Raw genomic sequence first — 56,160 nt, forward strand, 5'->3', positions numbered from 1 at the left:
CAACGTCGTCCCCGTCCGCGAGGCCGCCGGCACGAGCGTCGATCAGGTCATGATCGGCTCCTGCACCAACGGCGGCTACGAGGACATCCTCCCGGGCGCGAAGATGCTCGAAGGCCGCGAGGTCGACAAGAAGACGGAGATGATCATCGCGCCCGGCTCGAAGCAGGCGTCCGAGATCCTCGCCCGGCAGGGCTGGACCGCAGAGCTGATGGCCGCCGGGGTCAACTTCTCCGAGGCGACCTGCGGCGCCTGCATCGGTATCGGCCACGTGCCCGCTTCGGACTCCGTCTCGCTGCGGACGTTCAACCGCAACTTCGAGGGTCGCTCCGGCATCGAGGACGACAACGTCTACCTCTGCTCGCCGGAGGTCGCCACGGCGGCGGCGATCAAAGGCGAGATCGTCGACCCGCGCGACCTCGCCGAGGAGCTCGGCGACCTCGACGCGCCCGGCGTCGAACTCCCCGACCGCTACGACGGCAGCAAGGCCGACCTCATCTCGCCGGACGAGGCCGTCGACGACTCGCTCATCAAGGGGCCGAACATCGGCGACGTGCCGCTGAAGGAGCCGCTCGAATCGCACCTCCAGGGCGAGGCGCTCCTGAAGATGACCGACAACATCACGACGGACCACATCATCCCGGCGACGTCGGACATCCTCAAGTTCCGCTCGAACGTGCCGAAGCTCTCGGAGTTTACGCTCTCGCGCGTCGACGAGACGTTCGCCCAGCGCGCGCTCGACGCCGACGGCGGCTTCCTCGTCGCGGGCGAGAACTACGGGCAGGGCTCCTCGCGCGAGCACGCGGCCCTCTGTCCGATGTACCTCGGCATCGAGGGCGTCCTCGCGCAGTCGTTCGCCCGCATCCACAAGGCGAACCTGTTCAACTTCGGCCTCGTGCCGCTCACGATCGACGAGGACACCTACGAGAAGATCGAGCAGGGCGACGACATCGAGATCGTCGACGACGTCGGCGAGGCCGTCCGCTCCGGCCAGGAGGAGTTCACCATCCGCGTGAACGACGACTGGGAGGCGGACGCCCGCCTCGACGCCTCCGAGCGCGAGCGCAAGATCCTCGCGGCCGGCGGCAAGCTCTCGTGGACCAAACAGCAGCACGAGGAGGACGCGAGCGGCGCGCAACCGGCTGACGACTGAGCGACGACCGCTCCGGTTCTCCGTTTTTTTCGACGACGTACGTGTAACGCATCCCTTACGTCCGGCCGTCGAACTTTTGCGGACCTGCCGCCTACCGGACTCCGTGACGACCGTTCCCACGGACTCCGAGGGGTTCGTTATTCGGCGGGCCGAGCGGGCGGACCTGCTTTCTGTGTTCCGCATCGAGAAGGCCTGCTTCCCCCAACCGTGGCCGTACGCGGCGTTCGAGCAGTTCGTCGGCGAGGCGGGGTTCATGGTGGCCGTCCGCGACGGCGAGGTCGTCGGCTACGTCGTCTCCGACACGGTGCCGAACTACGGCCGGGACATCGGTCACGTAAAGGACATCGCGGTTCGTGAGGACGCCCGCGGACGCGGCGTCGGCCGGCGGCTCCTCGAACGGGCGCTGACGGCGCTCGTCCTCGACGGCGCGGCGCTCGTCAAACTCGAGGTCAGGGAGGGGAATCGCCGGGCGCAGTCGCTGTACCGGGACGTCGGCTTCGAGCCGATGCGCCGCGTGCCGCGGTACTACGGCGACGGCGAGGCGGCGCTGATCATGGTGCTGGACGTCGCGGATCGGCGTCCCTCCGGTGGCGACCACCACCCAGACGAGTAGAGTGGTGCGTTTTTACTCGTCCGCGCCGAACCGCGGGTATGGGATACGCGTGCCCCGTTTGCGACACCCCCCAGCGGGACGGCAGACACCTCGCCGACCACCTGGCCTTCACGGCGTTGCTCCGCGGCGGGGACCACGAGTCGTGGCTCGACGAGCACGTGCCGGAGTGGGAGGGATCGACCCCGTCCGAACTCGCCGCCGAAGCGACGACGCTCGCCGACGAGGCCGCGTACGCGGAGGTGTTCGAGGACACCGTCGAGGGGCACGGTCACGACCGCGCGCACGTCGGTCGCGGCGGCGTCGACGCCGTCTCGGGCGAAGGCGCGTTCGCCCCGCCGGCGTCGCGGGGGCCGTCCCCGGCCGACGCCGAGACGCGGCGCGTGCTCGCGGAGGCGGAGGAACTCACCCGGCGGATGTTCGAGGACGACGGAGGCGACCCGGAGGAGGGAGGCGAGCGGAACGGCGACGAGGCGGGCGGCGACGATCCGAGCGCCGGCGACCCCGTCGAAGGGAAAGAGTCCTAACCCGTCGGTCGGAAGCCCGGGTATGGATACGGAGGGCGTGTTCTCCCCCGAGACGCTCGAAGAAGCCCGCGAGGCGTACGAGTGCGTCGGACCTGCCGCGCAGGTCGTCGTCCGCGAGACGGCCCGGGCGATGGCCTTCGACCGCGACGAGTACCGCGAGCGGGTGACGGGCGACGTGGTCGGGACGGCGCGCGACGCGCTCTTCGCCTCGCTCCTCCTCGTCCGCGTCGGCGACCGCGAGGAGTTCGAGGCGTGGTGTGAGCGACACCCCGACGCCGAGGTCGTGGAGGCGGGCAACGAGAACGTCGACCGGGTGGTCTGGCACGCCGCGCCCTTCGCCGGAACCGTCGTCGCGGCGTCGTTCCAGAACGAGCGCGGCGCGGCCGTCGCGACGCTCCGCAGGCAGGCGTTCGGACGGGTGTACCGCGAGCGGTTCTACGACGAGGAGTGAGGGCGACGAGTCGCCTCGACGGAGAACGTCGGAGAACAACGGGGCGCGGCGACCGCGCGCGAGCGAAACCGGTATGCACCCCACGTCCGAAGCTCCGGCGTGCGACGGATCACCCGCAACTTCCTGATCGGCCTCGCCCTCGTCGTCGTCGCCCTCCTCGCGCTCGGCGCGCTGCCGAGCTACCTCGGCTCCGGCGATCCGTACTACCTGACCGCGACGCCGACCGACGAGTCCGGCCCGGCGATCGACGTGACGAACGCCTCCGAGCGGCAGTACCCCTACCTGACCGAGGCGCTCGAATCGGACGACGGCCGCTCCGAGGGCTACCAGACCGGGCGGTTCGGCTTCAAGGAGACGTTCACCCACTCGCCGTTCGACGAGGTCGACGGGCTGCTCACGCAGAACCCCGACGCCCGCGTCGACGGTGCCGAGGGCGACGGTTCGTCGTCCGACGCCGTGCTGGTGGAGTATAAGGGCGAGCGCTACCGAGTCGAGGTCACGAGAGCATGAGCGACGACGCCACCCCCGCCGACGACCGCCGTCCGGACGACGTCTCCCGCCCGAACGACGGCCGCCGCCACGAACCGCTCGAAGAGCCCGAGTGGCCGGTGATCGAGTCCGCGGTCGAGTACGAGACGGGCTGGTTCGTCGGGGGCTACGACCTCGTCGAACAGCCCGACGGCGGCCGAAAGAAGTACTACTGGGCCGAACTCGCCACCGCGGTCGTCGTGGTCGCGGTGACCGACGGACGGGTGCTGTTCGTCGAGCAGTACCGCCCGACGATCCGCGAGACGCAGCTCGAACTCCCCGCCGGCATCGTCGAGGCGGGCGAGTCGTTCACGGCGGCGGGGACGCGCGAACTCCGCGAGGAGACGGGCTTCGAGGCGTCGAGCGCGTCGCTGCTGCAGGACGTGTGGTGCTCCACGGGCCTGCTCCGCCACCGCCGCGGGTACGTCTTCGCCGAGGGGCTGGAGCCGGCCGAGCGGTCGCTCGACGCCAACGAGTTCCTCACCCCCCGGGCCGTCTCCGTCGAGGAGGCGCTGGCGGTCGCCCGCGCGGAGCCGACCAACGACGCGACCGTCGAGGGGCTGTTGCTGGCGAGGGACGAGGGGTTGCTGTAGTCGCTCGCCGCCGAAAGGACGCGGGAGGCGTGACGAACGTTCGCCGCGGGCAGCCGCCGCGAAAACGCGCACAGCTATGCCGCCCGCGCCGGGACCTCCGGTATGGAAGACGCCGCGTGGTCGGTGCTCGAAACCGCGACGGAGTACGAGAACCGGTGGTTCACGGCCGGCTACGACCTCGTCCGCCGGCCGGACGGCGAGACGGCGCGTTACTACTGGATCGACCCCGCGGACTCGGTCGTCGTGGTCGCGGAAACCGAGGGGCGGGTGCTGCTCGTCGAACAGTACCGCCCGCGGCTCCGCGGGACGTTCGTCGAGTGTCCGGGCGGCGGCATCGACCCGGGCGAATCGCCCGTCGAGGCGGCCGCCCGCGAACTCCGCGAGGAGACCGGCTACGAGGCCGGTCGCGTCGACCTCCTCGCCAGCTACTACCCGTCGGGGTGGGAGCGCCACGAGCGACACGTCGCCTTCGCGACCGACCTCGAATCCGGCGATCCGGAACCCGACGGCGGCGAGTTCATCGCGGTTCGCGAACTCCCCGTCCCGGAGGCGTTCGAGGCTGTCCGCCGCGAGCCGATGAACGGGTGGGGGCTCCTGCCGCTCCTCGTCGCGCGGGACGCCGGGTTGCTGTAGCCGAGGGGCTTATCGGGGGCGACCGTCATGTGCTGGTATGGACGGCGAAATCTCCCCCGAGGAGGTCGAGGCGATGCTCGACGACGGGCGGCCGCCGCGGATCGTGGACATCCGGTCCCCGGCGGCGTTCGACCGCGAGCACATCCCCGGCAGCGAGAACATCCCGCTCGCGGAACTGCCGGACCGAATCGATTCGCTGGCGGGCGAAGAGCGCATCGTCACCGTCTGCCCGCACGGGCAGGCGAGCGTTCAGGCCGCCCGGCTGATCCAATCGTACGAGGGGACGAAGGACGCCCGCGTCGAGAGCATGCGCGGCGGGCTCACGGCGTGGGAGGGCGAGTTCGAGTCGGCCGCCGAAGCGGTCGAACGCGACGGCGGTCCGCGGTCTCCGTTCTGATCGGTTTCGCCGCCCCGGTCGATGCGGCTGTCGTCAGCTGACCCGCTGACCGACGAGCGGTGCGACCGCTCCGCTCACGTCGAGTCGACGTCCGGAAAAACCCGCTCGACGCGCGAGAATCGCGTAACGATCACGCGAGCAGGGCGAGCGTGACCTCGTCGGAGGCTGAGCGAGTCGACGAGATCACGCGACGTTGTAGCCCTTCTGGCGGAGGAAGTCCTCCACCCGGCCGGTGTGGTTCCCCTGGAGCTCGATGGAGTCGTCCTCGACCGTGCCGCCGCAGGCGAACTTCGACTTCAGGTCCGAGGAAAGGCTGTCCATGTCGACGTCTCTCGGATCGAACCCCTCGATGATCGTTACTTCCTTTCCGTAGCGGCGCTCGTCGATGCGGATGCTGATCTCCTGGGACTCCTTGGCCACGTCTTCGCAGACGCAGAGTTCCTGGGGCAGCCCGCACGTCGAGCAGACTTCCGACATTACGAATCGAACCTACACGATGGGGATATTAAACAGTATCGGGAACGCGGCCGCCCGTAGCGGGCGTTTCGACCGGCTGCCCGCCGCCGATTCGACGCTCCCCGCGCGACCGTCGGCGACGGCGTCAGCGACGAAGCCGTCCGAGCGGCGACGCCCGCTCGCGGACCATCGCGTTCACGTCGCCGATGGCCCGCTCGGCCTCGGCGCGAGTGATCCCGTCGCCGTACCGCGCCCGCTCGTAGATTCGCCCGACCCGCTCCGCGCGGGCGTCGAGGCCGGCGGACGAGAGCGACCGCAGGTAGGCCCGCGAGGTTTCACCCGGTCGGCGGGGGCGATAGCGCCCTTCGAGAAGGTGTTCGAGGCGGGCGTACGCGCGCTCGGCGTCCCGAGCGGGGTCGTCGCTCCCGCGCTGATACGCGAGCCAGGCGAGTCTGGACGCCCGGCGGACGGCGTTCGTCCGGCGCATCCCGGCGACGAGGCCGACGAGGAGCACCGCGCCGAGGCCGAGCGTCTCCCGCGACGGGAGCGTCGGCAGGCCGTCTCCGTCGCCCGATCCGCCGCCTCCGCCCCCGTCGCTTCCGTTGGGGCTGATGGCCGGCGTGCGGATGTCGGGGTCGTCGGACCCGTTCGTGTCGTTCGCGCCGTTTCCGTCCGGGTCGTCGCCGTTCGGGTCCGGGGTGTCCGTGTCCTCCGGCGGCTCGGTCGGCTCGGGCGTTTCGGTGTCCGACGGATCGGGGGTTTCCCCCTCGCGCCGGTCGTCTCGGCGCTCGCGCGTCTCCTCCGTGTCGACGCCGGGATCGCCGCTCTGGCGCGCCTCCTCCACCCGCGCGTCCGCCGCGCTCCGCCGCGGATCGGCGGGCGTCGGGTCGAACCGAACCCACCCGGCGTCCGGGAAGTACACCTCGACCCACGCGTGCGCGTTGGTACCGCGGACCACCCGCTCGTCGCCGGCGCGCTCGCCCGGCGTGTACCCGGTGACGAACCGCGCGGGGACGCCCTCGGAGCGGAGCATCACGACCATCGTCGTCGCGTAGTAGGTGCAGTAGCCGGCGTCCATCTCGAAGAGGAACTCGTCGGCGATCTCGCCGTCCGGTTCTTCGACGTTCAGCGAGTACTCCTTTTCCGACTCCAGGTGCTCCTCGATCGCGACCGCCTTGTCGTAGGCGTTGTCCTCGTCGCCGGCGACGTTCGCGGACCGCTCGCGGACGCGGTCGGACGTGCTGTCGGGAAGCTGGGTGTAGTCCCCCTCGACGCCGTCCGGGTAGTCGGTCCCGCTCCGCCGGAGCTGTTCCGCGGTGTACCGCGGGACCTCGCTCCGGACGGTGTAACTTTCGCCCGCTTGCAGGGACTGCCCCGCGAGCAGACCTCCCTCGCTCGTGACCCGCGCGCTGCTCGCCGCCGTCCCCTCGACGGCGACGGGCTTCCACGCCGCCGGGAGCGCTTCCATCTCCGTCTCCGCGGTGACCGTCTGTTTGAGTTCGCTCGAACTGCCGGGGGGATCCGAGAGCGGCCCCGAGTACGGCTCGGCGGTGTCGGTCCGAACCCAGCCTTCGCCGGTGTACCGGTCGTACGCCCCGGTCTGCCAGTACGCCGAGTCGTTGCTCTCGACGGTGAACCGGACCTCCGGGGACAGGCGGATGCTGCCGAGCACGTCGACCCGGTCGCCCGAGGAGACGACGTTCTCCTCGACCGTTCCGGGCTGCTCTCCCGACTCGGAAAGCAGCGGTCGGGCCGTTCCCCCGGGAACCACGGACACCACCGCTGAGAGGACGATCATCGCGGCGACGACGACCACCAGCGTGTCGAGCTGCGCGCGCACCCCTCCGCGAACGTTCAGCGTCTCGAACCCCAGCGCGGCGACGACGCCGACGACGCCGACGAGGGTGGTGAGGTTCCCGGCGTCGCCGGTCAGGACGAAAAACAGGAGCGCGACGCCGCCGACGGCGACGGCGGGTCCGTACCGCCCCCGAAGCGCGAAGGAGAGCGAGAGAAACACCGGCGCGGGGGCGATGGAGAGCGCCCACACGCCAGCGTTCGTCAGTCGGAGGACGGAAAGACCTGTCACGAGCGCCAGCGTGTCGGAGACCACCCGCCCGGCGGTGAAGAGCGCCCGGTTGCTCTCCGGGACGGAGAGGAAGTAATACGCCATTCCGGCGGCGACGATGCCCGTTCCGAGAAACAGCGTCGCCTTCGACGGGAGGGCGCGCCCGAGGAGCACCGCCGCCCCCGCGCTCGCGGCGACGACGAGGAGCAGCGTCTCGCTGCCGCCGACGACGTCCGTCACGTCGTAGAGCACGCTCACGTACGCGTACGTGAGGAGCGCGACTCCGATCATCGCCGGGTGGCCGAGGCCGCGCCACCTCGCGGGGGACCCCCCGTCACCGGTCGCGACGGTCGTCTCACCGGCCGTCTCGCCGCCCGTCGAGCCGCTCACGCGACCACCTCCGGCGCCCCCCCGTCGGTCGATCGACGATCCCGGAGCGCGGACCGGCCGCCACGAACGCGCTCGAACGACGTCGTCCGGTCGCCGACCGTGATCCGCGTCGCGCCGCGCTCGGCGCGGATCTCGACCTCGGCGTCCGCCGCGGCGGCGGACCCGCCCGCCGTGTACGCGCACCGTTCGAGGATCGTCGTCCGACCTCCCCGACCGGGTTCGACCGCGGTCCGGCCCTCCGGGAGGGAGAGCGTCACCGGAACGTCGGCGTCGAGCAGCGCGAGCGCGACGCTGGCCGCCGCCTCCGCCATCTCGTCGGCGCGATCGGGGGCCGAACTCGCCGCGACGGTCACGGACTCCGCCTCCGCCGTCGCGGTGAACTCCCGGCTCGTGAGTTCGTCGCGTCTGGCGGTCGTCTTCCAGTGGATGTCCCTGAGCGCGTCGCCGCGGACGTACTCGCGCAGTCGATCGAACTCGGTCCGCTCGGTTCGTTCGACGACGTCGCGGTCGGCGTACAGGTCGCGCAGGAGCCAGTCAGCCACGGGGGAGACGGCCGGATAGACGAGCACGCGGTCGGTCCCGGGGCAGGTCAAATCCGCCTCGAACAGCCCGAGGACGTCCCTCGCGGCGAGTCGAACGGGGCCGAACGCGCGCTCGCCGCGCGCCTCGTAGGTCGCCTCGTAGGTCACCGGCTCCGAGCCGACGGCCGCGCGGACCGTCGCGCCGGACGCCGACAGCCCCTCGCCGACCGCGTCCGAGACGGTCCCGACGAACGGCCGCTCGACGCCGTCGAACGCGAGCGTCACCTCGACCGTCTCGCCGACGAACCCCGTCGCGGGGACGCGCCGCGAGACGGTCGGCCGCGGGAGGAACGTCAGCTGCACCGCTCCGGCGACGAGGGCGACGAGTCCCGGCAGGACGACGGCGTTGAGCGAGCGCGCGCCGGACAGCGCGGCGAGGGCGAAACCGGCGACGCAGACGCCGACGACGGCCTTCCCTCGGCGCGTGAGCCTCATTCTACCGGGACGGATTCGAGCGCCTCGTCGACCATCGCCCGACCCCCGTCGGTGCCGCCGGCGATGATCCGGTGGCTCAGCACGCTTTCGGCCTCCATCTGCACGTCGTCCGGGAGGACGTACTCGCGCTCGTCGAGCACCGCTCGGGCCTGCGACGCCCGGAGCAGCGCGATGCTGCCGCGCGGGCTGACGCCGAGTTCCGCGCGCTCTCTGGTGTATCCGGCGAGGCGAGTCACGTACGATCGGACCGGCTCGGCGACCGCCACCTCGGCGACGGTCTTTCGCGCCCTCTTGAGGTCCTCGACCGTCGCGACGGGGTCGAGCGACTCGATCGGGTGGTCGCCGACGACCCGGCCGAGCATCTCCGTTTCGGCCCCCTCGTCGGGGTACCCGAGCTGGAGCTTCTTCATGAAGCGGTCGATCTCGGCGACCGGCAACTCGTACGTTCGGCCCACCTCGACGTCGTTCTGGGTCGCGATGACGGTGAAGGGATCGGGCAGCGGGCGCGTCACGCCGTCGACCGTGACCTGCGTCTCCTCCATCGCCTCCAGCAGCGCCGACTGCGTCTTCGGCGGCGCGCGGTTGATCTCGTCGCCGAGGAGGAGGTTCGTGAAGACGGGACCGGCCTGAAACTCGAACTCGCGCGTCTTCTGGTTGAAGACGCTCACGCCCGTCACGTCCGACGGCAGGAGGTCGGGCGTGAACTGCACGCGCTTGAACGAACAGTCGACGGAGCGGGCGATCGCCCGCGCGAGCATCGTCTTGCCGACGCCGGGCACGTCGTCGAGGAGCAGGTGGCCTCGCGCGAGGATCGCGACGAGGATGTGTTCGATCGTGTCGCGCTGGCCGACGATGACCCGCTCGACGTTCGCTGCGATTCGCTCCGTCAGCGCGGCCGCGTCCGCGACCGGCAGGGCTGTGCGTCCGCTGAATCCGGCGTCTGTGGTCTCCGCGTCAGTCATGGTCTTCGCTCGGGGACTCGTCTCGGTGTCTCGACGGCGAGCACGCGCCTCGCGTCCGTCCGTACCCTGACGTCGATGGTCCGTACGCACCTCTCACACGACACGTACCGCGGCGATCTACCTAACTCTGCCGGGCGGGAACGTATTGTCCTTCGTCATATTCTTCGTCGAGCGACCGTGTGCGCCCCGAAAGCGATTTCGTCGTCGATTCGAGAAACTCGTCCGCCGTAAAAATAAGAAATCAGACACCACTCGAAAACCGCGCCGGTCGCGGTTCCGGACGCTTATGCCCCTCCGTCGCCCCTGATTCGAACATGGCTACGGTGACCGGCCCGCCGGAGCGGATGACCGAGGTCCGCGACGAACTCACCCCGATGTTGAGTCAGTACTACGATCTCTGTGCGGCCTACGACGACTCCCTGCTTCTCTTTCAGGTCGGCGACTTCTACGAGGCGTTCTGCGAGGCGGCCGAGGAGACCGCTCGGGTCTGCGAGATCACGCTCACGAAGCGCGAGGACAGCACCGGCACCTACCCGATGGCGGGGATCCCGATCGACAACGCGGCGAAGTACATAGAGCGCCTGCTCGACGCGGGGTACCGGGTCGCCGTCGCGGAGCAGGTCGAAGACCCCGAGGAGGCCAGCGGGCTCGTCGACCGCGCCGTCACCCAGATCGTCACGCCGGGAACGGTCGTCGAGGACGAACTCCTGCGCGCCGGGTCGACGAACTACGTCGCGGCCCTGGCGTCCGACCCTGACGACGGCCGCGACGACGAGCACGTCGACGACCGCGCCGCGAGCGCCCACGCCGTCGCCGCCGTCGACGTCTCCACCGGCGAGTGTCTCGTCACGAGCGTCGGCGACCGCGACCGCCTCGCGGAGGAGGTAGAGCGCCTCCAACCGGCCGAACTCCTCCGCGCCCCCGAGATGGCCGACTTCCCCGTCGACGCGCTCGACGTCGACGCGATGGAGACCGACTACGACCCCGAGGCGTTCGCCCGAGACGTCGCGGGCGAGCGGGTCGCCGCGTACGCGCCGAATCCCGACGCGGTCGTCGAGAACGCGGCCGAACTCCGGGCGGTCGGCGCGGCGCTCGCGTACGCCGAGTACACGCAGGGCGGCGAGCGGCTGGCGTACGTCTCGCGGATCACGCGCTATGACCCCCGCGAGTCGCTGCGGCTCGACGCGACCGCCCTCCGGAGCCTCGAACTGTTCGAGACGCGGGGTCACGGCGCCGGCCGCGCGCTCGTCGACGTGCTCGACGACACCTCCTGCGCGCTCGGCCGACGCCTCCTCTCGCGGTGGCTCCGCCGCCCGCTCGTCGACCGCGATCGCATCGAGGCTCGCCACGACGCCGTCGAGGAGTTCGCGGCGCGCTCGCTCGTCCGCGAGGCGGTCCGCGACCACCTGACGGACGTGTACGACGTGGAGCGGCTCGTCGGCCGCGTCTCCCGCGGCCGGGCGAACGCCCGGGACCTCCGCGCGCTCAAGACCACGCTCGACGTGGTGCCGGACGTGAAGGCCGCGCTGGACGAGGTGGAGTCGGACGCCCTCCGCGACCTCCGCGGCGCGCTCGACGAGATGGCGGACGTGCGCGACCTGATCGGACGGGCGATCCGGCCGGAGCCGCCGATCGAGATCACCGAGGGCGATGTGATCCGCGAGGGGTTCGACGAGGAGCTCGACGGTCTGCGCGCGACCGAGCGCGAGGGCCGCGAGTGGGTCGCGGAGCTGGAGGAACGAGAGCGAGAGCGGACCGGCATCGACTCGCTCGACGTGGGCTACAACCAGGTCCACGGCTACTACATCGAGGTGACGAATCCCAACCTCGACGCCGTCCCCGACGACTACACCCGGCGGCAGACGCTGAAGAACTCGGAGCGCTTCTACACGCCCGAACTCAAGCGCCGAGAGGACGAGATCCTCGGGGCGGCCGAGCGCGCCGACGCGCTCGAATACGAGCTGTTCTGCGAGGTCCGCGCCGCCGTCGCCGACGAGGCGGAGCGCGTGCAGGCGCTCGCGGACGCGCTCGCCGCGCTCGACGTGCTCGCGACGCTCGCGGCCGTCGCCGTCGCCAACGACTACGCCCGGCCGGCGTTCGCCGAGGACGGGATCCGCGTCGAGGCCGGCCGCCACCCCGTAGTCGAGCGAACCCGGCCCTCGTTCGTTCCGAACGACGCCGACCTCGGTCCCGGGGAGGTCGCGATCATCACCGGCCCGAACATGAGCGGCAAGTCGACGTACATGCGCCAGATCGCCCTGATCGTCGTGCTCGCGCAGGCGGGGAGCTTCGTCCCCGCCGACGCCGCCAGCCTGCCGATCGTCGACCGGGTGTTCACCCGCGTCGGCGCGAGCGACGACATCGCGGGCGGGCAGTCGACCTTCATGCGCGAGATGAGCGAACTCACGGACATCCTCCACGGCGCGACCGAGGACTCGCTCGTCCTCCTCGACGAGGTCGGCCGGGGGACGAGCACGGCCGACGGCCTCGCCATCGCGCGGGCGACGTCGGAGTTCCTCCACGACGAGATCGGCGCGTACGCGCTCTTTGCGACCCACTACCACGAACTTACGGACCTCGCGGGAGAGCGCGAGCGGGTGCGGAACCTCCACTTCGCGGCGAGCGGCGACGGCGAGTCGGTGACGTTCCTCCACCGCGTCGACGAGGGCGCCTCGTCGTCCTCCTACGGCGTCGAGGTCGCCCGGATGGCGGGCGTCCCCGAGTCCGTGGTCGGCCGGTCGCGGGAACTCGTCGCGGCGCGGGAGGCGGCCGACGCGACGCGCTCGGCGGCGTCCGACGCGCGGACGCGCGACGCGCCGACCGCCGACGCGAGGTCCGCCGAGGCACCGACCGCCGACGCCACCCCTCCCGCCCCGCGAGACGCGCGTCAGACCACGCTGACGAACGGCTCCCGTCCGGCGGCCGACGACGGGGAGGAGACCGCCCGCGCCGGGGGCGAAACCGGCATCCCCGCTCGTGATCTACGGAGCACGGACGGCAAACACGACGGCGCGCTCGACCCGGCGAGGGCCGGCGAGCGCGCGGACGATCGCCTCGACGCCGACGCCCTCGCGTCGGTCGCGGCGGAGCTCCGGTCGCTCGACGTGGCGCGGACGACGCCGCTGGAGGCGCTCAACGCCCTGAACGAACTCAAACGGAGGCTCGATGACGGTTAGGAAACTCCCCCCCGACACGATAGAACGGATCGCCGCCGGCGAGGTGGTGACGCGCCCGGCGAGCGTCGTTCGCGAACTGGTGGAAAACAGCCTCGACGCGGGCGCGACGCGGATCGACGTCGCCGTCGACGGGGACGGGACGGAGCGCATCCGCGTCGTCGACGACGGTCGCGGGATGAGCGAGGCGGACGCCGAACTCGCGGTCGAACACCACACGACGAGCAAACTCGGGTCGAGCGCCGACGTGGAGCGCGTCGACACCCTCGGCTTCCGCGGCGAGGCGCTCCCGAGCATCGCCGCGGTGGCGACGCTCGACGTGACCACGAACGACGGCGGCGCGCGCGGGACGCGCCTCGTCGTCGCCGACGGTGAGACGTCGATCCGGGCCGCCGGCCGGGCGGTCGGCACGACCGTCGAGGTCCGGGACCTGTTCCACAACCGCCCCGCCCGGCGGAAGTCGCTCGCGTCCGCGAAGGCGGAGTTCGGGCGCGTAAGCGACGTCGTGACGCGGTACGCGCTCGTCCGACCCGACGTGCGCGTTTCGCTCTCGCACGACGGCCGCGAGGTGTTCGCCACGACCGGGTCCGGCCGCTACGAGGACGCGATCCTCGGCGTCTACGATCGCGTCGTCGCGGGGCGGAGCACGACGTTCGACTACCAGACGACCGCCGAACTGGACGGGCGCGACCGACCGATCCGCGCGGAGGGACTGCTCGTCTACCCGTCGATCACGCGCGCGGCGAAGGAGCACGTCTACGTCGCGGTCAACGGCCGGTCGGTCCGCGACGCCGGGGTGCGCCGGGCGACGCTCGCCGGCTACGGATCGCTCCTGCCGAGCGGTCGGTACCCCGTCGCGGTCGTCTCGGTGTCGCTCCCGCCCGGGGCGGTCGACGCGAACGTCCACCCCGCGAAGGACGAGGTGGCGTTCGTCGACGCCGACGCGGTCGAGGCGGCCGTGGAGTCGGCCGTCGCAGACGCGCTGACGACGGCCGACCTCAGGCGGAGCGCCGAGGTCGCGGTCGACCTCGACTCGTCGCTCGAAGCCGTCGAGGGCGACCCGCGCTTCGCGGACGTGACGGTCATCGGCCAGTACCGCGGGTCGTACCTCCTCTGCGAGGCGGACGAGGACCTGCTCGTGATCGACCAGCACGCGGCCCACGAGCGAATCAACTACGAGCGCCTCCGCGACGCGCTCGCCGGCGAGGCTGTCGGATCGCGCCCGGTCGATCCGCCCGCGACCGTCTCGCTCTCGCCGGCGGAGGCGGCCGCCGTCGACGACAACCGCGACGCGCTCTCGCGGCTCGGCTTCGAGGTGACGGCGTTCGGCGGCGGCACCTACCGGATCGAGGGCGTGCCCGCCCCGCTCGGCCGCGCCGCCGACGCGAGCGCCCTCCGCGACGCGATCGACGCGCTCCGGTCAGGCGAGGCTCCCGACGACGCCCGCGAAGAGTTGCTGAAGGACCTCGCCTGCCACCCGTCGCTGAAGGCCGGCGACCGCCTCGACGACGAGACGGCCGCGACCCTCGTCGAGCGCCTCGGCGCGTGCGAGCGCCCCTACGCCTGTCCGCACGGCCGGCCGACGATCCTCTCGTTCGGCGAGGAGACCTTCGTCCGCGGGTTCGAGCGCGAACACCGCCGGCTCGGGTGATCCCTCCTCCTCTCCCGCCCGCCCGTCCTCCCCCGCTCACCACTCCTTGCAGTCGCGGCAGACGTACCGCCCGCCGTCGAGCCACCGCCGCGCGGCCGACCCGCCGCAGGCGTCGCAGGTCGCGCCCGACGGCGACCACCGGAAGGTCGGCTCCGCGGCGTCGACGCCCGCGGTTCCGTCCGCCGCCGCGCGCGCGGCCGTCGCCGACGAGGCGGAGACGTCGGCGTCCGAGCGAGTCGATTCCGCGTCGGGATCGGCCGTCGAATCGGGCTCGGCGGCCGACTTCGACTCCGCCGCACCGCCGAGGAACTCGTCGAGCGACCGATCCTTGCTCATGCGTGAACCGTTACGTCCGGCGAACCTTAGCGGTGACGACGGCCGGCGGACGATCGGACGGCGGTCGTTGCGGAGATCTGTGGATTGAGCGACGGTCGTCGCGGAGGTATTTGGACTGAGCGGCGTTCGCCGCGAAGGTCTGTGGATTGAGCGACGGTCGTCGCGAAGGTCTGCCGACTGAAACCAACAGATGGCTCACAGAGACACTAGACACCAGTCCGAACCATTAGATGGTTCGACAGACGAGCGGGCGGATGCGGAGCGCCGGTCGCGCCCGGCCGACGCCGACGTTCCGCTCGCGCCCCGGATGATCAGGTAACCCGTCCGCGCGCCTCGACAACCATCAACGCACAAGTACCCCCCGGTCCAACGGCCGCGCATGGTCAGCCTGTTCGACTTCGTCGCGGACCTCCTCGGGAGCACCGTTCGGCTCGTCGTCATCTTCGCCACCGAGGTGCTGCCGAACGACCCCCTGTCGGCGATCGTCTTCCTGATCGGCGGCGCGCTGACGACGTTCTCGATCGCGTTCTTCGGCTACCTCGTCCTCGGCGCGGTCGGGGAACTCTTCGGCGGTCTCATGCCGTCGCCCGGTCGTACGCCGCCGCCGCGAGAGTAATCGCCGCTTCGAGGTCGGGGCCGAGCGGCGACCCGACCACGACGCTGTCCGCGTGCTCCAGCACCGCGGCCATCCGGTCGCCCACCTCCTCGACGGTGCCGGCCATGCAGAACGCGTCGACCATGGCGGGCGTCACGAGGTCGAACGCCTCGCGGAACGCACCGGCGCTGATTCGCTCGCCGATCTCCCCCGCGCGGTTGCGGTCGATCCCGTGGCGGTCGAGCACCGGCGGGGCCGCCCCCGCGGCGATGAACGCGACCGGCGGTCGGGCGGCCTCGCGGGCGGCCGCCGCGTCGTCGTCGACGCTCACGCTCGCGTAGGCGGCGAGGTCGAACGCGCCGAGGCCGTCGACGCGGTCCTCCCGCCCGATCTCGACCTGCTCGCGCGCCCACGCGAGGTCCGCGGGGTGCGAGCCGTTGAACAGCAGGCCCTCGGCGCGCTTCGCGGCCATCCGGCACATGTGCGGTCCCTCGCCGCCGACGTACACCGGGATCTCCCCCGGCGGCTCGTAGTTCAACCCCGCGTCGCGGGCGTCGAACGTTCCCTCGCGGGTGACGCGCTCGCCCCGCCAGAGCGTCCGCGCGGTCTCGAACGCCTCCAGCACCGGTCTGAGGCCCCGCTCGTCCGCCAGTCCGAGGTTTCGCAGGGTCGACGGGTCGCCGGGGCCGATCCCGAACACCGCGCGCCCCCCGGACGCCTCGTCGAGCGTCGCCACCTTCGAGGCCAGCGTCACCGGGTGCGTCTCGTAGGGGTTGGCGACGCCCGGCCCGAGGCGGATCTCGTCGGTCCGGGCGGCGACGAGCGAGAGGACGGCGAAGGGGTCGCGGTTGTTGTAGTGACAGCTCGAAAACAGCGCGTCGTAGCCGGCACCCTCCGCCGCGACGCCGAGGTCGACGAGGCGGGGGACGGGGTGCTCTGGCGTGATCTCGATCCCGAGCAGCCCTCCCCTTTCGTCGCCCTCGTCCCCTTCGGATCGCGCCCGCCCGCCCTCACCGCGGCTCATACGCCCACCCCCTGAGCGCCTGCCGGACGAAGTCGCTCTCCACGTCGCGGAAGTGCTCGTCGCTGCCGGCGTGGTCGCCGAACTCGAAGCCGCGGACGACGACGACGGGCGTCCCGCCGTCGCCCTCGCCGGCGACGAGGTTCGCGGCCGCCGCGAGTTCGTCGATCACGTTCTGGACGGTCACGCCCAGCTCCCGCCCGTCGCGGTCGGGTTCGCCCCGCCAGTCGCGGCTCGCGGGCGTCCCGGCCCAGCCGATCGCCACGCCGCGCTGGCCGTGGCGGAACGGCCGGCCGCAGGTGTCGGTGACGATCACCCGCTCCGCCGGAAGCTCCGCGCGGATCCGCTCCGCGCTCGCCGTCGGCCGCTTCGGGAGGAGCAGGAGGTCCGCGCCGGGGACGTTGGAGCGGTCGATGCCGGCGTTGACGCAGACGTGGCCGAACCGCGTCTCCGTGAGGAGGAAGGGCGCTTCGGTGACGATCTCGGTGCTCTCTTCGAGCACCGCCTGCGCGAACCGCGGGTCCTTCTCCTCGCCCGTCAGCGCCGAGAGGTTCGCGGCGATCTCGCGGGCGCGCGGCCCGGCGGGGAAGTCGTCGAGGTCGGCGAGCCGGCCCTCCGCCTTCGAGACGACGGTGCTCGCGACGCACACCACGTCGTCGGGGCGGAGGTCGACCCGGCCGCGGACGAGCGCCGCGATGTCGTCGCCGGGCTCCACCTCCGGGACGTCGGGTACGGCGAAAAGTTCCATGTCCGCGACTGGGCGCGGTCGATAAAAAAGGACGCCGGTGCTGGTGAATCGGGCCGGTATCGGCTCGGGACTCGATCCCTCCGACTACCGATCCGATTCCCGGTGGAGCGTCACGTCGACGCTCCCCTCCTCGACGGTCGCGGTCATCATCGTCGCCTCCTCGGCCGGGTCCACCCCGGTCGCGCTCCCGGGGTTCAGGATGCGGACGCCCTCGACGACGTCGTCCATCGGCTCGTGGGTGTGCCCCGCGACGCCGATCACCTGGTGGCCGCCCTGTTCTGCGACGGTCCCCGCGACCCGCCGCTCGTAGCCCGAGCGGTCGCCCGTCCCGTGGGTGACGACGAACTCCACGGCCCCGAACCCGACGGTGGCGATCTCGGGCAGGTCGAGCTCCGCCCCGTCGACGTTGCCGGCGACGGCGGTGAGGTTCCCGCCCGCCAGCTCCTCGACGGTCGACAGCGCCTCCGACGAGTCGAAATCGCCCGCGTGGATCGCGTGGTCGGCGGCCTCGACGCGCTCGCGGATCCACTCGGGGATTTCGGACGCTCGCGACGGGACGTGCGTGTCGCTGATGATCGCCAGATCCATGCCGGTGCGTGGGACGCGACCGCAAAAGCCGTTGTGCCCGCCCGCGTAGGCAGGACCGATCCGAACCGTGGCCCGCGCGCACGTCGTCACCGCCTTCCTCCGCCACCGCGGCGAGGTGCTCCTCGTCCGCCGGAGCGACGCGGTCGGCACCTACGCCGGCAAGTGGGGCGGCGTCTCCGGGTACGTCGAGGGCGACCCCGCCGACGCGCTCGCGGACGCTCGCCGCGAGACCGCCGAGGAGGTCGGCGTCCGGGACGCGACGCTCGTCCGGGCGGGCGATCCCCTCCCGGTCGACGACGGCGATCACGAGTGGATCGTCCACCCGTTCCTGTTCCGGGTCTCGACCCGCGGGGTGACGTTGAACGAGGAACTCGCGGACGCTGAGTGGGTTCAGCCCCCGGAGATCCTCTCGCGCGCGACGGTCCCGGCACTGTGGGAGGCCTACGAGCGGGTCGCTCCGACCGTCGAGACGGTTCGCGCGGACGAGGAACACGGCTCGGCGTACGTCTCGGTGCGCGCGCTCGAAGTACTGCGTGACCGCGCCGCGGTCGCGGCCGATTGGGACGAGGTCGCGGCGGTCGCCCGCGACCTGCGGGACGCCCGGCCGAGCATGGCCGCGCTCGGGAATCGGGTCAACCGCGCGATGGCGGAAGCGGACGAGGTCCCCGAGGCGGTGCTCGCGCGGGCGGCGGCGGCCGTGACGGAAGCGGTCGCGGCGGACGGGCGGGCAGCGGCGAACGCGGCCGAGATACTGACCGCGGGGGCGCCGGCCGCCGAGGTCCGAGACGGGACGGTCGGGACGGTCGTGACGCTCTCGCGCTCGGGGACGGTGACGGACGCGCTCCTGCGGGCCGACCCGTCCGCCGTCGTCGTCGCCGAGTCGCGGCCGGCGCGCGAAGGGGTGGGCGTCGCCGAGGAACTCGCCGACGAGGGAATCGACGCGACGCTGACGACGGACGCGGCGATCCCGTACGTCCTCGCCGAGGAGGGCGCGGACGCCGCACTCGTCGGGGCCGACGCGGTGCTGTCGGACGGGAGCGTCGTCAACAAGGTCGGTACGAGGGCGCTCGGCCTCGCGGCGGCGCGAGAGGGCGTCCCCCTGTACGTCGTCGCCGCCCGCGACAAGGTGTCGCCGGACGACGCCTTTCGGACCGAGTTCGGCGACCCGGCTGACGTGTCCGACGGGCCGACAAACGGGGAACGCGTCGCGGATCGATCCGCCCGAGTGGACGTGCTGAACCCGATCTTCGACCGGACGGACGCCGATCTCGTGACCGGGATCGTCACCGAGGACGGCGCGCTCGACGCCGAGGGAGTCCGGACGGTGGCGGCGGAACACCGGCGGTCGGCCGAGTGGGACGACGAGGGGACTAACGGATTTAGAACGATTTGATCCCGAGACTGTTCACCCCTCGCAGTAAGGAGACGCTGGCACATCTCACCCGGTGCGCTCGCAAAGACATTGATATCCCTGTGCAGAGTGCCCGACGACAAACGCGTGGACCTCCGACGCGAGTGCGTACATCTTCTCCGCACGCTCGGCGGCCGCAAGTCCGTCCTGATAGTACGTCTTTGCCCGGTGGTTTCGCCACAGGTCCGACAGATCCTCGGCGACGGACGCGGCGAAGATGCCCACCGACGCCGCCTCGCGATACACGCCGGGGTGCGTTCCGGGAAGATCACTCGGTTGCGTCGTCCCCCGTTCTAACAGTCGAAACTCGATGGTTCGCTCGATCGCGACGAACGACGTCTCGATGACGAGTGTGTAGTGACCTTCGTCGAGTAACGTCTCACCGCCGTCGAGCAACCGACACGCCTTCCGCAGCTGCAAGAGGGCTGCATCCTCCACGTCGAGTCCCGATTCGATTTCGGCGGGCCGACGATCGAACGCGGCTTGCACGTCGTCGATGAGCGTCTCGATGCTCCTACTACTCATCGGCAAGAACCTCCTTGCGGATCGACTGAAGACGCTCCGTTCCGTGGACGGTGATCCCCTCCTCGAAGATCTCCCGAAGTTTTCCGCCGGCTCGGCGCGCGCTGTCAGCCGATTCGACGTACGCCTCGAAGTCGAAGCGATCCCCGTCGAACCGACGATCGCTGAGATGGCTTACGACGCCCGTAACGCGCCTTCGAGCGGTCGTTCTGTCGCCGGCGACGACGACGAACAAGTCGATATCGCTCCGTCTGTCGGCTTCCCCGCGAGCGACGCTACCGAACAGGACGATACCGAGGAGTTTCTCGACGTCCTCGCTCTCCGCGAGGGCCTCACGAACCTCCGCGACGAACGCCTGCACGGGTTCTTGGAACTCCGGCTGATCGATTGCGAGTATCGGGTCGTCCTTCTGGAGCCTCGACGGGTCGATAGAGACGTAGTTACGCTGTGGCGTCTCACGGATGCGAACCGCTCCGAGGCGGTCGAGTAGTTCGACGGCCCGCCAAGCCGTAGAACGAGCGACGCCTGTCGCGTCGCCGAGTTCAGCGATCGTGAACTCCGTCTCGTGTGCGTCGGCGATGAGTCTGAGAACGTCGTCCGCAGCACCGATTTTGAAGATCTCCGCGTCGTCGCCAGAGCCGACGTCGATGCAAACTTTTATACCTCGATCTTTCTCATCGGACATTGTCTGATTAGACGAAACAAGGGATAAATATTCGTCGGTCGGACGGTCAGCGGTCGACTTCTGAGGCGGCGAATCGTCCCCGACCGAAGAGTCCATCGGGAAGTGTTACGAAAGTGCTTTTTGACACGCAGGGATAGATGGTCACGGTGGCGATGAGGAGAGTTACCCCCTCTGAGCCCCTCGTGATGAGGGATTTCACCGAGCCACCACTCACGGAACGTCGCGGCTGCGACTCTACTGGCCGCTATCTCCTCGTCGGAGATCCCTCGTTGCAAAGGTCTTCCCCGAGCCGCCCGCCTCGAAAGATTGAATCGGCGATGCGAGGAGAGTGGCCACCATGGAACTCTCGCGGATCGTCGTCCACGACTCGGTCGACCTCGTCTTCCCGCCCGCGGCGCTGTGCGACGGCCTCTCCGACCTCGACGTGCCGGTCGAACCCGGCGGCGACCCGGATCTCGGCGACGGCGACGCCGTCGTCGCCTTCGGCCCGCACCCGTCGTTTCTCGACGCCGACTGGGTCCACTGCATCCGCGCCGGCTTCGACGAGTTCGACCTCGACGCCTACGAGTCCGCGGGCGTCGCGCTGACCAACAGCACCGGCATCCACGACGCCTCGGTCGGCGAGACGGTCGCCGGGATGATGCTCGCGTTCGCCCGGCGGTTGCACGTCTATCGGGACGCGCAGGACGAGCGCGAGTGGACGAGCGAGCCCTACGAGGCACCGTTCACGCTGGAGGGGGAGCGCGTCTGCGTCGTCGGCCTGGGCACGCTCGGGCGCGGCATCGCCGCCCGCGCCTCGGCGCTCGGGATGGACGTCGTCGGCGTCCGTCGCTCGGGCGACCCGGTTCCCGGCGTTCGCGAGGTGTTCACGCCGGACCGACTCCGCGAGGCCGTCTCGGGGGCGCGATTCGTCGCGCTGGCGACGCCGTTGAACGACGCGACGGAGGGTCTCCTTGGCGCGGCCGAGTTCGACGCGATGCGCGAGGACGCCTACCTGCTCAACGTCTCCCGCGGGTCGGTCGTCGACGAGGCGGCGCTGATCGGGGCGCTCGACGCGGGCGACGTCGCGGGCGCGGGGCTCGACGTGTTCGAAACCGAGCCGCTGCCCGAGGACTCGCCGCTCTGGGGCTTCGAAGAGGTGATCGTCACGCCCCACTCCGCGGCGATGACGAACGCCTACCACCGGGACGTCGCGGGATTGGTCCGGGAGAACGTCGACCGACTCCGCGAGGGACGGGAGATGACGAACCGGGTGGCGTGACTCGCCCGGGTTGCGCGGCTGGCGACGCGTTCAGGGTCCTTCCTCGGTCGCCTCGCGGTACCGGATGAGTTCGTCCACGAACAGGAGCTTCAGCGCCATGGTGCCGGCGGTGCAGACGGCCGTCGTGACGGGCTTCTGTTTGTAGGCCGCGTACAGTCCGTAGCAGAAGACCGGGATGGCTGCCGCGTTGAGCACCTGCGGAAAGCCGAATCCCATCACGCTCCTGCCCTCGGCGAGCCAGTGCTCCTCGGCCTTCACGCCCCGGTACATCCAGTCGTCCGACTCCCCTTCCGGCGGCCGGAAGAGCACCGGATTCACCGCGACGTAGAGGATCGTGAGCCTGAGCAGGAGCGGCTTTCTGGCGTAGAGAGCGAGGACGAGGACGGGGTAGGAAAGCAGTCGCGTCCACCCGCTCTTGGGGTTCGAGTGGCGGTCCCAGAAATCGTCGGTCGGGATCGTCGGTTTCGGCGTCTTCGTCGGCATCGTCTCTCGGACGTAGGTTCGCGGCCGACATAGCTTCCCGCCCTCAGGTCACGAACTTCAGCAGGTCGTCGCGCTTCGCCTCGTGGAAGTGGTGTCGGAGCGCCTCCTTCAGCGCCTCCACGTTCCCCCGCTTCGCGCTGATCGGCGCGATCGTCTCCGTCCACTGCTGCCACGGGGGGTAGAGGCCGAGTCGGTCGCAGAGTTCGTTCAGGCGCTCGTCGCGGTCGTCGACCTTGTCCATCTTGTTCACCGCGACGACCGCGGGGATCCCCAGCTCTTCGAGAAAGTAGAACATCTCCACGTCGTGGGGGATCTCCTCGTCGTTCGTGTGGCGGTCGATGATCTCGACCGCGCTCTTGCCGTCGACGACGAGCACCCCGGCGAGGATGCGGTCGGCGTTGTCCTCGACGTACCGGACGATGTCGGTCTTGATCTGCTCCCGTCGGCGCTCGTCCACGCCGGACATGAAGCCGAAGCCGGGGAGGTCGGTGAACATGAAGTCCTCCGACGCCCAGTCGAAGTGGTTTGGCTCGCGGGTCACGCCCGGCTTCTTCCCCGTCGTGAACCGGTCGTGGCCGGTGAGTTCGCGCATCAGCGTCGACTTCCCGACGTTCGACCGCCCGACGAAGACCACCTCGGCCCCCCGGTTCGGCCGCTCCTCGAACATACGCCCTCTATTCGGCCGCGCGGGATACCTCTTGCGAGGCGGTGAGACTCAGTCCGCCGGCTCCACGTTCTGGTTCGTCCGGAACAGGTTCGTCGGATCGTACTCGCGTTTGAGTTCGGTCAGGCGCTCGTAGTTGTCGCCGTACGCCGACGATTCGTCGTCTTCTCCCTCACTGATGAAGTTCACGTAGGTCCCGGCGAGCGCGTACGGGGCCATCGCGTCGTAGAACTCTCGCGCCCACGTCACGCACTCGTCGTCCCGCGCCGGATCCTCCCACCGAGTGTGGACGTTCATCACGTACTCGGCGTCGCGGTGGGGGTACGCGGTGGCGTCCGCGGGGACGCGGGTGACGGCCCCGCCCAGCCGCGCGAAGGCGAGTTCCGTCTGCGGCGACGGGAGTCGCGCGGCGTACTCGACGGCCGTGTCGATGGCCTCGTCGGTCAGGTCGGCGAAGTTGTGCGACTTCCAGTAGTTGCGCGCGCCGGGTTCGAGCAGCGGATCGAACGCCTGCTGCCACTCGACGTATCGGTGGGGCCCGATCACGTCGGCGATCGGATCGCCGAACTCCCGAAGCGGCTCCATCCTCGCCTCGCCCGCCACCGGATCGCCCGCGTAGAAGGCGGCGAGGACGAGCACGTCAGTCCCGTGTACGTCCTCCGGGAGGAACGGCAGCGGTGGTGCCTTTCTGAGGACGAACCAGACGACGAGGTCGTCGGGCACCCCCGCGTTGAACTCGCGAACGAATCGGAGAACGTCCGCCGCGTCGTCGTGCGGATGCACGATCAACCCCGAGAGTATTTCGGGGCCGACGTCGTGGAGCCGGAATTCGAACGACGTGACGATTCCGAAGTTGCCGCCGCCGCCGCGGATTCCCCACAGGAGGTCCCGGTTTTCCTCCTCGCTCGCGCGAACGAGCTCGCCGTCGGCGGTGACCACGTCCGCCGACGCGAGGTTGTCGACCGTCATCCCGTACTTGCGCGAGAGCCAGCCGAATCCGCCGCCGAGCGTGAGCCCCGCGATCCCCGTCGTCGAGTTGAACCCGACCGGCGTCGCGAGGCCGAACGCCTGCGTCTCGTGGTCGAATTCGGCGAGCGTCGCCCCCGGTTCGACTCTCGCGGTCCGACGGGACGGGTCGACGCGGACCGACCGCATGGACGAGAGGTCGATCACGAGGCCGTCGTCGCACACCGCGCTGCCCGCGACGTTGTGCCCCCCGCCCCGAACGGCGACGAGGAGGTCGTTCTCGCGCGCGACGTTCACCGCCTCGATCACGTCCGCGACGCCGGCGCAGCGGGCGACGACCGCCGGACGTCGATCGATCATCCCGTTCCAGACCGACCGCGCCTCGTCGTAGCCGACGTCGTCGGGGCGGAGCAGGTCCCCGCGGAACCCCGCGCCGAGTCGGGCTATCGCGCCGTCGTCCGGCGTCTTGGTGTGAATTGACATAGCATATCACGACACGTACGTCTCGGAAGGGTAAATACGTCGACCGTTTTCGTCGGGGGGAACGTTCCCAGCCGTTATCGCGATTCGTCCATGCGTCCGCGTCGCTCGGCGGTGAGTCGAACCCGGTGAGGGGACGGACCGAGCGCGTGCGTCGCCGCCGCGGTCGATCGTCGACTGCTCCCTCGGCGTCGTAGCCGTGCGGGAACCGACGACCGCGAGGCGTAGCTTCTACCCCGCTCGGCGAGAAGGTCGGCCCGATGGACAAACAGCAGTTGCGCGAGCGGATCTGGGACGAACTGGAAGCGCGCGGCGAAGCCCGGTTTCCGTACCCGCCGCACGGACGGATCCCCAACTTCGCCGGGGCGAAGGAGGCGGCGGAGCGACTGACGGCGAACGAGGAGTGGCACGGTGCGGACGTGATCAAGTCGAACCCCGACGCGCCGCAGCTTCCCGTCCGGCGGCCGCGCTGCGACGGGGGAAGACGGTGTACATGGCCGTCCCCCGGTTGCGGGACGAGGAGTGCTTCCTCCGGCTCGATCCGGCGGAGATCGAGGACGTAGATCACGCGGCGACGATCGGCGGCTCGTCCGAAGTCGGCGACCGGGTCGGACCCGAGGAGATGGAGTCGGTGGACCTCATCGTCTCGGGCAGCGTCGCGGTCACGGAACGGGGCGCGAGGATCGGCAAGGGCGAAGGGTACAGCGATCTGGAGTTCGCGATCCTCCGCGAGTTCGGCCTCGTCGACGATGAGACGACGACCGTCACCACCGTCCACGAGATCCAGGTCGTCGACGAGGCGGTGCCGACGTCCGACCACGACGTGCCGATGGATCTGCTCGTCACCCCCGATCGGACGGTTCGGACGACCGCCTCGGGATCCAAGCCGGCGGGCATCGCGTGGGACGAACTCGACGACGAGCGAATCGAGGAGATCCCGGTTCTGGGACGGTTGCGGCCGCGGTGATACGCGCGACGATTCGTCGTAGGGAATCGTCGCTCGCGGCGGTCGTGCGACCCCGAGGGCGGAGTGTTTCGAGCGTGGAACCGTGCGAAGAGGAGGTGATGACGCGTCTCCGGAGCGTTCCGAAACGGGGCAAGGTTTTTGAGGGCGTATATACCAGATATACGCATGGTGAAGACCATCCGAGTTCCGGATGAGTATCACAGCTGGGTAGCCTCGCACAAGCGCGAAGACGAAACGATGGCCGAGACGCTCCGCCGACTGACGCGGGCACCGCCGCCGGTGGAGCCGGTCCTGTCGCCCGAGGAGGCGGACGACCTCCGCGAGGCGATTCGCCGCCGGCGAGACGCGTCCAGAGGTCGTCGGGCAGCGATCGCCGCTCGGCTCGGCGAGGCCGAGATCGACGTCGAATGATCCTCGACACTAGCTACCTTCTCGCATTACTGGAGCACGACGAGGCGGCGTTTGACATGGGCATGACGATGTACGAGCGGAGCGTTCCAGCCCGCGTCTCCGTGACGTCCGTCTTCGAACTCTTCTACGGTGCTGCGCTCACCCTTGATGACGAAGAACGTCGGCAGGTGCGGAACGTCTTGATGGGCTATCCGTGGGTCCCGATAGACGACGAGATCGCGCGGCTCGCGGCCGAGATGGTCGCGGCGGCGGATCGGGATGCGGGCGGCCCGGAACAAAGCGGCGTCGAGGATAACGACGCCTACATCGGCGCGACCGCTCGGGCGTACTCCGAGCCGGTGCTCACGAGAAACGACGCGGATTTCGAGAAACTGGGCGTCGATGTCGAGACGTTCTGAGCGCTCTTGCTCCGTAGTCTTTCGGTCTCGTCCAGGGTTTTCTTGTCGCTGTAACCGTCTCGATGAGGAGGGAAAACCCACACGGGACCGAAACGCCCGTCCGACCTCGCCGCCGTCAGCGACATCCGCGGACGAGGCCGTTCGTCACTCCGGCGGCAGTTCCCTGTCGTAGTAGTCGCCGCGCTCGGGGATCTCCTCCGCGTCGTCGGGATCGACCTCGAACACGGATTCGTCGGCCGTGCCGTCGACGACGCTGGCCATGATTTCGAGCGCAAGCCGGGAGAGCTTCCCGTTGGACTTCTGGTCGACGCCGCCGCGGATCTCCACGAGCACGCTGCCGTACCCTTGCAGGCCGTAGCTGTTGCGCGCGATGCCGGGGTACGTGCCGCCGGGGTACTGACTCGCCTCGGCGTAGCCGAACCGCGAGACGTGGTCGTAGGCGTGCCGCACGAGTTGCTTCGAGAGGTCCTGTGCGTCCGCCGGCACGCCCTCCGCGATGGGCCAGTACAGCGACGTGGTGATCATCCTCCCGTCGTCGGTGACGTACGTCCCCTGGTTGTGCACGTCGACGACCCACAGCGGATCGACCTCGGCGACCGCGTCCACGACCGCCTGCGCCTCGGGGACCGGGTTCTCGGGGTACTCGTCCGGGCGGTTCTGATACAGCGTGCTCTCCGTCCAGTCCGGCCAGTGGTAGCGGTTGACGTCCCAGCCGACGCCGGCGTCGAACGACGTGAAGAAGCCCTCCTCCGTGTCGCGAGCGGGCGCGTCGGGGTCGACGTTGTACCGCTGGAACAGGTCCGGCTCGGACCCGTCGGGGTTCGCCCGCGGGATCACGTTCACGGTCACCTCGTCGAGCAGGTCGTCGGCCTCGCCGCTCCCGCTCGACAGGTACTGGAGCATCGACAGCGCCGCTTCGGTCCCGTGCGGTTCGTTTCCGTGCTGTTGCGTGACGAACATCACGTCCGTGTCGCCGCTGCCCACCCGCGCGAGGTGGATGTCCCGTCCCCGGTTCGAGGTGCCGACGGACTCCAGGGAGAACTCGCGGGCGCTCGTCCGCGCTACCTTCTCGAGGTCCGAAACGAGTTCCTCGTAATCGCGGAACGCCTCCACCTTCCGCGGTTCGTTCTCCGTGACCCACGGTCCCCCCGGGACGATGTGATTCTCCCGCTTTGCACCGGCGACGCCGCTGAGTAGCGCTCCGCCGAACGCCGCCCCGCCGAACGTCTTCAGTACGTTTCTTCTATCCATCACTACCATAAGTTGATCTACTAAATATTATACTTTTATCAAAATAAGTGATAGTAACCGATGCGTGGGTGTTGGTAACAACCTCGACTCCGGTCGGCGAGCGTCGGCGGCCCCCGTTTATTTGCGCTCGGGTGCGAACGTGAACGCGTGCGACTCGTAGAGGTCCTGATTCCGACGGGGAGGCGAAACGCAGTACTCGACGTGCTCGACGACGAGGGGATCGATTACGCCCTCACCGACGAGGCCAGCGGGCGCGGATTCACCGCGGTCGTCACGTTTCCCCTTCCGACGGGGGCCGTCGAACCGGTGCTCTCGCGGCTCCGCGACGCCGGCATCGAGGAAGACTCGTACACGGTCGTCGTCGACGCCGAAACCGTCATCTCGCGGCGGTTTCAGCGGCTTCAAGCCCGCTTCGAGGAGACGGAGGAAAACGGCGGTAGCAGAATCGCCAGAGAGGAGCTTCACGCGCAGGCGACGGAGCTCGAACCCGAGTTCGACACGTACCTCGCGATGACCATCATAAGCGCCGTCGTCGCGACGGCCGGCGTGTTGGTGGACTCGCCCGCGGTCGTCGTCGGCTCGATGGTGATCGCGCCGCTCGTCGGTCCCGCGATGGCGACGAGCGTCGGATCGGTCGTCGACGACCGCACGCTCTTTCGCCGCGGCGTCCGCCTGCAGATGCTCGGGATCGTCGCCGCCACCGTCAGCGCCGCCGCGTTCGCGTTCCTGGTGAAGCTGACCGGCATCATCCCGCCGACGCTCGACCCGTTCACGCTGCGGCAGTTCGCCGGGCGACTCACTCCCGACTTCCTCTCGCTCGCGGTCGCGCTCGGGGCGGGGGCCGCCGGGGCGATCAGCATCACCTCCGGCGTCTCGATCGCGCTCGTCGGCGTGATGATCGCCGCCGCGCTCGTCCCGCCGATCGCCGTCGTCGGCATCGGAATTGCCTGGAACCAGCCGATGACCGTCGTCTCCTCGGGCGTCCTGGTGCTGGTGAACGTGCTGTCGATCAACCTCTCGGCGCTGGCGGTGCTCTGGTACCGGGGCTACCGACCCGAAAACTGGCTCAGACAGGACGAGGTGCGGAGTGCGACGTTCAAACGCATCGCCGCGCTCGCGGTCGCGATCACGATTCTGTCGGTGTTTCTCGGCGGCGTCACGTACACCTCCCACCAGACCGAAGCCTACGAGCGGGACATCGAAGGCACGGTGCACTCGGTCGTCGAGTCGCCGCCCCACGAGGGGTTTTCGGTGCTCGACGTTCGAATCGAGTACGACAGCCAGCTTCCCTTCCGCGAACCGGAACGCGTGGTGGTGACGGTCGGCCGACCGGTCGGCGAGACGTCGCCGGAACTCGCCACGACGCTGTTCGACCGCCTGGAATCGGATCTGTCCGCGCCCCCCGGCGTCTCGCGGTCGGACCCGCCGCTCGACGTGCAGGTTCGGTACGTCGACGTGCAGGCGGCGACCGACGACGGACGTCGAACCGGTTCGCCCGCGGGCGGTAGCGGGTAGGCGCACGCGACGAGTGCGGCGGCAGTGCGGCGGCGGGTGGGCGCGCACGGCAGGTGCGGCCGCGTCCGGCGCGCGCGCCGGACGCGGCCCCCCGCCGGTCCGTTCACCGACGCGCCGAGATCGGCTCGCCGTGTAGCGGAACGTCGAAGTACCGCTCCTCGTCCACCTCGTCCAGCGTCCCCTCGGCGAGCGCGTCGAACGTCTCCCAGAAGCCGACCTTCGTCGCCTCCATCATCCGTCCGAGCGCCTTCTGTCCGATGTCTCCTGTCTGGTAGGACACCTCGTAGAGCATCCCCGGGGCGTCGGTGTGCGGCGTGAGCGAATCGAGATACGACCCCCAGAGTGGCCCGTAGCCGTAGCGCGTGATGCTGTCGAACACGCTGTCGCCACGCTCTGCGAGCGCGTCGGCGACGAGCGCGTTCATGCGGAGCGACCGCGCGCTCGTCTCGTCGTCGATGAACGGGTTGACGACTCGCTCGACCGGGAGGTCGGGATCCTCGTAGGGTGCGCGGTCGCGGTAGGCCGGGCCGTACGCCGCCATCACGCTCATGATCGTCTGCTTCGGCGGCTCGTTCCCGTCGTCGGAGTCGGGGACGAGGTACCCGCCGGACTGGTGGTGGTGCGTGATGGCGAAGTCGGGGTCGGCCCGGAGGTACGACTCGGTGACCGCGCGCACCTCGGGGGCGAGTCGGAGGCCGCTGCTCCCCAGTTCGTACCCCTCGTACGGCATGTCGAGAAACGCCTCGTCGCCGTCGACGGTCCACCACTCCTCGCGGTCGTCCGTCCGCGGGTCGAACTCCGAGGGCGGTCGGATGTTGAAGTCGCGGTTCATGTCGTACCCCGGTTCCGTCCCCTCCGGCGACGCGTAGTGGTAGTACGGCTCGTACCTGGAGTCGCCCTCCTCCCACGCCTGCGTGTTCGTCCGCCGACCGACCCACTCGTCCCTCCCGTCGTCGTCGACGTCGTACTCGTACATCGCACCGTCGGGGTTCACCCGCGGGATCACCGTCAGCGTCAGCTCGTCGAGGATCCGCTCGATCCGCGAGGAGCCGCCGTCCGCGAGGTCCTTCAGAACCTTCAGCGCGACCTCCGTGCCGACGGCCTCGTCGCCGTGGATCTGGGTGATGAGGTGGACGTTCGTGTCGCCCTCCCCGACGGTCACCTCCCAGATCGGGTCGCCGGCGTCGGCCGACTCGCCGATCTGTGCCAGCCGGATCCGGTCGCTCCGGCCGTCGAGTTTCCGAAGCGCCTTCGTCAGCTGTTCGTTCGTGTGGAACGCGTTCAGGTTGATCGAGCGCTCGGAACCCTGCCGCGGCCCGCCCGGTCGGTACGTCCCCCGCCGGTCGCCCGATTCGTCCGCGCTCGCCGCCCCGGCCGCCCCGAGGCCGAAAAGCGCCGCACCAGTCGATCTGAGGTAGGTTCGACGTCGCATTTTACGACTACCTGTTCTCAAATACGAATTATAGACGTTTCTTAACGTATCTGGCACGACCCTCTCGAATAGTAGCACCTCGTCGGAACTCGACTCAGCGGTTCTCGCGGCTCGGGAGGTCAGGCTCGAAGCCGACCGCCCGGATCGCGAGGTCGAGCACGCCGTCCACGTTCTCGCCCTCGGCGACGCTCATGTAGGCGTCGGCCTCGACGTCGGTCGATCGATCGCTCTTGTTGCAGACGGTGATGACGGGCACGTCCGCGCCCTCGAAGCGCGCGGCGACCGCGTCGCGGAGTTCGAGTTGCGCGTCGAGCGGGTAGCCGCACGCCTCGCTGGCGTCGACGACGAACAGGACGGCGTCGGCGAGGTGGGAGAGCGCGCTGACGGCCTGCCGTTCGATGTCGTTTCGCTCCGCCTCGGGCCGGTCGAGCAGCCCCGGCGTATCGATTATCTGATATCTGATGTGGTCGCGCTCGAAGTGGCCGATCTGGACGCCGCGGGTGGTGAAGGGGTACTCGGCGATCTCGTTTTTCGCCCGGGTGACCGCGTTGACGAACGACGACTTGCCGACGTTCGGGTACCCGGCGACGACGAGCGTCGGTTCGTCGGGGCGGATGTCGGGCAGCGTCTTCAGCGCGTCGCGGGCGTCCCCGACGCGGCGGAGATCTGCCTCGACCTCCTCTACCACGTCCGCCATCCGGGCGAACGCCTGCTTTCTGTGCTTTCGGGCCGTCTCCGGGTCCGTCCTGCGGAGCTTCGACGCGTACTCGTCGCGGATCTCGCGGACCTGTCGGCTCGCCCACCCGACCTCGGAGAGGCTCTGCCGGAGAATGTCGACGCCGCCCTCGCCCTCTCGACCGCCGAACGACCGCTCGTTCTTGAGGACCACGTCGGCGAGTTCGTAGTAGAACGGGTCGACGAGGTCGAAGTCCGGCCAGTCGGTGACGACGTTCTCCAAGTTGTCCGAGAGGATGTTCGACGCCGTCTGCAGCATCGACTGCTGGGCTTCGAGGCCCTGCTTGGCCCGCCCCGCCCGCGCCGCGCGCGAGAACGCCTTGTCGATGAGTTCCTCCGACCGCGGCGTCGTCGGAAGTCCTTCGAAAATCATGTGCTCGGGCTACTCGCCACGGGGCTAAAAGCCCGTCCGTTCGTCGGTCGTCGACCCGTCCTCTCGAACGGTTCCGCCGCCCGCCACGGATCCTTCTGCCGTGCGGCTTTCTCCGCGTGCCTTTTCACCCCGGCGAGCGTATCCGCACGCATGACTGATTGGCGCGCGGTCGGCGTCGGCTTCGTCGTCCTCCTCGTCGCGGGGGCGATCGGCCTCTCGGTTCCGCTCGTGGGACAGATCGGCGCGGGGCTCCTCGGAGGCTTCGCGGCGGGCTACCTCGCCGGCGGCGGCCTCGGTCGCGGCGCGTGGCACGGTCTCCTCGCGGGATCGATCACCGGCGTCGTCCTGACGGGTTTGCTCGCGCTCGTCGGGAGCGCGGTCGGCCTCGGTGCTGGGCCCGTGGGGGCGTTCCTCGGCGGGGCGGGCGTCCTCGTCGTCGGCCTGTTCGTCACGCTCCTCTTCGCGCTCGACAGCGCCCTCGCGGGGGCGCTGGGGGCGGCGCTGAAGGGCTGACGCGCTCGCTCACCCCCTCTGCCGCGACGCGCGGTTCCCGCCGGTGACCGCGAGCGTGTTCGCGATCAACCGGCGGGTCGCACGTCGGAGGCGGCCGCTCGCCGCCGCGCTCGATACCCCGAGGTCGGTGGCGAGTTCGTCCAGTGTGAGACGTCGAGGCTCGTCGAAGTACCCGCCCCGAAACGCCGTCACGAGCGCGTCCCGCTGCGGCTCCGTGAGTCCGTAGCTCCGATCGGACTCGAGTTCGACTTCGGTTTTGATTCTGTCCACGCCGAGTTCGATTCCCCGTTCGCGGAGGTACCGCTGGAACCCGGAGATGCTCTCGTTGGTCGGAAACCGGATCTCGAACCGCCACTCGCTGTCGTTCCCGATCGCCTCCACGAGCGTCGCGTCCGCGTCCGTGATTCCCTCGACCAGCTCGTCGACGTATCTGCCCCACCTCACGTGGTAGAGCACCCCGCCGTCGAGCCGTTCGACCGGAATCAACTCGTCGATCTCCGGCTCCTCCCGGGCTTCCCGCTCGAACGACTCGTAGTCGCCGCAGTTCCACGCGAAAAAGAACGGGAGCCGTTCGGCTCTCGTCGGCACGGTCCGTTCGAGCTCGACCACCATGTCCGTGTCTCGTTGAAGCGCTCTGCCGAGCGCGAACTCTGCGGCGGGTACCGAAAACTCCGCGACGATGCTCATAACCGATGGCATCGCCGCACCGACTGATAACCCTCGCGGCTACCCGTCCGGTGTCGACACTGTCCGGAATCCGTTCGGATCGTCCGTTCGGGTCGTCCGTTTCCACGTCAATCGACCTTCGCTTCGGCTTCGAGCAATTCCCGGTACCGGTTGCGGATCGTGACCTCGCTCACGTCCGCGACGTCGCTCACCTCCCCCTGAGTCGCCCGCTCGTTCGTGAGCCGGGCGGCCGCGTACATCGCGGCCGCGGCGAGTGCGACCGGGTTCTTCCCGACGTGGACCTCGCGTTCTTTGGCCGCACGGAGGAGCGCGCGGGTGCGGCGCTCGGTCTCGTCTGAGAGGTCGAGCTCCGACGCGAATCGGGGGACGTACTGTTCGGGGTCCGCGGGCCGCATTTCCAGGTTCAGCTCGCGCACCACGTAGCGGTAGGTGCGGGCGATCTCGTCCTTCTCGACGCGGGAGACGTTCGCCACCTCGTCGAGGCTGCGGGGCGTGCCGGCCTGTCGTCCCGCCGTGTAGAGCGCGCTCGTCGTGACGCCCTCGATCGAGCGCCCGGGGAGCAGATCCTCGTCGAGCGCGCGGCGGTAGACGACGCCCGCGGTTTCGCGGACGCTCTCGGGCAACCCGAGCGCGCTCGCCATCCGACTGATCTCGCCGAGCGCCTGCTTGAGGTTGCGTTCCTTGTGGTTTCGGGTGCGGAACCGCTCGTTCCACGTCCGAAGCCGTTGCATCTTCTCGCGCTGACGCGGCGAGAGCGCGTTGCCGTACGCGTCCGCGTCGCGCCAGTCGATGTTCGTCGACAGCCCCTCGTCGTGCATCATCTTCGTCGTCGGTGCGCCGACCCGGGACTTCTGATCCTTTTCCGCCGCATCGAACGCGCGCCACTCGGGACCGCGGTCGATCGAACCCGCCTCGACGACCAGCCCGCACCGCTCGCAGACGGTCTCGCCGCGGTCGTCGCTCACGAGCCGGCCGGGACACTCCGGACACTCCTCGGTCGATCGCGACGATTCCGTTTCGGTTCCGATTATCGCGTCTTCGGACTCTTCGCCGTCGGTCAGGGTGCGTGTCACTGTCATAACGATCTGATTCCGTCCGCCGGGTCGATTCCGCTCGGACCGCCTCTCCGGTCAATCCGGGGTCGAGCAGGAATCCGTCGTCTCGCGAACGTAGCGGGTAGTATCCCGTCGGCGCTCGTCGGTCGACGTACCGTGCTACCCGCGGTCGGTTTTGGGACGGAGCGCGGATAGGCACCCGCGCTAAGGGATTAAGGGATTCATTAGGCGCGTGGACCGTCAGAAAAGACGATGACTGTTCGGCGACCTACCCGCGAATGGTGAGCACCCCGTCGTTGACGGTGACCTCGTGGGCCTCGGCCGGTACCTCGAACTCGAACTGCTGACCGCCGAGCACGACGATCGCCGTGTCGTCGACGACGTCGACGGACAGCTCGCCGACGGCCGGCCCGAAATCCGCCGCGATGACGGTGTCGCCGTCGTAGTCGTAGCGGCGGATCGCGACGTCCCCTCGTCTGTTCGCTTCGGCCTCGAGTTCGCGGGGCGTTTCCATACCGGAGGAATCGACGCGGACGAGTGTAAAGTCTCCCGCCGACCGGGTGAAAATACGGGTTCGCCGTCGCCTCGACGGCGCGCTGTGCGACGCCGTGAGGGGTTCGAACCGGTGACGACTACGTTTCCGCGTCCGTTCCGCGGTCCAGATACTCGCGCTGGACGGCGATCACGTCGCTCGAATCCGAGCAGTCGGCGTAGCGCCGCAGCGGTTCGTCGTTCAGTTCGAGGAACGTCTCGCCCCACCTGAACTTCGAGAGGATCTCCTCGGCAGCCTCGCGCTCGCCGAAGATCGCGAGCCCCGCGGCGAGCGCTTCGACCGTCGTCAGGCGGAGGGGACGCCCGAAGTTCACGGGGTTGGCGGCGACGAGGTACGGGAGGGCGCGGTGGACGCCCGGGAGCGAAAAGCGCGCCCTGCTCGCGGTCTCCCACGAGCAATCGAGGGCGACGAGCGCGTCGGCCTCGTCGCGGTCGGCGGGCGAGAGCGCCCGCTCCGCGTGCGGATTGAGCACGACCCCGTACGGCGTCTCGCGGTCCGTGCGGTGGAGCGCCGCGAGGTCGAAGCGCGCGAGCTTTCTCGCCGTGCACTTTTCGGGGTCGTCGTCGCCCTCGTACCTGATGTGCAGTTCCACACCCGGTGAATGCGTCGGGGGATCAAAAGTGCCGCGCTGTTGACTCGTCTTTTGACTCGTCTCATCGCCCCGTCCCTCGTTCCATCGGTACTATAGGCCGTCCCGCGCCAGTGCGAGTATGGACCACGCAGACGTCGCCCGGTCGTACTACGACGCGCTCGACGCGCACGACTACGACCGGCTGTCGTCACTCCTCGCGCCCGGGTTCGTCCAGCGGCGGCCGGATCGAACCTTCGAGGGCCGCGAGGCGTTCGTCTCGTTCATGCGCGAGGGTCGCCCGCAGGCGGACACGACGCACGAGGTCGACGCGCTCTACCGACGCGAGGGTGACGAGGAGGTCGCCGTCCGCGGACGGCTGTTCGACGCCGACGGCGAGGAACTCGTCGCCTTCGTCGACGTGTTTCGGTTCGACGGCGGGCGGGCGGTCGAGTTGTGGACGTACACCCGTTGACGCTCCTCACCGGCGTTTCGGACCTACTGCGACCGCTCCAGCCGTTCCCGGCGTCGGTCGTACTCCTCGTCCGACAGCTCACCACGCGCGTACGCCCTGCGAAGCTCTTCGAGCGCCGAGTCGGTCTCGTTCCCCGTCGCCGCCCGGTACAGGAGGTATCCGACGGCGAGCAACAGGGCGAGGGGGACGAGCCCGCCGACGAGCATGAAGAGCGGCCAGCCGCCGAATCCGGCCCCGCCGCTCGGGCCCATCATCCACCACCCCATCATCGGGACGCCGAAGCCCGTCATCATCAGGATCGGCACCGCGAGCAGCGCCACGAGGACGACGATCGCCAGTCTCCCGAGCGTTTCGACTGTTTCTGTCATACGTTTGAGTACGCGCTCCACGGCTAAGTTCGTGACGCCGGTTCCTCGCTCGTGGGAGACGAACCTCCCCGCGCTCAGTCCCGCTTACCCGCGCCGACGGCGCTCTCGCCGACCGGTTCGCGCCCTTCGATCAGCTCCGTACCGTTCATGTACGGCCGGAGCGCCTCCGGGACGGCGACGGTGCCGTCGTCGTTCTGGTAGTACTCGAGGAGGGCGACCATCACGCGGCCGACGGCGGTTCCCGACGCGTTGAGCGTGTGGAGGTACTCGGCCGACTCGTGGCGCTCCGGGCGGTACCGCAGCCCCGCGCGCCGGGCCTGGAAGTCCTCGAAGTTCGACGCGCTCGACACCTCCAGCCACCGACCGCCCATCTCCGGACCGTCGTCGGCCGGCGTGCCGGGGGCCCACACCTCGATGTCGTACGTCTTCGCCGAGGAGAACGTGAGGTCGCCGGTGCAGAGGTCGATGACTCGGTAGGGGAGACCGAGGCGCTTCAGCACCTCCTCCGCCTCCTCGACGAGGGCTTCGAGCCGATCGTAGCTGTCGTCGGGCTCGACGAAGTTCACGAGTTCGACCTTGTTGAACTGGTGGACGCGGACGATCCCGCGCGTCTCGGTGCCGTGCTCGCCCGCCTCCCGGCGGAAGTTCGGCGTGTACGCCTGGTGTTTGAGGGGGAGGTCCTCCCGCAGGAGGATCTCGTCGGCGTACATGTTCGTCACGGGAACCTCCGCGGTCGGGCAGAGCCAGAGGTCGTCCTCGTCGTACGCCTCGGTCTCCGAGCCGCCGATTCGGTACGCGTCGTCGGCGAACTTCGGGAGCTGCCCGGTGCCGGTCATCGAGGCGCTGTTGACGGGGATCGGCGGGAAGAGGTCGACGTACCCCTGCTCGCGGTGGACGTCGAGCATGAACTGGACGAGCGCGTGCTCCAGCATCGCGCCCTCGCCCTTGAGGAAGTAAAAGCCCGATCCGGTCGTCTTTGCCGCGCGCGCCTCGTCGATGATGTCGAGTTCCTCGCCGAGGTCGTAGTGTGGGACGACCTCGTCCGGAAGGTCGCGGAGGTCGTCGAACCCCTCGCGGCGCACCTCGACGTTGTCGCTCTCGTCGTCGCCGACGGGGACGCTCTCGTCGGGGACGTTCGGGATCTCCAGGAGCGCGGCGTCGAGCTCCGCCGCCAGGTCGTCCGCGCGCGCTTCGACCTCGGCGAGTTCGGCTTTCAGCTCCTGCGAGCGCTCGATCGCCTCCTGGGCCTCCGCGTCCTTCCCCTCGGCCTTCAGTTGGCCGATCTCGCCGCTGACCTGGTTGCGCTCGTGGCGGAGGTCGTCGCCCCGGCTCTTCGCCGAGCGCCACTCCTCGTCGAGTTCGAGCACGCGGTCGAGATCCACGCCGTAGCCCCGGGCGTCGAGCGACTCGCGTACCTCCTCCGGGTGGTCCCGGAGATACTGCCTGCTGAGCATTTGCCTCACGTTCCGCCGGACGGGGGAAAACCGTATCGCATCCGTGTGATCCCCTCTCGCGGCGGGACGTGACGCTCCTCTCGGATCCTCGCACGTCGCCTTTCCGCCGACCGAAGCCTTTTGCCCCGGGCCGACGGCCTTCCGCGCATGGCCATCGGCGACGTGAATCTCGTCCCGGACTGCAGCGACCTCTACTACCTCGACACCGGCATGTACGACACCGAGGCGTACGGGTCCGTGTACGTCGTCGACGCGGAGCGCCCCGCCGTCGTCGACACCGGCATCGGGACCAACCGCGACCTGCTCTTCGACGCGCTCGACGAGGTCGGGATCGGCCGCGAGGACCTCGCGTTCGTCCTCCCGACGCACGTCCACCTCGACCACGCGGGCGGCGCGGGCTTTCTCGCCGAGGCGTACCCGAACGCGACCGTGCTGACCCACGAGGCGGGCGTCCCGCACCTCGTCGACCCCTCGCGGCTCGTCGCCGGGACGAGGGCGGCCGTCGACGACCAGTGGAAGTTCTACGTCGAACCGGATCCGGTCCCCGAGGATCGCATCGAGGGGCTCGCCGGCGGCGACGAGATCGACCTCGGCGACCGGACGCTCGGCGTCGTCCACGCGCCCGGCCACGCGCCCCACCAGGTGATGTTTCACGACCGCCGCGAGGACGCGCTGTTCACCGCCGACGCGGCGGGCATCTGGGTGCCGAGCGTCCGCGAGATACGGCAGACGACGCCCCCCTCGCAGTTCGACCTCGAAGCGTGCCTCGACGACGCGAACCGGATCGTCGAGATCGACCCCGACGTGCTCTGCTTCGGCCACTTCGGCCCCCGCGAGTACGACGAGGCGCTGATGGACGAGTACCGGCGGACGCTCGTCGAGTGGGTCGAGGCCGTCCGGGGAAAGCGCGAGGAACTCGGCGACGACGAGGCGGTGATCGAACACTTCCAGGAGCACACGGAGATGGACGAGGTGTGGGGCGAGGAGAAGGCGCGCGCCGAGGAGCGCCTGAACGTCCGGGGCGTGCTGGGGTACCTCGACTACCGCGCGAAGCGGGACGCAGACGCGTAGACGCACGACGCGGACGCGCAAGACACGACGCGTAGACACCGACGCGCCCGCGTCGCGTAGACGACCGCGTGCGATCGGTCCACGGCGGACGCCTATCGCGTCCGAATCGCCTCTCAACTCTTCGCCCGTCGTTCGGCGTTCGTGACGGGTTTTTACGTTCGACGGTCGTACCGCCGCGGTATGGACCCGCGGGACGCGGAAGCGGCGTACGAGAGCGAGGTACTCGGTCGAACGACTCTCCCGGCGGCGTTCGAGGCGAGCGCCGAGCGGAACGCGAATCGCATCGCACAGCGGTACAAAGGGGGCGTGTACGACCGATCGATCGCCCCGAGCGTCGTGCCGAGAGCGCCCGACGGCGACTACGCCGACCTCTCGTACGCCGAGCTTCGCGGGATCGTCCGCTCCCTCGCGGCGGGCTTTCGCGATCTCGGACTCGACGCCGGCGACAGGGTGGGGATCCTCGCGAACACGCGGATGGAGTGGGCGCAGTGCGACCTCGCGGTCCTCGCCGCCGGCGGCGTCGTCACCACGGTTTACACGTCCTCCTCCGAGCGACAGGTGCGGTACCTCCTCTCCGACGCCGGCGCGTCGGGCGTCGTCGTCGAGAACGCCGAATCGCTCCGCCGGGTGCTCGCCGTCGAGGACGACCTCGACCTCGACTTCGTCGTCGTGATGGACGACGTCGCCGACGGGAGCGACGTCGCGGGGGCGCTGTGCGACCGCGACGACGTCCTCTCGCTCGCCGACCTGCACGCCCGCGGCGAGGCGGCGTTCGACGAGGCCGCCCACGAGTCGTGGCTCGCGGCCCGCGACCCCGACGACCTCGCGAGCCTCGTCTACACCTCCGGCACCACCGGGCGGCCGAAGGGCGTCCGCCTCTCGCACTGGAACTTCAAGTCGAACGTCGACGGGTGTTACCGCCGGTTCGGTCCCCGCCGGAAGCGGGGCGACGCGCCGGCCATCGGCCCGCGCGCGACGACGCTGTCGTTCCTCCCGCTCGCGCACGTCTTCGAGCGGCTGGCGGGACACTTTCTCATGTTCGCCGCCGGGTCGACGGTCGCGTACGCCGAGAGCCCCGACACCCTCCGCGAGGACTTCCGACTCGTCCGCCCCACCGTGGCGACGAGCGTCCCCCGGGTCTACGAGAAGCTGTACGACGCCATCCGTGAGCAGGCGAGCGAGTCGCCCGCGAAGGAGCGGATCTTCGAGTGGGCGGTCGGCGTCGGGCGCGCGTACCACGAGGAGCCGTCGCCGGGGCCGCTGCTGTCCGCGAAACACCGCCTCGCGGATCGGCTCGTCTTCTCGCAGGTCCGCGAGGCGCTCGGCGGGCGGATCGACTTCCTCATAAGCGGCGGCGGGAGCCTCTCGCCGGAGCTGTGTGCGCTGTACCACGGCATGGGCGTCCCCGTGTTGGAGGGGTACGGACTCACCGAGACCGCGCCGGTCGTGTCGGCCAATCCGCCGGACGCGCCGAAGGTCGGCACGATCGGCCCGCCGCTCGTCGACGTCGAGGTCGCGGTCGACGAGGCGGTCGTCGGCGACGGGGTCGAGGCGGCCGACGGGCGGGTCGGCGAACTGCTCGTCCGGGGGCCGAACGTCACCGACGGCTACTGGAATCGCCCCGAGGAGACGGCCGCGGCCTTCGTCGACGAGATCCCGGCCGACGGCCTCCGGGGCGTCGGTTCGGTGGCGGACGGTTCGACGGCGGACGATTCGACGGAAGCCGCACGCCGGTCGCGGGATCGATCCGGACGCTGGTTCCGGACGGGGGACGTCGTCGAACTCCGGTCGGACGGTTACCTCGAATTCCGCGAGCGCGCGAAGCAACTCGTCGTGCTCTCGACCGGGAAGAACGTCGCGCCCGCGCCGATCGAGGGATCGTTCGCCGCGAACCCGCTCGTCGAGCAGTGCATGGTGCTCGGCGACGGCAGAAAGTTCGTCAGCGCGCTCCTCGTGCCGAACGTCGACGCCGTCCGCGAGTGGGCCGCGCGGGAGGGGATCGACCTCCCCGACGACCCGGCGGCGCTCTGTCGCGACGAGCGCGTCCGCGAGCGAATCGGACGGGAGGTCGACCGCGTCAACGAGTCGTTCGAACCGCACGAGCGGATCAAGCGGTTCCGGCTCCTGCCCGAACCGTTCTCCGAGGAGAACGGCCTCCTCACGCCGACGATGAAAGTGAAGCGCCGGCACGTGCTCGATCGCTACGCCGACGAGGTGGACGTGCTCTATCGAGGACGAACGCAGGAGAACCGGTAGCGCGCGGAACGTACATCAACGTTTATTCGGGTGACGCGAGAAGCGTAGGCATGAAGCGCGCACCGGGACCGCTGCTCGCGGTCGACGTCGGCGAGCGGACGGCACGAACCGAGGAGATCGACGACGTGCTCGACTCGTTCATCGGCGGACGCGGCGTCGGCACGAAACTGGCGCACGACCGCATCCCCTCCGACGCCGACCCGTTCGGGCCGGAAAACGGCGTCGTGTTCGCCACTGGCCCGATGCAGTTCTCGCAGATGAGCTTCACGGGGCGGATGAGCGCGACGGGGCTCTCGCCGCTCACGAACGGGTTGCTCTCGGCGAACGCGGGCGGCTTCCTCTCGCGGCACTTCACCGGCGCGGGGTACGGCGCCGTCGAGATCGCGGGCGCGAGCGACGACCTCATCGCGGTTCACGTGACGGACGAGGGAGCGACGTTCGAACCGGTGCCGGAACTCGCGGGCGCGACCGTCTCCGAGGTGTCCGCGTACATGGAGGCCGAACACGGGTTCGGGGAGGACCGGATCGCCTGCGTCGGCCCGGCCGGCGAGAATCGGGTTCGGTTCGCGTCGATCATGACGACGGAACACCGCGCGTTCGGCCGCGGCGGCCTCGGGGCGGTGCTCGGCGCGAAGAACGTCAAGGCGGTGACGTTCGCCGGCGACGCCGATCGCTCGGTCGAGATCCCGGATATCTCCGCGGATATCCACCGCGAGGCGGCGACGCGCGACCACCCGATGAAGAAGGCGGGCACGACGAGCGTCACGGAGTACGCGAACCACGTCGGTGCGCTGCCGACGCGGTACTTCTCCGAACTGGAGTTCGAGGGCGTCGAGGGGATAAGCGGCGACCGCGTCGCGGAGAAGAAGTACCGCAAGGGGACGTGTTCGTCCTGCGCGTTCGCCTGCAAGCTGCCGACGAAGGACGAGGAGAGCGGCCTCGAAACCGAGGGGCCGGAGTACGAGACGGTGATGTCGTTCGGGTCGAACTCGGGCGTCGACGACATCGTCTCGGTGATGAAGTCGAACGACCTCTGCGACGAACTCGGGATGGACACGATCTCCTGCGGCGACGTCGTCGCCGCGTACCTCGCCAGCGAGGACGCCTTCGGTGACTCCGAGTTGATCCACGAGACGGTCGAGAAGATCGCCCGCCGCGAGGGGATCGGCGACGCGCTCGCGGAGGGGATCGACCGGTGTCACGAGGAACTGGGCGTCGAAAACTGGACGGCGAAGGGGATGGAGTTCCCCGCACACGACGGGCGAACGCTCAACGGGCAGGGCCTGTCGTTCGCCACGTCGAACCGCGGCGCGGACCACATGTACGCCGAGTTCTACTCGAAGGAGTACCCGCTCGTGAGCAAGGACGAGGCGGTCGACCCCGACGGGCTAGAGGGGAAAGCGCCGATGGTCGTAGAAAAGGAGAACCGAAACGCGGTGCTCGACAGCGCCGTCGTCTGCAAGTTCTCCCGGGACTTCGTCGACGACGACCGACTGGCGACGCTGCTCGACGCCGAGTACGACGACCTCCTCGCGGTCGGCGCGCGGATCGTCGAACTCGAACGCGCGTTCAACAACCGCCGGGGGTTCGACCGCGAGGACGACGCCGTCCCCTACGAGCTTCCCGGGTTCGACGAGGCGCTCGACGAGTACTACGAGGCGCGCGGCTGGAATCCCGACGGGACCGTCCCGGAGGGGGGCGCCGAAACGGCGAGCGCGGACGACTGAGCGGTCGTCACCGCGAGGGTGGAACGACTAAGCGGTCGTCATCGCGCAGGTGAGACGACTGAGCGGCAGTCGCCGCGAAGGTGGGGACGATTCCGGCGTCGCGGACGGTTCGGGATTCGAGGTCGTTCGAAACGTCAGCACACCGTCTCGCGGATGAGCACCGCGGTCGCCCGTCGGAGACGCTCGGAGACCGCCTGTCCCGAGACGCCCAGTTGCTCCGCCAACTCGTCCTGCGAGATCTCCCGCGGGACGGCGTAGTATCCCTCCTCGTACGCCAACTTCAGCGTCTGGAGCTGACACTCGGAGAGGCCCCGCGACGCGTCGGTCCGGTCCGTCGAGAGCACGCGGCGAAGCTGGAACGTGAAGTCGTTCTCTCGGCAGAAGTCGGCGTACCGCGTGAGGCTATCCCGGTCGGGAAACCGCATCTGTACGTCCCACCCGTCTCCCGACCTGACCGCCGAGGTCAGGACGAGACCGAGTTCGCCCCAGATCGGGTACGTCGTGGGCATCGAGTCGGATTCGGCCAGCTCGATCCGGTACAGCCGCCGGTCGGGCAGGTCGGCGATGACCATCGGATCCGCGACCGTTTCGCTCCGCCCGATTTCGCTCTCGAAGCGGCCGAAGTCGCCGCCCCACGCCCAGAGAAACATGCACACGTTCCCGGTGCCGGTGGTGGTGAACTGTTCTACTTCCAGTTTCATCTCCGGAACGCTCGCGAGTACCTCCCGCGTGCTCGGCGCTTCGAGGTAGAAATCCGCCGTGATGCCCATCGTGGGCGGGGTTGGCGATCGGCGGCCAAAACGGTTCCGTCGAGACGGACGACTTCGGACCGCGGCGTCACCGCGAGAGTTCGATCGCCGCCCCCTGCCCGAAGCCGACGCACAGCGTCGCCAGCCCGCGTTCCGCGTCCCGTTCGATCAGTTCGTGGACGAGGGTCACCGGCAGGCGCGCGCCGCTCGCGCCCAGCGGGTGGCCGAGGGCGATGGCCCCGCCGTTGACGTTGAACTTCTCGTCCGGCACGCCGAGCTCCCGCTGGCTGTAGAGCGCCTGGCTGGCGAACGCCTCGTTCAGCTCGACGAGGTCGTAGTCGTCGATCGAGCGGCCGTTCTTCGTGAGCAGGTTCCGCGTCGCCGGCACCGGACCGATGCCCATGACCGTCGGGTCGACGCCCGCGACGGCGTTCATCCCGACCTCCGCCATGACGTCGAGGCCGTGCTCCTCGGCGAACTCGCGGCTCGTGACGAGGAGTGCGGCCGCGCCGTCGGAGATCTGCGAGGAGTTGCCGGCCGTGACGGACCCGTCGCCGGTGAACGCCGGCGGGAGCCCGGCGAGCGCGTCGAGGGACGTGTCGCGCCGGACGCCCTCGTCCTCCGTCACCGTCCCCTCGTCGGTCTCGATCGGGACGATCTGCTCGTCGAACCGCCCCTCGTCGGTCGCCTCGGCGGCGCGTCGGTGGCTCCGGAGCGCGTACTCGTCCATCTCCTCGCGGGGGACGTCGTACTCCTCCGCGACCTTCTCGGCGGTCATCCCCATCTGGAGCTGGAAGACGTTGTACTCCTCGGAGAGCTGCGGGTGGAGGTGCTGGTAGGAGTCGCCGTCCATCGGCACGCGGGACATGTTCTCGACGCCGCCCGCGATGACGCACTCGCGGTTGCCGGCGGCGATCGCGTCGCTCGCGCCCATGAGCGCCTGCATCGACGAGGCGCACCACCGGTTGATCGTCGTCGCCGGCACCGACTCGCCGAGGTCGGAGAGGAGCGAAATGACGCGGGCGACGTTGTTGTCCTGCTCGCCGCGCTGCTGGGCGCAGCCCCACATCAGGTCCTCGACCTCGTCGCTGCCGAGGCCGGTTTCGGCGAGGATCTCGTTTATGAGGGCGATCGAGAGGTCCTCTCCGCGGACGTCGGCGAAGACGCCGCCGCCCTTCCCCTGCGGGGTCCGGTACGCCTTCGCGATGACTGGCGTTGGCATGTCTCACCCTCGGGGTGCCACGGTGATAAATCCGGGAGAACCCGGCGTCCCGAGCCGGGAGTTTACGTTCGGCGTCGGGTCCGGGTCAGAACCCGATCGCCTGTCCGTCGCGCCGCGGCTCCGATCCGCCGATCAGCGTTCCGTCCTCGTTGCGATAGATGAGTTGCCCGCCCCCGTAGTGACCGACGTCCGGTTCGAAGTACTCCGATTCGGGTATCACCTCGTGTCCGCGCGAACGCAGGTTCTCGACGGTTTCGTCGGAGATTCGGCTGGTTTCGAGCGTGACGTCGCGCTCCTCGATGAAGCGAAAGCGCGGCGCGTCGAGCGCCGCCTGGGGGTTGAGCCCCGAGTCGATCAGGTTCGCCACGACCTGCACGTGTCCCTGCGGTTGCATGTCCCCTCCCATCACGCCGAAGGAAGCGCGGAACTCTCCGTCCTCGGCGAGCATGGCGGGGATGAGGGTGTGGTACGGTCGCTTCCTCGGTTCGAGCGCGTTCGCGTCGTCGGGGTCGAGGCTGAACGAGACCCCCCGATTCTGGAGGGGAAACCCACCGACGACGAGTCCGCTGCCGAAGGGCGAGTACCCGCTGTTGATGAGCGAAACGGCGTTGCCGTCGCCGTCGACGACCGCGAGATACACCGTGTCGCTAGCCTCGCCCGCCCGCGGTTCGTACGCGCCGACCTCGGAGCCGATCTCGGTCGCGCGCCGCGCCCCGTACTCCGGAGAGAGCATGGTGTCGAGCGGGACGTCGACCACCTCGGGATCGCTGACGTACTCGTACGCGTCGGCGAACGCGATCTTCATCGCCTCGATGAGGTGGTGCAGCCGCTCCGGATCGGTCGGGTCCACCGGAATGTCGAAGTTTTCGACGATGTTGAGCGCCTGAAGGGCCACGACGCCCTGCGCGTTCGGCGGATGTTCGAGTACCTCCGTACCGCGGTACTCGGTGCTTATCGGGTCGTCCCACGTGCTCTCGTGAGCGGCGAGGTCCGAGAGTTCGAGTACCCCGTCGTGGTTCTGGACGACTTCGACGACTTCCGCGCCCAGGTCGCCGCCGTAGAACGTTTCGATCCCCTCCGACGCGATCCGTTCGAGCGAGTCGGCGAACGCCGGATTCGCGAACACCTGCTCCGCGTGCGGGGGTTCTCCGTCGACGAGAAACGTTTCGGCGAACCCTTCAAATTGCCTGACTCGCGGGGCGGCGGCCTCCTGCTGCGCGGCGACGTACTCCGAGATCGGGAACCCGTCCCGCGCGTACTCGATTGCCGGCTGGAGGTGATCCGCCAATTCGAAGTTTCCGTAGCGTTTGATAAGCTGACAGAAGCCGTCCAGCGCGCCGGGGACGGTGACGGGGAGACCGCCCTCCTGCGGTACCACCGGTTCGCCGTCCTCGGTTTCGTCGGTTCGCTCGCGATACGTCTCGATATCTGCCGCCTCCGGGGCGCGCCCGCTCCCGTTGAGCGCTTTGTACTCGCCGTCGAAGTGGGTGAGCGCGAACATGTCCCCGCCGATGCTGGTCATCTGCGGCTCGACGAGGTTCAGCATCAGCGCGGTGGCGACCGCCGCGTCGGCCGCGTTGCCCCCGTCGCGGAGCGTCTGCACCCCCACCTGCGCCGCGAGCGGGTGGCTCGTCGCGACCATGCCGTTTTTCACCATGACGGCCGACCGTCGGCTGCTGAACTGCCACGGATAGTCGAATTCGGGTCCCGCTTCGGTGCCGCCGTCGGCATCACCTTCCGCCGATTCCTGCGTTGTGCCCGCAGCTCTCGAACCGACGGTTCCCGCGGCGGTTGCTGCGACCCCGAGTTGCTTCATGAATGCGCGACGGTTTGACATGGATTAGAATAGCACAATTACTCTAATAAACTTCATCAAATAGGAAATAAAAGCGTGGGGAAGACAAGTAAAATTTTCTGACAAACCCGCGTGATCGCGGTGACGGCATCGGTCCCCTTACGCGTCGAACAGCTCCGGCGCGACGTCGGCGGAGGCGTGCTGTCGGGGTTCGACCGTCGTCGAAAGCGCGGGGGATCGCTCGGTCGTCGTCCGCTCCCCGGATCGCTCAGTCATCCGCGGACAGGGGCGTGCCGTCCGGCGCGGTCGGCGCGGGGCTCTCGCCCTCGGCGAAGGGGTACCACGACTGCTTCGCGTCCTCCATCCACGGGTCCTCGTAGGTCGTCTCCTCGGGTTCGCACAGCTCGATCAGCGGCTCCGTTCCCGTCTCCGCGACCCACTCGCGGAAGGGCTGTCCCTCCTGGCGGTGGGCGGCGAACGCCTCTAGCAGGTTCCTGACCGCGCCCGGCACCTCGTCGGCGGGGACGCGCTGGCGGACCCACTCGACGAACGTCGGCTCCTCGCCGATCCCGCCGCCGACGCCGACGTCCATCGCCTCGACCATCCGCCCGTCCTTCCGGGCGCGCATCCCCATGAGACCGATGTCGGCCGTGTTCGACTGGCCGCAGTCGGCCGTGCAGCCGGAAAAGTGCATCGTGACGCTCTCCACGTCCGACGGAAGCTCGACGTTGTCGCGGAACCATCGGAGCATCCGGGCCATCCGCGCCTTCGTCTCCGTCAGCGCGAGCGGGCAGAACTCGGTGCCGGTGCACGCCATCGCCCCGCGCTGGAACGGGTTCGGCTCGGGGGTGTGTTTCTCCAGCAGCGGCTCCGCCAGCAGGTCGTCCACCCGCTCGGCCGGCACGTCCATCACGAGCGGGTTCTGCCGCCGGGTGAGCCGAACCTCGCCGGAGCCGTACTCGTCCGCGAGGTCGGCGAGTTCGATCGCGTCCGCGGCCGTGAGGCGGCCGACGGCGACGCTCAGGCCGACGTAGTAGCGCCCGTCCGCCTGTTCGTGCACGCCGACGTGGTCGGCCTTCCCCTCGGCCGGCGGTCGGCCCGCGTTGTACGTGTACTCCCCGCGCACGTCCTCGCCCGCGGTCCGGAGGTCGAAGTCGACGTACTCCGCGTCGAGAAGGTCGCGAATCTTTTCGGTTCCCCACTCGTCGACGAAAAAGCGGGTGCGGTTCTTCGCGCGTACCTCGCGGTTCCCGTGGTCGTGGTACAGCCGGACGAACCCCGCGACGACCTCGTAGGCCTCCTCGGGCGTGACGAACGCGTCGAGGCTCCGCGCCTTTCGGGGTTTGCGCCCGCCGAGCCCGCCGCCGACGCGGACGTTGAACCCCGTCACCTCGTCGCCGTCGATCGTCTTTCTGGCGGGTTCGAGGCCCACGTCGTTGATCGAATCCTGCGCGCAGCCCTCCCGACAGCCCGTGACGCTGATGTTGAACTTCCGCGGCATGTTGCAGAGCGCGTCGTCGCCCCGCAGTTCCTCCTGAAATCGGTCGAGAAGGGGGAGCGTCTCCACCAGTTCGTGTTTGTCCTTGCCGGCGACGGGACAGCCGGAAATGTTGCGCATCGTGTCGCCGCCCGAAGAGCGCGTCGAGACGCCCGCGGACTCCAGTTTCTCCCAGACGGCCGGCACGTCCTCCAGCTTGATCCAGTGGAGCTGGACGGACTGGCGCGTCGTGAGGTCGATCCAGCCGTTTCCGAACTCCGGATTCGACGCCGGGCCGGTCGCGTAGTCGCGGGCGACCTCGCCGATGGCGCGGAGCTGTCCGGGGTCCAGCCGCCCGTTCGCGTTCGTGAGCCGCATCATGAAGTAGCTCTCCTGCCCGCCGCGCTGGTGGAACAGTCCCCAGAACTTGAATCGGGTGAACCACTTCTCGCGCTCGTCCGCCGGGATCGACTCCCACCCCTCCTCGGCGAACTCGACGATCCGTTCCCGCACCTCGTCGCCGTACAGCTCGTCCTTCCACCGCTCTTTCTTCTTCGACATCACACCACCTCGAACGTACGTTCGTCTATTTTTGAACCGTAATCGAATACGTGCATGGTGCAAATCACATTGAGTGCGTGTGATACGGACTAATATAATACTAATCGTTGAAATATTCAGATAATACGTGTTGGAAAACTACGTCCGATCGGTTTAATACCGAATATAGTCCGTATAAGGCCGTTTATCCCGTGATTATCGGACGGATAGCGTTTCGATTCGAAACGAAATTCACGTACGTTCGGAATCGAGTACCTTCGATCGGCGCGGCGCGCGGCGACGCCGGAGGTGCGCCTCGGCCGCCTGGAGGTCCTCCCAGGTGTTGACGTTGCGGAAGTCGCCGGCCTCGGTGAACGCGCGGACCGTCCGCTCCGGGACGACCTCGGGTTCGAGCGTCCGCACGAAGTCGCGGAGTCGGCCGTCGAACAGCGTGATCGCGTCGGTGCAGCAGGCCCTTGCCGCCCGGACGTGGACCGCGGCGGGCAGCGGCTGCACGTCGCCGTCGACGGTCGGAACCGCGCCCGTCCGGTTGCGCGCCCGGGCGAGGAGGTGGGCGAGGAACGCCGTCGGCACGAGCGGCAGGTCGCACGGGAGGATCACCGCGTACTCCGCTCGGGTCGCCCGAAGACCCGTGCGGACGCCGGCGGCGGGGCCCCGGTCGAGGATCGGATCCGCGGCGAAGCGGACCTCGAGGCCGGCGAGCGCCGACTCGAACGCCTCCCGCTGGTCCCGGCGGCAGTTGACGACGAGTTCGTCGACGGCCGGCGCGACCGCGTCCGCGACCCGGCGGATCATGGGCGTCCCCGCGAGGCGCGTCGTGGCTTTGTCGACGCCCCGAAAGCGAACCGACCGACCGCCGGCGACGATGACGCCCGCCCGTCCCGTGTCCGGCTTTTCGGCCGGTCGCCGTCGTCGGGGAGCGTCGCCGTCAGTCATCGCTGGGGGTGCGCTCGTCCGGGCCTCCGACGAGGAATCCGTCGACGTGGGCGCGCTCCGCGACGGCCGGTCGGGCGACGAAGGCGTTCAGCAGGACGATCGGAACCGCGAGGACCGCGACGACGAGGTAGCCGTCGTGGATGACGCCGGCCTCGGCGGCCGACGCGTAGACGAGCGGGAAGCCGATGCCGCCGAACGTGCCGATGCCGCCGACGACGCCCGCGGCAGCCCCCGATCGGTCCGGGAACATGGCGGGGACCTGCGCGAAGATGGCGCCCTCGGCGAACGCGCAGGCGGTGCCGACGAGAAAGCCCGCGGCGACCGTCAAGAGCACGTCGCCCGTCCGCCCCGCGAGGGTAAAACCGACCATGGCGACGACGATGAACGACAGGCAGACGAGCGTCCACTGCTCGCGGTACCGGCCGCCGAACACCGGCAGGAGGTCGCGCTCGCGCCTGACGAGCAGGTCGCTCACGAAGCCGCCGATCGGACGCAGCAACCCGGCGGCGAGCGAGAACGTCGCCGCGAACGTGCTCGCGAGGACGAGGTTCGAGCCGAAGCCCTCGCGGAAGTACGTCGGCAGCCAGCCGTTCATCGAGATCTCGAGGCCGAAGCTCATCACGTAGCCGAGCGCGAGCGCGACGACGCCGTACCGGGTGGCGGTGTGCAGCCACGACGAGAACGTCGCCGACTCGCTGGCCCGCTCGGCCCGCGCCTCGGTGGCCGCGTCCTCGCCGAGCCGGCGGTACGCGATCCCCATCGCGATGGCCGCGAGCCCGGTGTAGAAGAACGCCGCCCGCCACCCCGTCGAGAACAGCGGACCGTCCCACGAGCCGAAGAGGCGCGGCAGGAGCAGCGCGCCGCCCGCCGCGCCCGCGTTGCCGATCCCGGCGTAGACGCCCTCAGCCGTTCCCAGTTGCTCCTCGGGGAACCACTGGGCGACGTGCTGGATGCCGATGACGAACGTGATGCCGGCCGAGGCGACGACGAGCCGCAGGACGAAGAACGTCTCGTACGTCGTCGCGAAGGCGCTCGCGACGCTGAAGACGCCGACGTAGCCGAGCACGATGGAGAACACCGTCGGCGCGCCGTAGCGGTCCGACAGCCACCCGACGAGCACCCGGCCGGGCGGCGCGCTCCAGATGGCCGCGCTGGCGAGGATCCCGAGGTCGGCGAGCGACAGGCCGAACTCGTCGGCGATGGGGCCGGTGAACGGGGCGAAGGAGAACCAGATGAGAAACGACAGGTTGAACGACGCCGTCGCGAGGACGAGCGTCCGCCACTTCGTCGCCCTCATCCGCGCACCTCCGGGAGCGACCATGACCTCGCGCTCCCGGCGTCCGCCGCGACGGCGGGCGCTGCGAGGCGGACGGCGCACTGCTTGTAGTTCGGCTCCTTCGACCGCGGGTCGGTCGCCGCGACGGTGAGGACGTTGGTCGCGGGGTGGTGGATCGGGAGCCAGAGCAGCCCGGGGGGGATCGAGTCGTCCGGTTCGATCGCCGCGACCACCGAACCGCGCCGGGAGGCGACGCGCGCGAGGTCGTCGCGGATCGCCCCGCCGAACGCCGCGACGGTTTCGGGGTTGACGCGCGCCTCGACCGGCCCGGGGTCGCCGGCCGCGCGCGACCGGACGCCGGTGTTGTAGCCGTCGGGCTCGCGACCGGTCGTGAGGACGAGCGGGTACCGCTCGTCCGGCGGCTCGGGCAGTTGGCCGGCAGCGCCGGATCCGTCGAACGGGACGGAAAACCGCGCCCGTCCCGTCGGCGTCGGGAACGACCAGTCCGGGTCGTCCCGGCCGCCCGCGCCGGCGTACCGGTAGCCGCCGCTCGACGACGCGTCGGGGGCAGGCCACCGGACGGCGTGTTCCGCGTCGAGGCGGTCGTAGCTGATCCCCGAGCAGTCGGCGTTCGTGCTCGCCGTGAGCGCCCGGAACTCGTCGAAGACCGCCTCGGGATCCAGCCGCGGTTCCGGGAACAGGTCGGGCGCGAGCCACGCTCCGACGGCCGCGACGATGTCCAGGTCGGACCGGACGCCCGGCGGCGTTTCGGTCGCCGCCCGGACCCGCGAGATCGTCCGCTCCATGTTCGTCACGGTCCCCTCGGACTCGCCCCACGTCGCCGCCGGCAGCACCACGTCGGCGAGTTCGACCGTCTCGGTCCGGAAGGCGTCCTGCGCGACGAGGAACGCGTCGTCGAGCGCCGCCCGGACGCGGTCGGAATCGGGCATCCCGGCGACGGGGTTCGTCGCGACGGTCCACACCGCCCGCGGCTCCGACTCGACGATCCCGACCGGACCGGGGCCGGCGTCGTCCGGCAGCCCGGAGACCGGGACGCCCCACGCCTCGGCGACGACGCGGCGGTGCTCGGGGTCGCGGAACGGCCGGTGTCCGGGCCACGTCCCCTTCGAGGAGCAGACCCGCGTTCCCATTGAGTTCGCCTGCCCGGTGAGCGAGAACGGTCCCGAGCCGCGACCGAGGTTTCCGGAGGCCAGACAGAGGTCGACGAGCGCGCCGGCGGTCGCGGTGCCCCTGACGCTCTGGTTGACGCCCATCCCCCAGTAGACGAGCGTCCGCCGCTCGAACGCCGCGGCGAGCGCCTCGACCGCCTCGGGATCGACGCCGGCGCGCGCCCCGGCGTCGTCCACCGTCGGCAGGCTCGACGCGAGCGCGTCGAAGCCCTCTGTGTGCGCTTTCACGAACGCGCGGTCGATCCGATCCGTCTCGACCAGCCGCGCGAGGACCGCCCGGGCGAGCGCGAGATCGCCGCCGGGATCCGGGTCGACGTGCCGATCGGCGAGTTCCGCGGTCTCGCTCCGGACGGGGTCGACGACGACGAGTTCGCGGCCCTCTTCGTCGGCCGAGTCGGCGATCCAGCGGAACATGACGGGGTGGGCGACGGCCGGATTCGCGCCCCAGACGACGTGCGACTCGGCCTCGGGGACGTCGTCGTAGGTCGGCGGCGGCGCGTCGCTCCCGAAGGCGTCGTAGTACGCCGTCACCGCGCTCGCCATGCAGAGCGTCGTGTTCGCGTCGTAGTTTCGCGTGCCGACGCCGCCGCGGGCGAGCTTTCCGAGCGCGTAGGCCGCCTCGTTCGTCTGCTGGCCGCTGCCGAGGATCGCCAGTTCGTCGGCGTCCTCCTCGATCGCGGCTCCGAACCCCGTCGCGACGCGGGCGAGCGCGTCCTCCCACGTCGCGCGGACGAGGTCGCCGCCCTTCCGGACGAGCGGCCGCGTCAGCCACTCGCCCTTCGGATCGGCGGACTCGCGAATGCCGCGACCGCAGGCCAGCCCCCGGTTGACCGGGTGGGCGGCGTCGCCCCGGACCGCGTCGATCCCGTACCCCCTGTCCGCGCCGCGGTGGACGTGGCCGCAGCCGACCGCACACCGCACGCACGTCGTCGGGACGGGGTCGCTCACCCGACGTCACCCCCGGGGGTTTGGGGAGAAATATATTGACGAACGTTCACCGATACTCCGGATAACGTCGTACTACTCCTCTTTTTCACGGTTTCATTTGACCGAACGGAGGTACAAAACGCTAATCATTGAAAAAGCAAAAATAAATGGCGTTTCGGTGGATGCGCGTCTGGTTTACAATCGGATATAAGGGATTTATTCGCGTAATTCGTCCAGTTATCTTCCGAATTTGTGGACGATCGGGGCGGAGAGTACGGTGTACTCGGAATCGGGTCGTGTCGTCGGGCGGCGGGCGCGGCGAGCGGTACGCTCTCGAAGTTCTCGGTTCGACGACATGGCAGTCGAATGGCCGCTTCGACGGTCTTAAGCACCTGTAGCCGCAAGTTCTCGCGGATGAACGACCCGGCCCTCGAGGTAGTCGAGTTCCTTCTGACGGCCCATCTCTACACGGAAAACCGGGAGTTAGACGCGAACGACCTGCCCCCGCGATACCGGCAGGTGTTCTGGGTCGACGCGGACCCGGAGTCCCGTTCGGAGGCGAGCGACGCACCTTCGCGCGGCGCGATCGAGCGTCCGCTTTCGGCCACGGAGAGCACGGCCAGGACGGCCACCGGCGTCGAGCGTCCGTGGGAGGCGGTTTCGGACCTCCTCTTCACCCAGCGCGCGGACTTCTCCGGCAAGATCTCTCTCACGCAACCCGACATGGCGCTCGACTGGTTCGTCGAGCGCGCCGACCGCGACCGACTGGCGACGAATCCGACGATCGCGGCGGCCGTCGAGGGCCGCGACGACGTCGACGTGACCCACGAGGAGGCGCGCGAGGCCAACCGACCCATCCAGGCCGACCGGGTGTGGATCGACAGCCTGCTGGAGGAGTACTTCGACACCGGCGAGGACGGCGACGCGGAGATGCTCGACCTCGTCCACGTCCGGGCCCCGGAGGAGATCGAGATGACCCTCGACGACCTCGTGCTCACCGAGGACCAGGAGGGGGAGATCAAGAAGATCGTGACGGCGATCGAACACCGCGACTACCTCGCCGACATCGGCCTCCGCGAGATCGGCAAGCTGCTCTTCGTCGGTCCGCCGGGAACGGGGAAGACGACCGTCTCGCGGGCGCTCGCACACGAGCTGGGCCTCCCGTTCGTCGAGGTGAAGCTGTCGATGATCACGAGCCAGTACCTCGGCGAGACGGCGAAGAACGTCGAGAAGACGTTCGAGGTCGCAAAGCGGCTGTCGCCCTGCATCCTCTTTATCGACGAGTTCGACTCGGTCGCGAAGACGCGCCGGAGCGACGAGCACGCCGCGCTCAAGCGCGCGGTCAACACCCTCCTCAAGAGCATCGACGACATCAGCCTCATCCGCGACGACGTGCTCCTCATCGGCGCGACGAACCACCCCGACCAGCTCGACGCGGCGGCGTGGCGGCGCTTCGACGAGATCGTCAACTTCCCGAAGCCCGACCGCTCGATGCGCGCCGACATCCTCCGGGTGATCACCCGGCGGATGGACATCGCCGAGTTCGACCCCGAGGCGGTCGCGGACCTGACCGAGGGACTCACCGGGAGCGACCTCCGGCTGGTGCTGCGGGAGGCGGTCCTCGAAGCGCTCACGGAGGAGCGCATGACGCTCACGCAGGACGACATCCTCGACGCCGTCGCCGACTTCGAGGAGCGCGACAACCTGAAGAACATGGACATGATCGACGGCGACGGCGCGGCGGTCGCGGGCGACGGCGGGGACCACGGGCACGATCACGATCACAGCCACGACCACGATCACGGCCACGACCACGCGCACTGACCGATGCGGATCACGCTCCTCGGGACGGGGGACACGACGGGGACGCCCACCGTCGGCTGCGACTGCGACACCTGCGTCGCCGCCCGCGAGCGCGGCGCGGAGCGCTCGCGCTTTTCGGTCCACGTCGAGAACGAGCGGACGGGCGAGTCGCTGCTCGTCGACGTGAGCCCGGACTTCCGCTACCAGTTTCTGACCCGCGACGTGCCCCTCCCCGACGCCGCCCTGATCACGCACGTCCACTTCGACCACCTCGACGGCCTCGGCAACGCCTACCGCGTGTTCGACGACCTGCCGGTCTTCGCCGCCGACGAAACCGACCCGGTCACGGACGAGAGCGTCGCCGACGCGATCCGCCGGAAGTTCGACTACCTCGACCGGGTCACCGTCCGCGACCGGACGCCACTCGAACCGTTCCGCGCGTGCGGCCTCGACCTCACGCTCGTCCCCGTGGACCACCCGCCGCTGCTGTGCTACGGCCTCGCCGTCGAGGACCCCGAGACGGGCGCGAAGCTCTCCCTCTCCGGCGACACGAGCTACGGGATCCCCGAGGCGTCGCGGGCGGTCCTCGCCGATCCCGACCTCCTCCTCGCGGACGCCATCGTCCCGGCGTCGCTCTGCCAGTACCACCCGGCGGGCGGCAAGCACCGGGACGACGAGGGCGTGCCGCGGACGTTCGGCTCGAAGCACATGACCCGAGAGGGCGCGCTGTCGCTCGCGGACGAGCTGAACGCCGCGGAGACGCGGCTGGTCCACGTCGCACACTTTTACCCGCCCGAGGAGGCGTTCGAGGAGCCGCTGGCGGTCGACGGGGAACGGTACGAGTTGTAGTTCTCGTAGTTCGCGTGGGTCGCCTTCGGACGGATCATCCGAACCGATCCAGCCCCGCCTGTCGCCGGGCCACCCCGGTCGGCTCTGCGACCCACGGCGACCGGCGGTCGCGGATCGCGTCGAGGTCGACGTCCGGCGCGGCGGCCGCCTCGAAGCCCGGACACGACTCGCCGCACTCGCTCCCGGGGTCCACGACGCGCCCGAAGTGGGCGCAGCGCGGCCGTCCGTCCGTCGTCGTCGACGCGCGCGCGCAGGGCGGCAGGTCGTAGGTTCGCCAACCCTTCCCGTAGGCGCGCTCCGCGATCCGGCGACGCTTTCTCGCCTTCGCCGCCGCGCTCGCGACGGCGACGTCCGTTCGCAGCGGGCGCTCCTCCACGAGCTCGATCCCCGGTTCTGAGACGGCGAGGGGGGTCGCCTCGCGGACCACCTCGCGCTCGCCCTTCTCGGGATCGAACCGCCAGACGCCGACCGCCTCGGGGATGCGGTTCAGGTGCGCGCGGGTGACGTAGCTCCCCGTGGCGAGGTACACCTCGTCGAAGAGCGCGAGGCTCGCGTCGGTCCTGAGCTGCCGTTCGAGGTCCCCCGGTCGCCCGAGGTCGGGCTTGTTTTCGACGCCGATCAGCCGGGAGAACCAGTCGGGGTAGCGGACGGCGCGCCGGACGTACTCCCGACCGTTGCGGCGGCGGGACTCGAAGAAGCCGATCTCGACGGCGCGGTCGACGACCCGCCGGGCGACGTCGGGGTGGCAGTCGAAGGCGTCCTTCCAGTAGGCGTCGGTTCCGACGCCGACGCCGCTCTCGATCGCGAGCGCCGGGATGGATTCCGGGGTGATGGCCGTCCGGGCGTCGAACTCGGGGCCCGGCTCGACGAGGCACGCGTCGACGATCCGGTTGCCGGGGGCGGCGACGGCCGCGCCGAGCTGGCGGGCGACGATCGAGTCGGTCGCGCCTTCGAGGTGCGTACAGAGGGCTAGCTCGAACGCGAACTCTCGCACGGTACCCGGGAGGCGCGCGTCGGGCAAAAAGCACCCGGTCGCGCCGGCGTGCGCTCGGCAACCGCGTCCAGCCGCCCGGCTTCGGACGCCCGGTCGAGCCGGGGCGAGAACAGCAACTTTATCACGCGTTCGGGGCGAATCCTTCACAAGATTACTCTCAGGAGGTCAATGGTGACGGAAAATCCGCAACAACCGGAGGTGAACATCGGA

54 protein-coding genes and 1 pseudogene (2 of these 55 cut by a window edge) are annotated in these 56,160 nt (G+C 69.6%); 25 read left to right on the forward strand and 30 right to left on the reverse strand.

What is annotated here, in order from left to right; translation table 11 throughout:
• The 8 genes from C3L37_RS00315 to C3L37_RS00350 all read left to right on the forward strand — a co-directional run.
• On the forward strand, positions 1–1,150 hold the 3' portion of the coding sequence (locus C3L37_RS00315) for an aconitate hydratase (RefSeq protein WP_129112639.1). 827 nt of this gene lie to the left of the window's left edge; the window shows 1,150 of its 1,977 coding nt (coding positions 828–1,977); its start codon lies off the left edge, out of view; the stop codon is at positions 1,148–1,150.
• Between the two features lie 103 nt (positions 1,151–1,253).
• Positions 1,254–1,763 carry a ribosomal protein S18-alanine N-acetyltransferase gene (gene rimI, locus C3L37_RS00320; RefSeq protein ID WP_129112640.1) on the forward strand — a complete coding sequence of 170 codons (510 nt, stop codon included), beginning with the start codon at positions 1,254–1,256 and terminating at the stop codon, positions 1,761–1,763.
• Between the two features lie 38 nt (positions 1,764–1,801).
• Positions 1,802–2,287, forward strand: a complete 486-nt coding sequence (locus C3L37_RS00325; RefSeq protein WP_129112641.1) for a DUF5810 domain-containing protein — start codon at positions 1,802–1,804, stop codon at positions 2,285–2,287.
• A gap of 22 nt (positions 2,288–2,309) precedes the next feature.
• Positions 2,310–2,738, forward strand: coding sequence for a DUF5809 family protein (locus tag C3L37_RS00330; protein WP_129112642.1), 429 nt, complete (start codon positions 2,310–2,312; stop codon positions 2,736–2,738).
• 99 nt (positions 2,739–2,837) lie between these two features.
• Positions 2,838–3,248 carry a hypothetical protein gene (locus C3L37_RS00335; protein ID WP_129112643.1) on the forward strand — a complete coding sequence of 137 codons (411 nt, stop codon included), beginning with the start codon at positions 2,838–2,840 and terminating at the stop codon, positions 3,246–3,248.
• Entirely contained in the window at positions 3,245–3,859 is a 615-nt protein-coding gene (locus C3L37_RS00340; protein ID WP_129112644.1) for an NUDIX hydrolase, read from the forward strand. Before C3L37_RS00335 ends, C3L37_RS00340 begins: the two co-directional genes overlap by 4 nt.
• 102 nt (positions 3,860–3,961) lie before the next feature.
• Positions 3,962–4,492, forward strand: a complete 531-nt coding sequence (locus C3L37_RS00345) for an NUDIX hydrolase (RefSeq protein WP_129112645.1) — start codon at positions 3,962–3,964, stop codon at positions 4,490–4,492.
• A gap of 37 nt (positions 4,493–4,529) precedes the next feature.
• Entirely contained in the window at positions 4,530–4,889 is a 360-nt protein-coding gene (locus tag C3L37_RS00350; protein WP_129112646.1) for a rhodanese-like domain-containing protein, read from the forward strand.
• Positions 4,890–5,072: 183 nt separating this feature from the next.
• Here the strand turns inward: C3L37_RS00350 and yciH are convergent, their stop codons facing one another.
• The 4 genes from yciH to C3L37_RS00370 all read right to left on the reverse strand — a co-directional run bounded on the left by yciH (position 5,073) and on the right by C3L37_RS00370 (position 9,778).
• Entirely contained in the window at positions 5,073–5,366 is a 294-nt protein-coding gene (yciH, locus tag C3L37_RS00355; RefSeq protein ID WP_129112647.1) for a stress response translation initiation inhibitor YciH, read from the reverse strand.
• 124 nt (positions 5,367–5,490) lie between these two features.
• Positions 5,491–7,800 carry a transglutaminase TgpA family protein gene (locus C3L37_RS00360; RefSeq protein ID WP_228546059.1) on the reverse strand — a complete coding sequence of 770 codons (2,310 nt, stop codon included), beginning with the start codon at positions 7,798–7,800 and terminating at the stop codon, positions 5,491–5,493.
• Entirely contained in the window at positions 7,797–8,816 is a 1,020-nt protein-coding gene (locus C3L37_RS00365; RefSeq protein ID WP_129112648.1) for a DUF58 domain-containing protein, read from the reverse strand. The genes C3L37_RS00360 and C3L37_RS00365 overlap by 4 nt, the downstream gene beginning before the upstream one ends.
• Positions 8,813–9,778, reverse strand: a complete 966-nt coding sequence (locus C3L37_RS00370) for an AAA family ATPase (RefSeq protein WP_129112649.1) — start codon at positions 9,776–9,778, stop codon at positions 8,813–8,815. Before C3L37_RS00370 ends, C3L37_RS00365 begins: the two co-directional genes overlap by 4 nt.
• 314 nt (positions 9,779–10,092) lie before the next feature.
• On the opposite strand from C3L37_RS00370, the gene mutS reads away from it, so the two are divergent.
• A complete protein-coding gene (gene mutS, locus C3L37_RS00375) occupies positions 10,093–12,954 on the forward strand; it encodes a DNA mismatch repair protein MutS (RefSeq protein ID WP_129112650.1) in 2,862 nt (953 codons plus the stop codon).
• Complete coding sequence (gene mutL, locus C3L37_RS00380; protein WP_129112651.1) at positions 12,944–14,602, forward strand: DNA mismatch repair endonuclease MutL; 1,659 nt, start codon at positions 12,944–12,946, stop codon at positions 14,600–14,602. Before mutS ends, mutL begins: the two co-directional genes overlap by 11 nt.
• 36 nt (positions 14,603–14,638) lie before the next feature.
• Here mutL and C3L37_RS00385 read toward each other — a convergent pair whose 3' ends face one another.
• On the reverse strand, positions 14,639–14,938 hold the full coding sequence (locus C3L37_RS00385) for a DUF7573 domain-containing protein (RefSeq protein ID WP_164974622.1): 300 nt from the start codon (positions 14,936–14,938) through the stop codon (positions 14,639–14,641).
• A 379-nt stretch (positions 14,939–15,317) separates the two neighbouring features.
• On the opposite strand from C3L37_RS00385, the gene C3L37_RS00390 reads away from it, so the two are divergent.
• Positions 15,318–15,554: a hypothetical protein gene (locus C3L37_RS00390; protein ID WP_129112653.1), complete on the forward strand. Its 237-nt coding sequence runs from the start codon at positions 15,318–15,320 to the stop codon at positions 15,552–15,554.
• Here C3L37_RS00390 and C3L37_RS00395 read toward each other — a convergent pair.
• From C3L37_RS00395 to C3L37_RS00405, 3 genes are all read right to left on the reverse strand, one after another.
• The gene (locus C3L37_RS00395; RefSeq protein WP_129113370.1) at positions 15,514–16,494 is read right to left on the reverse strand and encodes a 5,10-methylenetetrahydromethanopterin reductase; all 981 of its coding nucleotides are present in this window, start codon (positions 16,492–16,494) and stop codon (positions 15,514–15,516) included. The two genes, C3L37_RS00390 and C3L37_RS00395, sit on opposite strands and share 41 nt — an antisense overlap.
• A gap of 49 nt (positions 16,495–16,543) precedes the next feature.
• Positions 16,544–17,302: a coenzyme F420-0:L-glutamate ligase gene (locus tag C3L37_RS00400; RefSeq protein ID WP_129112654.1), complete on the reverse strand. Its 759-nt coding sequence runs from the start codon at positions 17,300–17,302 to the stop codon at positions 16,544–16,546.
• A gap of 84 nt (positions 17,303–17,386) precedes the next feature.
• Positions 17,387–17,890: a metallophosphoesterase family protein gene (locus C3L37_RS00405; protein ID WP_129113371.1), complete on the reverse strand. Its 504-nt coding sequence runs from the start codon at positions 17,888–17,890 to the stop codon at positions 17,387–17,389.
• Positions 17,891–17,957: 67 nt separating this feature from the next.
• On the opposite strand from C3L37_RS00405, the gene C3L37_RS00410 reads away from it, so the two are divergent.
• Positions 17,958–19,283 carry an NUDIX domain-containing protein gene (locus C3L37_RS00410; protein WP_129112655.1) on the forward strand — a complete coding sequence of 442 codons (1,326 nt, stop codon included), beginning with the start codon at positions 17,958–17,960 and terminating at the stop codon, positions 19,281–19,283.
• A 45-nt stretch (positions 19,284–19,328) separates the two neighbouring features.
• On the opposite strand, the gene C3L37_RS00415 is transcribed toward C3L37_RS00410, so the two are convergent.
• Both C3L37_RS00415 and C3L37_RS00420 read right to left on the reverse strand, forming a co-directional pair.
• Positions 19,329–19,826: a hypothetical protein gene (locus tag C3L37_RS00415; protein ID WP_129112656.1), complete on the reverse strand. Its 498-nt coding sequence runs from the start codon at positions 19,824–19,826 to the stop codon at positions 19,329–19,331.
• Positions 19,819–20,508: a nucleotidyltransferase domain-containing protein gene (locus C3L37_RS00420; protein ID WP_129112657.1), complete on the reverse strand. Its 690-nt coding sequence runs from the start codon at positions 20,506–20,508 to the stop codon at positions 19,819–19,821. Before C3L37_RS00420 ends, C3L37_RS00415 begins: the two co-directional genes overlap by 8 nt.
• A 337-nt stretch (positions 20,509–20,845) precedes the next feature.
• Between C3L37_RS00420 and ddh the strand changes: the two genes are divergently transcribed.
• On the forward strand, positions 20,846–21,769 hold the full coding sequence (gene ddh / locus C3L37_RS00425) for a D-2-hydroxyacid dehydrogenase (protein WP_129112658.1): 924 nt from the start codon (positions 20,846–20,848) through the stop codon (positions 21,767–21,769).
• A gap of 30 nt (positions 21,770–21,799) precedes the next feature.
• On the opposite strand, the gene C3L37_RS00430 is transcribed toward ddh, so the two are convergent.
• The 3 genes from C3L37_RS00430 to C3L37_RS00440 are packed head-to-tail and all read right to left on the reverse strand — an operon-like array spanning position 21,800 to position 24,365.
• Positions 21,800–22,252 carry a DUF6653 family protein gene (locus C3L37_RS00430; protein ID WP_129112659.1) on the reverse strand — a complete coding sequence of 151 codons (453 nt, stop codon included), beginning with the start codon at positions 22,250–22,252 and terminating at the stop codon, positions 21,800–21,802.
• 43 nt (positions 22,253–22,295) lie between these two features.
• Positions 22,296–22,919 carry a GTP-binding protein EngB gene (gene engB, locus C3L37_RS00435; RefSeq protein ID WP_129112660.1) on the reverse strand — a complete coding sequence of 208 codons (624 nt, stop codon included), beginning with the start codon at positions 22,917–22,919 and terminating at the stop codon, positions 22,296–22,298.
• Positions 22,920–22,967: 48 nt separating this feature from the next.
• Positions 22,968–24,365, reverse strand: a complete 1,398-nt coding sequence (locus tag C3L37_RS00440) for an FAD-binding oxidoreductase (protein ID WP_129112661.1) — start codon at positions 24,363–24,365, stop codon at positions 22,968–22,970.
• A gap of 257 nt (positions 24,366–24,622) precedes the next feature.
• On the opposite strand from C3L37_RS00440, the pseudogene C3L37_RS00445 reads away from it, so the two are divergent.
• The 3 genes and pseudogenes from C3L37_RS00445 to C3L37_RS00455 all read left to right on the forward strand — a co-directional run bounded on the left by C3L37_RS00445 (position 24,623) and on the right by C3L37_RS00455 (position 26,138).
• Positions 24,623–25,329, forward strand: a pseudogene (locus C3L37_RS00445) (5-formyltetrahydrofolate cyclo-ligase).
• 165 nt (positions 25,330–25,494) lie between these two features.
• Positions 25,495–25,740 (forward strand): hypothetical protein, encoded by a 246-nt coding sequence (locus C3L37_RS00450; protein ID WP_129112662.1) that lies wholly within the window; start codon positions 25,495–25,497, stop codon positions 25,738–25,740.
• Entirely contained in the window at positions 25,737–26,138 is a 402-nt protein-coding gene (locus C3L37_RS00455; RefSeq protein ID WP_129112663.1) for a PIN domain-containing protein, read from the forward strand. The genes C3L37_RS00450 and C3L37_RS00455 overlap by 4 nt, the downstream gene beginning before the upstream one ends.
• A gap of 144 nt (positions 26,139–26,282) precedes the next feature.
• On the opposite strand, the gene C3L37_RS00460 is transcribed toward C3L37_RS00455, so the two are convergent.
• Positions 26,283–27,389, reverse strand: a complete 1,107-nt coding sequence (locus C3L37_RS00460) for a M14 family zinc carboxypeptidase (protein ID WP_164974623.1) — start codon at positions 27,387–27,389, stop codon at positions 26,283–26,285.
• A 147-nt stretch (positions 27,390–27,536) separates the two neighbouring features.
• On the opposite strand from C3L37_RS00460, the gene C3L37_RS00465 reads away from it, so the two are divergent.
• Complete coding sequence (locus tag C3L37_RS00465; protein ID WP_129112665.1) at positions 27,537–28,904, forward strand: TIGR00341 family protein; 1,368 nt, start codon at positions 27,537–27,539, stop codon at positions 28,902–28,904.
• Between the two features lie 103 nt (positions 28,905–29,007).
• Here C3L37_RS00465 and C3L37_RS00470 read toward each other — a convergent pair whose 3' ends face one another.
• The gene (locus C3L37_RS00470) at positions 29,008–30,336 is read right to left on the reverse strand and encodes a M14 family zinc carboxypeptidase (RefSeq protein WP_129112666.1); all 1,329 of its coding nucleotides are present in this window, start codon (positions 30,334–30,336) and stop codon (positions 29,008–29,010) included.
• Positions 30,337–30,430: 94 nt separating this feature from the next.
• Positions 30,431–31,444 carry an NOG1 family protein gene (locus tag C3L37_RS00475; protein WP_129112667.1) on the reverse strand — a complete coding sequence of 338 codons (1,014 nt, stop codon included), beginning with the start codon at positions 31,442–31,444 and terminating at the stop codon, positions 30,431–30,433.
• Positions 31,445–31,594: 150 nt separating this feature from the next.
• On the opposite strand from C3L37_RS00475, the gene C3L37_RS00480 reads away from it, so the two are divergent.
• Positions 31,595–31,957, forward strand: coding sequence for a DUF5518 domain-containing protein (locus tag C3L37_RS00480; RefSeq protein WP_129112668.1), 363 nt, complete (start codon positions 31,595–31,597; stop codon positions 31,955–31,957).
• 9 nt (positions 31,958–31,966) lie between these two features.
• On the opposite strand, the gene C3L37_RS00485 is transcribed toward C3L37_RS00480, so the two are convergent.
• The 4 genes from C3L37_RS00485 to C3L37_RS00500 form a co-directional block, all read right to left on the reverse strand.
• Positions 31,967–32,644, reverse strand: a complete 678-nt coding sequence (locus C3L37_RS00485) for a helix-turn-helix domain-containing protein (RefSeq protein ID WP_164974624.1) — start codon at positions 32,642–32,644, stop codon at positions 31,967–31,969.
• A 107-nt stretch (positions 32,645–32,751) separates the two neighbouring features.
• Positions 32,752–33,723 carry a transcription initiation factor IIB gene (locus C3L37_RS00490; RefSeq protein ID WP_129112670.1) on the reverse strand — a complete coding sequence of 324 codons (972 nt, stop codon included), beginning with the start codon at positions 33,721–33,723 and terminating at the stop codon, positions 32,752–32,754.
• Positions 33,724–33,967: 244 nt separating this feature from the next.
• Complete coding sequence (locus C3L37_RS00495; protein WP_129112671.1) at positions 33,968–34,213, reverse strand: DUF7127 family protein; 246 nt, start codon at positions 34,211–34,213, stop codon at positions 33,968–33,970.
• A 118-nt stretch (positions 34,214–34,331) separates the two neighbouring features.
• Positions 34,332–34,844 (reverse strand): DUF367 family protein, encoded by a 513-nt coding sequence (locus C3L37_RS00500; protein WP_129112672.1) that lies wholly within the window; start codon positions 34,842–34,844, stop codon positions 34,332–34,334.
• Positions 34,845–34,962: 118 nt separating this feature from the next.
• Between C3L37_RS00500 and C3L37_RS00505 the strand changes: the two genes are divergently transcribed.
• Positions 34,963–35,295, forward strand: a complete 333-nt coding sequence (locus tag C3L37_RS00505) for a nuclear transport factor 2 family protein (protein ID WP_129112673.1) — start codon at positions 34,963–34,965, stop codon at positions 35,293–35,295.
• A gap of 23 nt (positions 35,296–35,318) precedes the next feature.
• On the opposite strand, the gene C3L37_RS00510 is transcribed toward C3L37_RS00505, so the two are convergent.
• Together C3L37_RS00510 and serS are read right to left on the reverse strand one after the other, a co-directional pair.
• On the reverse strand, positions 35,319–35,663 hold the full coding sequence (locus C3L37_RS00510; RefSeq protein ID WP_129112674.1) for an SHOCT domain-containing protein: 345 nt from the start codon (positions 35,661–35,663) through the stop codon (positions 35,319–35,321).
• Between the two features lie 74 nt (positions 35,664–35,737).
• The gene (serS, locus tag C3L37_RS00515; protein WP_129112675.1) at positions 35,738–37,117 is read right to left on the reverse strand and encodes a serine--tRNA ligase; all 1,380 of its coding nucleotides are present in this window, start codon (positions 37,115–37,117) and stop codon (positions 35,738–35,740) included.
• A 147-nt stretch (positions 37,118–37,264) separates the two neighbouring features.
• Between serS and C3L37_RS00520 the strand changes: the two genes are divergently transcribed.
• The 3 genes from C3L37_RS00520 (at position 37,265) to C3L37_RS00530 (ending at position 42,171) form a co-directional block, all read left to right on the forward strand.
• Positions 37,265–38,188, forward strand: coding sequence for an MBL fold metallo-hydrolase (locus tag C3L37_RS00520; RefSeq protein ID WP_129112676.1), 924 nt, complete (start codon positions 37,265–37,267; stop codon positions 38,186–38,188).
• 180 nt (positions 38,189–38,368) lie between these two features.
• Positions 38,369–40,444 (forward strand): AMP-dependent synthetase/ligase, encoded by a 2,076-nt coding sequence (locus tag C3L37_RS00525; protein ID WP_129112677.1) that lies wholly within the window; start codon positions 38,369–38,371, stop codon positions 40,442–40,444.
• Between the two features lie 50 nt (positions 40,445–40,494).
• On the forward strand, positions 40,495–42,171 hold the full coding sequence (locus C3L37_RS00530; RefSeq protein WP_129112678.1) for an aldehyde ferredoxin oxidoreductase family protein: 1,677 nt from the start codon (positions 40,495–40,497) through the stop codon (positions 42,169–42,171).
• Positions 42,172–42,305: 134 nt separating this feature from the next.
• On the opposite strand, the gene C3L37_RS00535 is transcribed toward C3L37_RS00530, so the two are convergent.
• The 7 genes from C3L37_RS00535 to nasA form a co-directional block, all read right to left on the reverse strand.
• Entirely contained in the window at positions 42,306–42,941 is a 636-nt protein-coding gene (locus C3L37_RS00535; protein WP_129112679.1) for a helix-turn-helix domain-containing protein, read from the reverse strand.
• A 67-nt stretch (positions 42,942–43,008) separates the two neighbouring features.
• On the reverse strand, positions 43,009–44,142 hold the full coding sequence (locus C3L37_RS00540; RefSeq protein WP_129112680.1) for a thiolase family protein: 1,134 nt from the start codon (positions 44,140–44,142) through the stop codon (positions 43,009–43,011).
• An 85-nt stretch (positions 44,143–44,227) separates the two neighbouring features.
• Positions 44,228–45,979 carry a gamma-glutamyltransferase gene (ggt, locus tag C3L37_RS00545; RefSeq protein ID WP_129112681.1) on the reverse strand — a complete coding sequence of 584 codons (1,752 nt, stop codon included), beginning with the start codon at positions 45,977–45,979 and terminating at the stop codon, positions 44,228–44,230.
• Positions 45,980–46,205: 226 nt separating this feature from the next.
• Complete coding sequence (locus tag C3L37_RS00550) at positions 46,206–47,975, reverse strand: nitrite/sulfite reductase (RefSeq protein ID WP_129112682.1); 1,770 nt, start codon at positions 47,973–47,975, stop codon at positions 46,206–46,208.
• 231 nt (positions 47,976–48,206) lie between these two features.
• Positions 48,207–48,911, reverse strand: coding sequence for a molybdenum cofactor guanylyltransferase (gene mobA, locus C3L37_RS00555; RefSeq protein ID WP_129112683.1), 705 nt, complete (start codon positions 48,909–48,911; stop codon positions 48,207–48,209).
• A complete protein-coding gene (locus C3L37_RS00560) occupies positions 48,904–50,208 on the reverse strand; it encodes an MFS transporter (RefSeq protein WP_129112684.1) in 1,305 nt (434 codons plus the stop codon). Before C3L37_RS00560 ends, mobA begins: the two co-directional genes overlap by 8 nt.
• Positions 50,205–52,325, reverse strand: coding sequence for an assimilatory nitrate reductase NasA (gene nasA / locus C3L37_RS00565; protein ID WP_228546060.1), 2,121 nt, complete (start codon positions 52,323–52,325; stop codon positions 50,205–50,207). The genes C3L37_RS00560 and nasA overlap by 4 nt, the downstream gene beginning before the upstream one ends.
• A 393-nt stretch (positions 52,326–52,718) precedes the next feature.
• Between nasA and C3L37_RS00570 the strand changes: the two genes are divergently transcribed.
• A complete protein-coding gene (locus C3L37_RS00570; RefSeq protein WP_129112685.1) occupies positions 52,719–54,128 on the forward strand; it encodes an ATP-binding protein in 1,410 nt (469 codons plus the stop codon).
• 3 nt (positions 54,129–54,131) lie between these two features.
• Positions 54,132–54,956, forward strand: a complete 825-nt coding sequence (locus tag C3L37_RS00575; RefSeq protein ID WP_129112686.1) for an MBL fold metallo-hydrolase — start codon at positions 54,132–54,134, stop codon at positions 54,954–54,956.
• A gap of 34 nt (positions 54,957–54,990) precedes the next feature.
• Here the strand turns inward: C3L37_RS00575 and C3L37_RS00580 are convergent, their stop codons facing one another.
• Positions 54,991–55,950, reverse strand: coding sequence for a DUF5787 family protein (locus C3L37_RS00580; protein ID WP_129112687.1), 960 nt, complete (start codon positions 55,948–55,950; stop codon positions 54,991–54,993).
• A gap of 168 nt (positions 55,951–56,118) precedes the next feature.
• Here C3L37_RS00580 and C3L37_RS00585 point away from each other — a divergent pair, with 168 nt between their 5' ends.
• Positions 56,119–56,160: the beginning of a translation initiation factor IF-2 subunit gamma gene (locus tag C3L37_RS00585; RefSeq protein ID WP_228546061.1), read on the forward strand. 1,191 nt of this gene lie beyond the right edge of the window; the window shows 42 of its 1,233 coding nt (coding positions 1–42); it begins with the start codon at positions 56,119–56,121; its stop codon lies off the right edge, out of view.

Origin of the sequence: Halegenticoccus tardaugens, from assembly GCF_004116405.1 — an archaeon.
GTDB classification, from domain to species: domain Archaea; phylum Halobacteriota; class Halobacteria; order Halobacteriales; family Haloferacaceae; genus Halegenticoccus; species Halegenticoccus tardaugens.

Coding starts and splice junctions, on each gene's coding strand:
- C3L37_RS00325 (WP_129112641.1), top strand. CDS start 1,802: ATGGGATACGCGTGCCCCGTTTGCGACACCCCCCAGCGGGACGGCAGA.
- C3L37_RS00330 (WP_129112642.1), top strand. CDS start 2,310: ATGGATACGGAGGGCGTGTTCTCCCCCGAGACGCTCGAAGAAGCCCGC.
- C3L37_RS00340 (WP_129112644.1), top strand. CDS start 3,245: ATGAGCGACGACGCCACCCCCGCCGACGACCGCCGTCCGGACGACGTC.
- C3L37_RS00345 (WP_129112645.1), top strand. CDS start 3,962: ATGGAAGACGCCGCGTGGTCGGTGCTCGAAACCGCGACGGAGTACGAG.
- C3L37_RS00350 (WP_129112646.1), top strand. CDS start 4,530: ATGGACGGCGAAATCTCCCCCGAGGAGGTCGAGGCGATGCTCGACGAC.
- yciH (WP_129112647.1), bottom strand. CDS start 5,366: ATGTCGGAAGTCTGCTCGACGTGCGGGCTGCCCCAGGAACTCTGCGTC.
- C3L37_RS00365 (WP_129112648.1), bottom strand. CDS start 8,816: ATGAGGCTCACGCGCCGAGGGAAGGCCGTCGTCGGCGTCTGCGTCGCC.
- C3L37_RS00370 (WP_129112649.1), bottom strand. CDS start 9,778: ATGACTGACGCGGAGACCACAGACGCCGGATTCAGCGGACGCACAGCC.
- mutS (WP_129112650.1), top strand. CDS start 10,093: ATGGCTACGGTGACCGGCCCGCCGGAGCGGATGACCGAGGTCCGCGAC.
- mutL (WP_129112651.1), top strand. CDS start 12,944: ATGACGGTTAGGAAACTCCCCCCCGACACGATAGAACGGATCGCCGCC.
- C3L37_RS00385 (WP_164974622.1), bottom strand. CDS start 14,938: ATGAGCAAGGATCGGTCGCTCGACGAGTTCCTCGGCGGTGCGGCGGAG.
- C3L37_RS00390 (WP_129112653.1), top strand. CDS start 15,318: ATGGTCAGCCTGTTCGACTTCGTCGCGGACCTCCTCGGGAGCACCGTT.
- C3L37_RS00400 (WP_129112654.1), bottom strand. CDS start 17,302: ATGGAACTTTTCGCCGTACCCGACGTCCCGGAGGTGGAGCCCGGCGAC.
- C3L37_RS00405 (WP_129113371.1), bottom strand. CDS start 17,890: ATGGATCTGGCGATCATCAGCGACACGCACGTCCCGTCGCGAGCGTCC.
- C3L37_RS00415 (WP_129112656.1), bottom strand. CDS start 19,826: ATGAGTAGTAGGAGCATCGAGACGCTCATCGACGACGTGCAAGCCGCG.
- C3L37_RS00420 (WP_129112657.1), bottom strand. CDS start 20,508: ATGTCCGATGAGAAAGATCGAGGTATAAAAGTTTGCATCGACGTCGGC.
- ddh (WP_129112658.1), top strand. CDS start 20,846: ATGGAACTCTCGCGGATCGTCGTCCACGACTCGGTCGACCTCGTCTTC.
- C3L37_RS00430 (WP_129112659.1), bottom strand. CDS start 22,252: ATGCCGACGAAGACGCCGAAACCGACGATCCCGACCGACGATTTCTGG.
- engB (WP_129112660.1), bottom strand. CDS start 22,919: ATGTTCGAGGAGCGGCCGAACCGGGGGGCCGAGGTGGTCTTCGTCGGG.
- C3L37_RS00440 (WP_129112661.1), bottom strand. CDS start 24,365: ATGTCAATTCACACCAAGACGCCGGACGACGGCGCGATAGCCCGACTC.
- C3L37_RS00450 (WP_129112662.1), top strand. CDS start 25,495: ATGGTGAAGACCATCCGAGTTCCGGATGAGTATCACAGCTGGGTAGCC.
- C3L37_RS00455 (WP_129112663.1), top strand. CDS start 25,737: ATGATCCTCGACACTAGCTACCTTCTCGCATTACTGGAGCACGACGAG.
- C3L37_RS00460 (WP_164974623.1), bottom strand. CDS start 27,389: ATGGATAGAAGAAACGTACTGAAGACGTTCGGCGGGGCGGCGTTCGGC.
- C3L37_RS00470 (WP_129112666.1), bottom strand. CDS start 30,336: ATGCGACGTCGAACCTACCTCAGATCGACTGGTGCGGCGCTTTTCGGC.
- C3L37_RS00475 (WP_129112667.1), bottom strand. CDS start 31,444: ATGATTTTCGAAGGACTTCCGACGACGCCGCGGTCGGAGGAACTCATC.
- C3L37_RS00480 (WP_129112668.1), top strand. CDS start 31,595: ATGACTGATTGGCGCGCGGTCGGCGTCGGCTTCGTCGTCCTCCTCGTC.
- C3L37_RS00485 (WP_164974624.1), bottom strand. CDS start 32,644: ATGAGCATCGTCGCGGAGTTTTCGGTACCCGCCGCAGAGTTCGCGCTC.
- C3L37_RS00490 (WP_129112670.1), bottom strand. CDS start 33,723: ATGACAGTGACACGCACCCTGACCGACGGCGAAGAGTCCGAAGACGCG.
- C3L37_RS00495 (WP_129112671.1), bottom strand. CDS start 34,213: ATGGAAACGCCCCGCGAACTCGAGGCCGAAGCGAACAGACGAGGGGAC.
- C3L37_RS00505 (WP_129112673.1), top strand. CDS start 34,963: ATGGACCACGCAGACGTCGCCCGGTCGTACTACGACGCGCTCGACGCG.
- C3L37_RS00510 (WP_129112674.1), bottom strand. CDS start 35,663: ATGACAGAAACAGTCGAAACGCTCGGGAGACTGGCGATCGTCGTCCTC.
- serS (WP_129112675.1), bottom strand. CDS start 37,117: ATGCTCAGCAGGCAGTATCTCCGGGACCACCCGGAGGAGGTACGCGAG.
- C3L37_RS00520 (WP_129112676.1), top strand. CDS start 37,265: ATGGCCATCGGCGACGTGAATCTCGTCCCGGACTGCAGCGACCTCTAC.
- C3L37_RS00525 (WP_129112677.1), top strand. CDS start 38,369: ATGGACCCGCGGGACGCGGAAGCGGCGTACGAGAGCGAGGTACTCGGT.
- C3L37_RS00530 (WP_129112678.1), top strand. CDS start 40,495: ATGAAGCGCGCACCGGGACCGCTGCTCGCGGTCGACGTCGGCGAGCGG.
- C3L37_RS00535 (WP_129112679.1), bottom strand. CDS start 42,941: ATGGGCATCACGGCGGATTTCTACCTCGAAGCGCCGAGCACGCGGGAG.
- C3L37_RS00540 (WP_129112680.1), bottom strand. CDS start 44,142: ATGCCAACGCCAGTCATCGCGAAGGCGTACCGGACCCCGCAGGGGAAG.
- ggt (WP_129112681.1), bottom strand. CDS start 45,979: ATGTCAAACCGTCGCGCATTCATGAAGCAACTCGGGGTCGCAGCAACC.
- C3L37_RS00550 (WP_129112682.1), bottom strand. CDS start 47,975: ATGTCGAAGAAGAAAGAGCGGTGGAAGGACGAGCTGTACGGCGACGAG.
- mobA (WP_129112683.1), bottom strand. CDS start 48,911: ATGACTGACGGCGACGCTCCCCGACGACGGCGACCGGCCGAAAAGCCG.
- C3L37_RS00560 (WP_129112684.1), bottom strand. CDS start 50,208: ATGAGGGCGACGAAGTGGCGGACGCTCGTCCTCGCGACGGCGTCGTTC.
- C3L37_RS00570 (WP_129112685.1), top strand. CDS start 52,719: ATGAACGACCCGGCCCTCGAGGTAGTCGAGTTCCTTCTGACGGCCCAT.
- C3L37_RS00575 (WP_129112686.1), top strand. CDS start 54,132: ATGCGGATCACGCTCCTCGGGACGGGGGACACGACGGGGACGCCCACC.